The organism is Bradyrhizobium sp. JYMT SZCCT0180 (assembly GCF_018130165.1).
Lineage (GTDB): Bacteria > Pseudomonadota > Alphaproteobacteria > Rhizobiales > Xanthobacteraceae > Bradyrhizobium.
Genome location: NZ_JAFCLZ010000008.1, coordinates 1 through 57062, shown reverse-complemented (window position 1 = coordinate 57062; position 57062 = coordinate 1). Strand labels below are relative to the sequence as shown.

At 61.2% G+C, this 57062-nt stretch carries 54 protein-coding genes and 1 pseudogene (1 of these 55 running past the window's edge); 23 read left to right on the top strand and 32 right to left on the bottom strand.

The window, feature by feature from the left end:
• The 6 genes in view from JQ641_RS13590 to JQ641_RS13565 are tightly spaced (at most 58 nt apart) and all read left to right on the top strand, a layout consistent with a single transcriptional unit that may run on beyond the window.
• On the top strand, positions 1-759 hold the 3' portion of the coding sequence (locus JQ641_RS13590; RefSeq protein ID WP_211996466.1) for an ABC transporter substrate-binding protein. Its footprint begins 477 nt before the window's first position; 759 of the gene's 1236 nt are visible here — the last part of the coding sequence; its start codon lies off the left edge, out of view; the stop codon is at positions 757-759.
• A gap of 19 nt (positions 760-778) precedes the next feature.
• Positions 779-1159 carry a carboxymuconolactone decarboxylase family protein gene (locus JQ641_RS13585; protein ID WP_192734573.1) on the top strand — a complete coding sequence of 127 codons (381 nt, stop codon included), beginning with the start codon at positions 779-781 and terminating at the stop codon, positions 1157-1159.
• Between the two features lie 17 nt (positions 1160-1176).
• Complete coding sequence (locus JQ641_RS13580) at positions 1177-1950, top strand: 3-hydroxybutyrate dehydrogenase (protein ID WP_249150419.1); 774 nt, start codon at positions 1177-1179, stop codon at positions 1948-1950.
• Positions 1951-1980: 30 nt separating this feature from the next.
• A complete protein-coding gene (locus JQ641_RS13575) occupies positions 1981-2721 on the top strand; it encodes an SDR family oxidoreductase (protein ID WP_211996465.1) in 741 nt (246 codons plus the stop codon).
• Between the two features lie 28 nt (positions 2722-2749).
• On the top strand, positions 2750-3466 hold the full coding sequence (locus tag JQ641_RS13570; protein WP_211996464.1) for a GntR family transcriptional regulator: 717 nt from the start codon (positions 2750-2752) through the stop codon (positions 3464-3466).
• A 58-nt stretch (positions 3467-3524) separates the two neighbouring features.
• Positions 3525-4496, top strand: a complete 972-nt coding sequence (locus JQ641_RS13565) for a tripartite tricarboxylate transporter substrate-binding protein (protein WP_211996463.1) — start codon at positions 3525-3527, stop codon at positions 4494-4496.
• A gap of 25 nt (positions 4497-4521) precedes the next feature.
• Here the strand turns inward: JQ641_RS13565 and JQ641_RS13560 are convergent, their stop codons facing one another.
• A complete protein-coding gene (locus tag JQ641_RS13560; protein WP_249150418.1) occupies positions 4522-5403 on the bottom strand; it encodes a LysR substrate-binding domain-containing protein in 882 nt (293 codons plus the stop codon).
• 229 nt (positions 5404-5632) lie between these two features.
• Between JQ641_RS13560 and JQ641_RS13555 the strand changes: the two genes are divergently transcribed.
• Together JQ641_RS13555 and JQ641_RS13550 are read left to right on the top strand one after the other, a co-directional pair.
• A complete protein-coding gene (locus tag JQ641_RS13555) occupies positions 5633-6160 on the top strand; it encodes a nuclear transport factor 2 family protein (protein ID WP_249150417.1) in 528 nt (175 codons plus the stop codon).
• Positions 6161-6211: 51 nt separating this feature from the next.
• Entirely contained in the window at positions 6212-7021 is an 810-nt protein-coding gene (locus tag JQ641_RS13550; RefSeq protein WP_211996462.1) for an MBL fold metallo-hydrolase, read from the top strand.
• A 100-nt stretch (positions 7022-7121) separates the two neighbouring features.
• Here JQ641_RS13550 and JQ641_RS13545 read toward each other — a convergent pair whose 3' ends face one another.
• On the bottom strand, positions 7122-8615 hold the full coding sequence (locus tag JQ641_RS13545; protein WP_211996461.1) for a CoA-acylating methylmalonate-semialdehyde dehydrogenase: 1494 nt from the start codon (positions 8613-8615) through the stop codon (positions 7122-7124).
• A gap of 98 nt (positions 8616-8713) precedes the next feature.
• On the opposite strand from JQ641_RS13545, the gene JQ641_RS13540 reads away from it, so the two are divergent.
• Positions 8714-9601, top strand: coding sequence for a LysR family transcriptional regulator (locus JQ641_RS13540; RefSeq protein WP_211996460.1), 888 nt, complete (start codon positions 8714-8716; stop codon positions 9599-9601).
• 50 nt (positions 9602-9651) lie between these two features.
• Here JQ641_RS13540 and JQ641_RS13535 read toward each other — a convergent pair whose 3' ends face one another.
• The 9 genes from JQ641_RS13535 to JQ641_RS13495 are packed head-to-tail and all read right to left on the bottom strand — an operon-like array spanning position 9652 to position 18513.
• On the bottom strand, positions 9652-10092 hold the full coding sequence (locus JQ641_RS13535; RefSeq protein ID WP_249150433.1) for an SRPBCC family protein: 441 nt from the start codon (positions 10090-10092) through the stop codon (positions 9652-9654).
• Positions 10093-10125: 33 nt separating this feature from the next.
• The gene (locus JQ641_RS13530) at positions 10126-10830 is read right to left on the bottom strand and encodes an ABC transporter ATP-binding protein (protein ID WP_211996669.1); all 705 of its coding nucleotides are present in this window, start codon (positions 10828-10830) and stop codon (positions 10126-10128) included.
• Positions 10823-11578: an ABC transporter ATP-binding protein gene (locus JQ641_RS13525; RefSeq protein ID WP_211996458.1), complete on the bottom strand. Its 756-nt coding sequence runs from the start codon at positions 11576-11578 to the stop codon at positions 10823-10825. Before JQ641_RS13525 ends, JQ641_RS13530 begins: the two co-directional genes overlap by 8 nt.
• A complete protein-coding gene (locus JQ641_RS13520) occupies positions 11575-12540 on the bottom strand; it encodes a branched-chain amino acid ABC transporter permease (RefSeq protein ID WP_211996668.1) in 966 nt (321 codons plus the stop codon). The genes JQ641_RS13525 and JQ641_RS13520 overlap by 4 nt, the downstream gene beginning before the upstream one ends.
• A 38-nt stretch (positions 12541-12578) precedes the next feature.
• A complete protein-coding gene (locus tag JQ641_RS13515; protein WP_211996457.1) occupies positions 12579-13445 on the bottom strand; it encodes a branched-chain amino acid ABC transporter permease in 867 nt (288 codons plus the stop codon).
• Between the two features lie 19 nt (positions 13446-13464).
• A complete protein-coding gene (locus JQ641_RS13510; RefSeq protein ID WP_211996456.1) occupies positions 13465-14715 on the bottom strand; it encodes an ABC transporter substrate-binding protein in 1251 nt (416 codons plus the stop codon).
• Positions 14716-14771: 56 nt separating this feature from the next.
• Positions 14772-17144, bottom strand: coding sequence for a xanthine dehydrogenase family protein molybdopterin-binding subunit (locus JQ641_RS13505; protein WP_211996455.1), 2373 nt, complete (start codon positions 17142-17144; stop codon positions 14772-14774).
• On the bottom strand, positions 17141-17629 hold the full coding sequence (locus JQ641_RS13500) for a (2Fe-2S)-binding protein (RefSeq protein WP_211996667.1): 489 nt from the start codon (positions 17627-17629) through the stop codon (positions 17141-17143). Before JQ641_RS13500 ends, JQ641_RS13505 begins: the two co-directional genes overlap by 4 nt.
• Positions 17630-17649: 20 nt before the next feature.
• On the bottom strand, positions 17650-18513 hold the full coding sequence (locus tag JQ641_RS13495; RefSeq protein WP_211996454.1) for an FAD binding domain-containing protein: 864 nt from the start codon (positions 18511-18513) through the stop codon (positions 17650-17652).
• Between the two features lie 200 nt (positions 18514-18713).
• Here JQ641_RS13495 and JQ641_RS13490 point away from each other — a divergent pair, with 200 nt between their 5' ends.
• The gene (locus JQ641_RS13490; RefSeq protein WP_211996666.1) at positions 18714-19343 is read left to right on the top strand and encodes a TetR/AcrR family transcriptional regulator; all 630 of its coding nucleotides are present in this window, start codon (positions 18714-18716) and stop codon (positions 19341-19343) included.
• Between the two features lie 224 nt (positions 19344-19567).
• On the opposite strand, the gene JQ641_RS13485 is transcribed toward JQ641_RS13490, so the two are convergent.
• The 3 genes from JQ641_RS13485 to JQ641_RS13475 all read right to left on the bottom strand — a co-directional run bounded on the left by JQ641_RS13485 (position 19568) and on the right by JQ641_RS13475 (position 20710).
• Complete coding sequence (locus JQ641_RS13485; RefSeq protein ID WP_249150416.1) at positions 19568-19843, bottom strand: hypothetical protein; 276 nt, start codon at positions 19841-19843, stop codon at positions 19568-19570.
• Positions 19844-19906: 63 nt separating this feature from the next.
• Complete coding sequence (locus tag JQ641_RS13480; protein WP_211996453.1) at positions 19907-20170, bottom strand: hypothetical protein; 264 nt, start codon at positions 20168-20170, stop codon at positions 19907-19909.
• 300 nt (positions 20171-20470) lie between these two features.
• Entirely contained in the window at positions 20471-20710 is a 240-nt protein-coding gene (locus JQ641_RS13475) for a hypothetical protein (protein WP_192734557.1), read from the bottom strand.
• A gap of 279 nt (positions 20711-20989) precedes the next feature.
• On the opposite strand from JQ641_RS13475, the gene JQ641_RS13470 reads away from it, so the two are divergent.
• Positions 20990-21271, top strand: a complete 282-nt coding sequence (locus JQ641_RS13470; protein WP_211996452.1) for a DUF3551 domain-containing protein — start codon at positions 20990-20992, stop codon at positions 21269-21271.
• 57 nt (positions 21272-21328) lie between these two features.
• Here the strand turns inward: JQ641_RS13470 and JQ641_RS13465 are convergent, their stop codons facing one another.
• The 5 genes from JQ641_RS13465 to JQ641_RS13445 all read right to left on the bottom strand — a co-directional run bounded on the left by JQ641_RS13465 (position 21329) and on the right by JQ641_RS13445 (position 29268).
• Positions 21329-22645 carry a sensor histidine kinase gene (locus JQ641_RS13465; RefSeq protein WP_249150415.1) on the bottom strand — a complete coding sequence of 439 codons (1317 nt, stop codon included), beginning with the start codon at positions 22643-22645 and terminating at the stop codon, positions 21329-21331.
• Between the two features lie 135 nt (positions 22646-22780).
• Positions 22781-23458, bottom strand: a complete 678-nt coding sequence (locus JQ641_RS13460; RefSeq protein ID WP_211996665.1) for a response regulator transcription factor — start codon at positions 23456-23458, stop codon at positions 22781-22783.
• Positions 23459-23812: 354 nt separating this feature from the next.
• Entirely contained in the window at positions 23813-25075 is a 1263-nt protein-coding gene (locus JQ641_RS13455; RefSeq protein WP_211996450.1) for an efflux RND transporter periplasmic adaptor subunit, read from the bottom strand.
• The gene (locus tag JQ641_RS13450) at positions 25072-28263 is read right to left on the bottom strand and encodes an efflux RND transporter permease subunit (RefSeq protein ID WP_211996449.1); all 3192 of its coding nucleotides are present in this window, start codon (positions 28261-28263) and stop codon (positions 25072-25074) included. The genes JQ641_RS13455 and JQ641_RS13450 overlap by 4 nt, the downstream gene beginning before the upstream one ends.
• A 525-nt stretch (positions 28264-28788) precedes the next feature.
• Positions 28789-29268 carry a hypothetical protein gene (locus JQ641_RS13445; RefSeq protein ID WP_211996448.1) on the bottom strand — a complete coding sequence of 160 codons (480 nt, stop codon included), beginning with the start codon at positions 29266-29268 and terminating at the stop codon, positions 28789-28791.
• Positions 29269-29565: 297 nt separating this feature from the next.
• On the opposite strand from JQ641_RS13445, the gene JQ641_RS13440 reads away from it, so the two are divergent.
• Positions 29566-29853, top strand: coding sequence for a hypothetical protein (locus tag JQ641_RS13440; protein ID WP_211996447.1), 288 nt, complete (start codon positions 29566-29568; stop codon positions 29851-29853).
• 25 nt (positions 29854-29878) lie between these two features.
• Here the strand turns inward: JQ641_RS13440 and JQ641_RS13435 are convergent, their stop codons facing one another.
• Entirely contained in the window at positions 29879-30739 is an 861-nt protein-coding gene (locus JQ641_RS13435; RefSeq protein ID WP_211996446.1) for a LysR substrate-binding domain-containing protein, read from the bottom strand.
• 103 nt (positions 30740-30842) lie between these two features.
• Between JQ641_RS13435 and mdcA the strand changes: the two genes are divergently transcribed.
• The 3 genes from mdcA to JQ641_RS13420 are packed head-to-tail and all read left to right on the top strand — an operon-like array spanning position 30843 to position 34589.
• A complete protein-coding gene (gene mdcA / locus JQ641_RS13430) occupies positions 30843-32513 on the top strand; it encodes a malonate decarboxylase subunit alpha (RefSeq protein WP_211996445.1) in 1671 nt (556 codons plus the stop codon).
• Positions 32510-33799: a malonyl-CoA decarboxylase gene (locus JQ641_RS13425; protein ID WP_211996444.1), complete on the top strand. Its 1290-nt coding sequence runs from the start codon at positions 32510-32512 to the stop codon at positions 33797-33799. The genes mdcA and JQ641_RS13425 overlap by 4 nt, the downstream gene beginning before the upstream one ends.
• A 10-nt stretch (positions 33800-33809) precedes the next feature.
• A complete protein-coding gene (locus tag JQ641_RS13420) occupies positions 33810-34589 on the top strand; it encodes an alpha/beta fold hydrolase (RefSeq protein ID WP_211996664.1) in 780 nt (259 codons plus the stop codon).
• Between the two features lie 208 nt (positions 34590-34797).
• Here the strand turns inward: JQ641_RS13420 and JQ641_RS13415 are convergent, their stop codons facing one another.
• A complete protein-coding gene (locus tag JQ641_RS13415) occupies positions 34798-35286 on the bottom strand; it encodes a MarR family winged helix-turn-helix transcriptional regulator (RefSeq protein ID WP_211996443.1) in 489 nt (162 codons plus the stop codon).
• Positions 35287-35483: 197 nt separating this feature from the next.
• Here JQ641_RS13415 and JQ641_RS13410 point away from each other — a divergent pair, with 197 nt between their 5' ends.
• Both JQ641_RS13410 and JQ641_RS13405 read left to right on the top strand, forming a co-directional pair.
• A complete protein-coding gene (locus JQ641_RS13410) occupies positions 35484-36839 on the top strand; it encodes a Rieske 2Fe-2S domain-containing protein (RefSeq protein ID WP_211996442.1) in 1356 nt (451 codons plus the stop codon).
• A gap of 85 nt (positions 36840-36924) precedes the next feature.
• The gene (locus tag JQ641_RS13405; protein ID WP_211996441.1) at positions 36925-37899 is read left to right on the top strand and encodes an ABC transporter substrate-binding protein; all 975 of its coding nucleotides are present in this window, start codon (positions 36925-36927) and stop codon (positions 37897-37899) included.
• Positions 37900-37933: 34 nt separating this feature from the next.
• Here the strand turns inward: JQ641_RS13405 and JQ641_RS13400 are convergent, their stop codons facing one another.
• Genes JQ641_RS13400 through JQ641_RS13375 form a run of 6 tightly spaced genes read right to left on the bottom strand, consistent with a single transcriptional unit; the run spans position 37934 to position 44561 of the window.
• Positions 37934-39052 (bottom strand): ABC transporter ATP-binding protein, encoded by a 1119-nt coding sequence (locus tag JQ641_RS13400; RefSeq protein ID WP_211996440.1) that lies wholly within the window; start codon positions 39050-39052, stop codon positions 37934-37936.
• Between the two features lie 17 nt (positions 39053-39069).
• Positions 39070-40812 carry an ABC transporter permease gene (locus tag JQ641_RS13395; RefSeq protein ID WP_349628556.1) on the bottom strand — a complete coding sequence of 581 codons (1743 nt, stop codon included), beginning with the start codon at positions 40810-40812 and terminating at the stop codon, positions 39070-39072.
• Positions 40813-40845: 33 nt separating this feature from the next.
• Entirely contained in the window at positions 40846-41868 is a 1023-nt protein-coding gene (locus JQ641_RS13390) for an ABC transporter substrate-binding protein (RefSeq protein ID WP_211996438.1), read from the bottom strand.
• Positions 41869-41920: 52 nt separating this feature from the next.
• The gene (locus tag JQ641_RS13385) at positions 41921-42334 is read right to left on the bottom strand and encodes a Rieske (2Fe-2S) protein (RefSeq protein ID WP_211996437.1); all 414 of its coding nucleotides are present in this window, start codon (positions 42332-42334) and stop codon (positions 41921-41923) included.
• The gene (locus JQ641_RS13380; RefSeq protein WP_211996436.1) at positions 42334-43437 is read right to left on the bottom strand and encodes an amidohydrolase family protein; all 1104 of its coding nucleotides are present in this window, start codon (positions 43435-43437) and stop codon (positions 42334-42336) included. Before JQ641_RS13380 ends, JQ641_RS13385 begins: the two co-directional genes overlap by 1 nt.
• Positions 43434-44561: an amidohydrolase family protein gene (locus JQ641_RS13375; RefSeq protein WP_211996435.1), complete on the bottom strand. Its 1128-nt coding sequence runs from the start codon at positions 44559-44561 to the stop codon at positions 43434-43436. The genes JQ641_RS13380 and JQ641_RS13375 overlap by 4 nt, the downstream gene beginning before the upstream one ends.
• Before the next feature lie 148 nt (positions 44562-44709).
• Between JQ641_RS13375 and JQ641_RS13370 the strand changes: the two genes are divergently transcribed.
• Entirely contained in the window at positions 44710-45213 is a 504-nt protein-coding gene (locus JQ641_RS13370; protein ID WP_211996434.1) for a MarR family winged helix-turn-helix transcriptional regulator, read from the top strand.
• 29 nt (positions 45214-45242) lie between these two features.
• Complete coding sequence (locus tag JQ641_RS13365; protein ID WP_349628555.1) at positions 45243-45956, top strand: GNAT family N-acetyltransferase; 714 nt, start codon at positions 45243-45245, stop codon at positions 45954-45956.
• Between the two features lie 187 nt (positions 45957-46143).
• On the opposite strand, the gene JQ641_RS13360 is transcribed toward JQ641_RS13365, so the two are convergent.
• The 4 genes from JQ641_RS13360 to JQ641_RS13345 all read right to left on the bottom strand — a co-directional run bounded on the left by JQ641_RS13360 (position 46144) and on the right by JQ641_RS13345 (position 49306).
• The gene (locus JQ641_RS13360) at positions 46144-46749 is read right to left on the bottom strand and encodes a hypothetical protein (RefSeq protein WP_211996433.1); all 606 of its coding nucleotides are present in this window, start codon (positions 46747-46749) and stop codon (positions 46144-46146) included.
• Between the two features lie 65 nt (positions 46750-46814).
• Positions 46815-47492 carry a hypothetical protein gene (locus tag JQ641_RS13355; RefSeq protein WP_211996432.1) on the bottom strand — a complete coding sequence of 226 codons (678 nt, stop codon included), beginning with the start codon at positions 47490-47492 and terminating at the stop codon, positions 46815-46817.
• A gap of 117 nt (positions 47493-47609) precedes the next feature.
• A complete protein-coding gene (locus tag JQ641_RS13350; RefSeq protein ID WP_211996431.1) occupies positions 47610-48233 on the bottom strand; it encodes a hypothetical protein in 624 nt (207 codons plus the stop codon).
• Between the two features lie 899 nt (positions 48234-49132).
• Positions 49133-49306 carry a hypothetical protein gene (locus JQ641_RS13345; RefSeq protein WP_211996430.1) on the bottom strand — a complete coding sequence of 58 codons (174 nt, stop codon included), beginning with the start codon at positions 49304-49306 and terminating at the stop codon, positions 49133-49135.
• Positions 49307-49620: 314 nt separating this feature from the next.
• Here JQ641_RS13345 and JQ641_RS13340 point away from each other — a divergent pair, with 314 nt between their 5' ends.
• The gene (locus JQ641_RS13340; protein WP_211996429.1) at positions 49621-51309 is read left to right on the top strand and encodes an adenylate/guanylate cyclase domain-containing protein; all 1689 of its coding nucleotides are present in this window, start codon (positions 49621-49623) and stop codon (positions 51307-51309) included.
• Between the two features lie 60 nt (positions 51310-51369).
• Here JQ641_RS13340 and JQ641_RS13335 read toward each other — a convergent pair whose 3' ends face one another.
• The gene (locus tag JQ641_RS13335) at positions 51370-52716 is read right to left on the bottom strand and encodes an HlyD family type I secretion periplasmic adaptor subunit (RefSeq protein ID WP_211996428.1); all 1347 of its coding nucleotides are present in this window, start codon (positions 52714-52716) and stop codon (positions 51370-51372) included.
• A gap of 213 nt (positions 52717-52929) precedes the next feature.
• Here JQ641_RS13335 and JQ641_RS13330 point away from each other — a divergent pair, with 213 nt between their 5' ends.
• From JQ641_RS13330 to JQ641_RS38470, 3 genes and pseudogenes are all read left to right on the top strand, one after another.
• A complete protein-coding gene (locus JQ641_RS13330; protein WP_211996427.1) occupies positions 52930-54690 on the top strand; it encodes a type I secretion system permease/ATPase in 1761 nt (586 codons plus the stop codon).
• A gap of 34 nt (positions 54691-54724) precedes the next feature.
• Positions 54725-55465, top strand: a complete 741-nt coding sequence (locus JQ641_RS13325) for a hypothetical protein (RefSeq protein ID WP_211996426.1) — start codon at positions 54725-54727, stop codon at positions 55463-55465.
• A gap of 252 nt (positions 55466-55717) precedes the next feature.
• Positions 55718-57062: pseudogene (locus tag JQ641_RS38470) on the top strand (hypothetical protein); the annotation flags it as partial.

The window sequence follows — 57062 nt, the reverse complement described above, 5'->3', positions numbered from 1 at the left end:
CAGGCAAGACAGGCATTGCCGCAGATCGTGAAGCTTGCGGAGACCGCCTCCGGCAAGAAGCCCAAGACGGTTGCGATCATCACCGACAACACCGCGGCATCGGTTTCCTCGGCAAAGGCGATGCGCGACGGCCTGCTCGCTGAAAACGGGCTGCAACTAATCGTCGATGAAACCTTCACGCCGCCGCTCGCCGACGCCACGCCGCTGGTTCAAAAGATCAGGTCGGCCAAACCTGACCTTCTGTTCTTCCTGCCGACGGTGATTTCAGACGCAAAACTGCTGCTCGAGAAGATGAACGAGTTCGGTCTCGGACAAGGCAAGATTCCGACCATCTCGTTCGGCATCGCCATTGCCGAACCCGACATGCTGCAGACCGTGAGCCCGGAATTGCTGCAGGGCCTGCTCACCTGCGTCGCCAGCTGGGGCGCCAAGGGTCATGAGACTCTGATCGCCGAGCTCAAGAGCCGCTACAAGGAGCCATGGATGACGCAGAATGCGATCTCCACCTATGGCGACATGTGGGTGATCAAGGATGCGCTCGAGAAAGCCGGCAAGGCCGACCGCGTTGCGGTCGCCGACGCGCTACGCACCATGGATGCCGGTCCTTCGAAATATTACCCGCTCGGCGAAATCAAGTTCGACGAAAAGGGCCGCCGCGTCGGCGCCGGAATGACCATCGTGCAGTGGCAAGCCGGCGTACCGGTCACAGTGTTCCCGCCGCAACTGGCGCTGTCCCAGCCGTTCTGGCCGAAAAACTAGCTGAAGATAGGATACCGATATGGACAAGGCGACATACGATCGAGGCCTCCAGATCCGCAAGGACGTTCTGGGGAACGAGTTCGTCGACAAGGCGATCGCATCGGCCGATGATTTCAACCGGCCGATGCAGGACCTCACGACGGAATATTGCTGGGGCTATGTCTGGGGCCGCGACGGCCTCACGCACAAGACCCGCAGCTTCCTCAACCTTGCGATGCTGTGCGCGCTCAACCGACCGCAGGAACTCAAGACCCATGTGCGGGGCGCCCTGACCAACGGCGCCACGCGGGAGGAAATACGTGAGGTGTTCATGCAGGTCGCGATCTATTGCGGCGTGCCGGCCGGCGTGGACGCTTTCCGTAACGCCAAGGAAGTGTTTGCCGAGCTGGACAAGAAGTAACCGAGGAACTTAAGGCGATGCTGAAGGGCAAATGGGCTCTCGTGACCGGGGCAAATGCGGGCTTGGGCCTCGCCGTGGCCGAAAGCCTGGCCGGCGCGGGAGCCAATATTGTCCTGCACGATCTGACCGAACCGGCGCAAACGCGGGATCGTCTGCGCGCGCAATTCGGCGTCGATGTAATCAGCATCGCAGCCGACCTCTCACAGCGCGCCGCCATAGAAACTGCCATGGCCAGCCTGCTCGGCCGCGTCGGCGCGGTCGACATCCTGGTGAACAATGCGGTGGTGCGGCATTTTTCACCGGTCGAGAACTTCCCGCCGGAACGATGGGACGAAGCACTGGCGGTCAATCTTTCGGCTCCCTTTCACCTGATTCGCCTCGCATTGCCCGGCATGAAGCAACGGAAATGGGGCCGCATCATCAACATGGCGTCGATCTATTCGACGCGTGCGGTCGCGGACCGCATCGATTATGTGACCACCAAAACAGCCATTGTCGGCATGACCCGCGCCGTCGCGATCGAGACGACCAGGAGCGGGATTACCTGCAACGCACTGTGCCCGGGCACGCTGCCGACGCCGGCCATTCAGGGAAAAATCGCCGGGATCGCGGCCAGCAAAGGCCGCAGCATCGACGAGACCACCAGTGACTACCTTGCCAGCCGGCAGCCGAGCGGGCGGTTTGTCGCCATGGAAGGCGTCGGCGCGATGGCAGCCTTCCTGTGCAGCCCGGCCGCGCAGGATATCACGGGGGCCACCCTGCCGATCGATGGAGGCTGGTCCATCGCATGAACATTGGCTGTCCCACCAAGGAGACCTGCAATGGCTGAAGCATCGAGCCGAAATGCCGTGGTGACCGGCGCCGCCGGTGGCATGGGTCGTGCCATTACGAAGGCGCTGGTCGAAAGCGGCCGGCGGGTCGTGCTCGCCGACCGCGATCCGACCTCGCTTCGTGAGTTCGCCGCTGAGATGGGCGCCAACACATTCCCGATCGAACTCGATATTACCGACGCCAAGGCCGTGGACCGCCTGCCCGACCTCATCCCGGATGCCTTCAAGCCGATCGACATCCTCGTCAACAACGCCGGCCACGACATCGGCGGCCGGACCCGCTTCGATGTAGGCTCAGCGGACGACTGGTCCGGGATCATCCAGACCAATCTGATCGGCCTGATGCGGGTGACCCGCAGCCTGCTGCCGGAGATGGTCAGGCGCAACGCCGGCCACATCGTCAACATCAGCTCGATCAACGCCGTTCGCATCGTCCCCGACATGGCGGCCTACAGCGCCAGCAAGGCTGGCGTGCACATGTTTACCGAAACGCTGCGGGGGGAGCTTGCCGAAACGGCGATCCGGGTCACCGAAATGCAGCCCGGCCTGACCAGGACCAACATCATCCTCACCCGCTACCGCGGCGACCGGGAGAAGGAAAAGGACTACTTTGAGCAGTTCAAGATGGCGCTCGAACCGGCCGATATTGCCCGGTCGATCGTATTTGCGCTTGACCAGCCGCCGCATGTTCAGATTGCGGAGATGATGATTCTTCCCGTAAATCGCTATTGAACCAATGCCGGTGCGAAGGCGGTAGACAATGGACAAACGCGGTGAATTGCAATCCACGCTCCGGATCGAGGACGTTCCGACCGTCCGGTCGATGGTCGCCCAGAAGCTGCGCGAGGCGATCATGTCCGGAAAGCTGAAGCCGGGCCAGCGCCTGGTCGAGCGGGAGCTTTGCGAGATGACCGGCGTGAGCCGGCCATCCATTCGCGAAGCGCTCCGGTTGCTGGAAGCCGATGGTCTCGTCAATACCGTCCCGCACCGCGGCCCTGTCGTCAGCACCATCAGCCTCGAAGAGGCAAAGCAGCTCTACGCGGCCCGTGCCGTCCTCGAAGGGTTTGCCGGCCGAGAGTGCGCGCGCCTTCACGACCCCGTCGTTGTCCGCAGGATCGGGGACGCTCTCACCAAGCTAAAAGCAGCGTTCGCCGATTCCGACCTGATAACGGCCCTCGAAGCCAAGACCGAGTTTTATGCAGCGCTGATCGGCGGCTGTCAGAACGCGTTCATCGAACGCATGCTCAGGCCGCTGCACGACCGGATCACGCTGCTGCGAATTACCTCGATGTCGCAGCCCAAACGCATCAACAAGAGCCTGCGCGAGGTCACCGCGATCTGGCGCGCCATCCAGAGCGGCGATCCCGACCTCGCCGAGAAATGCTGCGTCGATCACATCAACGCGGCGGCCGTGGCCGCGCTCAGCATGATCGAACAATCATCCGCGTCGAACGAAAAGGCGACCGCGGATGAATGACCCAACGCTATTTCGACCAAGCCGTTTCAGGGGGCCACCAGGCCGATAGGAAGTTGCCATGACGTTTGTAAAACGCGTTCTTCTGATGCTGTTGCTGTCGCCGGTACTGCCGGCATCCGCACAGGAATTTCCGAGCCGGCCGATCACGCTGGTCGTTCCCTTCTCGGCCGGCGGCCCAGGCGACGTCATTGCACGTCTGCTCGGGACATCGATGAGCGCGACGCTGAAGCAGTCGCTCGTCATCGAAAACGTCGTCGGCGCCGGCGGTACCCTTGGAACCAATCGCGTCGCCAAGGCCTCGCCTGACGGTTACACCCTGCTGCTGATGCATGTCGGTCAGGCCACCGCGCCGGCGCTCTACGCCAAGCTGCCGTTCGACCCCGTTGCCGACTTTGCGCCGATCGGTCTCGTCACCGACGTGCCGATGATCCTGGTGGCCCGTGCGAATTTTCCGGCCAAGGACCTCAAGGAACTCGTCGCCCATGTCCGCGCGCAGGGCGACAAGGTCACCTATGGCAATGTTGGCCTCGGCTCCGCGTCACATCTGTGCGGGCTGATGTTCATGAGCGCCATCGATGCCAAGCTCACACCGATCTACTACAAGGGTGGCGGCCCCGCGCTGAACGATATCATCGCGGGTCACATCGACGTCTATTGCGATCCGGCCACCGGACCGACACCCTATATTCAGGCCGGCACCATCCCCGGCTACGCCATCACCAGCAAGAAACGCGTCCCGACCCTGCCGAATGTGCCGACGTCGGCGGAAGCGGGGGTACCGAAGTTCGACGTCACGACCTGGTACGGGCTGTATGCGCCACGCAATACGCCCAAGCCGATCGTCGATGCGCTCGTCGACGCCCTGCAAAAGGCACTCAAGGACCCGCCCCTGGTCAACCGCTTCGCCGAACTCAGCATGGCGCCGGTCGAGCAAGAACGCGCGACGCCCGCAGCGCTCGAAGCCCTCCTCAAGAGCGAAATCGACAGATGGGGCCGTATTATCAAGGATGCCGGCATCACGCCGCAGTAAAGCGGACTCGGCTCACGGCACATTGTTAAGAAGCTCGCAGCGCGTTCGTTAGTGCAGCCAGCGCGGCCGGCTGATGCTGACGACTGGGGTAATACATGAAGAATCCCGGAATTGGCGGCGTCCAATCCTCCAGCACACGAACAAGGCGACGTTTCGCAACATGTTCTGCGACCTGCTCTTCGAATGCCAGTCCCAGGCCGGCGCCGGCGAGTGCCGCCTGAATCACCAGATGGGTATCATCGATTATGAGCGGGCCATTCACGCCGACCGTAACCGCCTTTCGTCCTTTCTCGAATTCCCATCTGTATGGACCGCCCGGAAGACGCAGGCTTATGCATCGATGTTCATTAAGGTCCTTGGGTTTCCGAGGAATGCTTCGCGATGAAAAATAACCAGGCGATCCGATCACCGCCAATCTCAGTTCCCGGGTGACGCGCACCGCGATCATGTCCTTTTGAATGTACTCGCCGAGTTGAATACCGGCGTCGAACTCGCCCGCAACGAGGTCCACAGGGCCAGTCACAGTAACAACGTCAAGAACGATGTCGGGGTAGGCTTCGGCGAATGCCGTCAGCCGCGGCAACAATACCATCACGGCAGCCGACCGGGACATTACAATTCGAAGGCGCCCTGCAGGTCGGTGCCGAACGTTTCGGGCTTCGCTGATGGCACGAGCAATTTGCTCGAGTGCCGGAGACAATTCTTTCAAAAGAACTGCGCCTGCAGCAGTTGGTGCAACGCTCTTGGTCGTTCGAGCAAGAAGCTGCAGTTCGAGCCGTTGCTCAAGTCCCCGGATCGTGTGGCTCAGAGCAGACTGAGACACACCAATCTTTGCCGCAGCCCGCGTAAAGCTTCGTTCCCTGGCGACGATTGCAAACGCGGCGAGTTCGTTCAGTTCGTTTCTCATGATTTATGAGTATCGCTCATAAGACTATGCCATGCAACGTGGCTAGTTTCATAAGCCACGTTATCCTAGATTTGGCCGCAGGAAGTTTTGAGGCAACTTTCCGTACGTTTTTGCCGGCTTGACGCTCGGGCACAGCAGCAGGGCCAATGAGCTGATCCTCGTAACAACTTGGGATGAGGCGATTTCAATCTTCATCTGAAGAGCGCAACTTATTTTTTGGGAGAGCAGAATGTCAAAGATGGATCGACGAGCATTCTTGGGCCGATCTGCCAGTGTGACTTTTGGAGCCACGCTCGTCAGCGCTCCCGGTTTGATGCTTACAGACCCGACAATCAGCTATGCGCAGTCTCCTCCCGTTCCAAACAACAACCCTATTGATAACAAGCTTATGGATGCCGATGCTCATGCCTTGCGCTCTCTGGCGCAGACGTATTTTGACGGTGCTTATGAGATGGATGCAGACAAGTTTGCGTCCATATTTCATCCCTCGAGTTCCGTGACCAAGGTCGGCGACGACGGCAACGTGAGCGTGACGCCAATTGCGACCTGGCTGGCAGCCGTCCGCAATTTGAAGGCTCCGAAACAACAGGGCCTGGAGCGCCAGGATCAGATTCTGTCAATAGACGTTGAGGGAGAGCTCGCGCTTGTGAAGTTGAAATTACAGATTCCGCCTCGTTACTTCACCGACCTGTTGTCATGCTTAAAGGTCAACGGAACCTGGAAGATCGCTCAGAAAGTCATGACTTCGAAAATCTAGTGGGTTCGGTGCCGTTCTAAAACCGTGAATCAAACGCTTGGCAGGTTGTCCGTGAAAGCTCTGTCACAAAGCGCCAACACCTTGGGCTGCGCTTCGGGGTCATGGAGGATTTGGTCACTCTCTGATGGATATGTCGACCTGCCCGCCGAATGCCTCAAGTATCCAAGCAACAAAGTATGCAGGCAGACCGAACCGCCTCAGCGGGACGCTTCGCTAGTTCGATTATCGGTCAACTGCTTCCTGTTCGATCGCTCTGGCATGGATCGCGTCTTGATCGATTGTGGCGCGGGCGGGAGTTGGGACCCGACCATGGGTCACCTCGTGGAGGCGATGGCGGAGGCAGGCATCGACACGTCATCGGTTACGATGATCGCCCTCACTCATGCTCATGGCGACCACATCAATGGTCTCCTGATGCCTGACGGTCGACGGGCATTCAGCGGCCTGAGGAAGATAGTGATAGGGGGAGACGCCGTTGAGGAGTTTCTTGCCGAGCCAGAGCTAGAGGAGTTTCGTTCACTCCTTGCCCCAGTTAACGGAGGAGATCGGCTAGCCGATCATTTACTGGCGGTGGATATACCCGGGCATGCTCGGGGTCATATGGGTTATCTCCTCAACACCGATGAGGACGATGTCTTGTTCTGCGGCGACCTTATCCACGTTCCCGCCGCACAGTTTTCCCGCCCCGAGCTTACCTGGGCCTATGACGATGACCAAGCCGTGGCGAGGGCAAGCCGAACCAAGTTGCTCCAGGGCGCAGCAAATGCACATACGTGGCTAGCCGGCGCTCACCTGGGTCGACCAGGCATCGGCCGAGTGGTCGAAGAAGGGCAAGGATATGCGTTCATTCCGGTGACGTAGCGGCCTTGAGCCCGCCGTCACTTAGGCTTTGAAGAAGGACCGGTCGTGCCATGTGACCAAGGATGTCAATTCTGGTGGTTACGACGGGCCCAATCTCGCACTACTTCATTGTCGGCATCACAAATTCGGGGCCTTGCGCGATGCTCGTCGGCCAACGGCTGGTGATCGTCTTGAGCCGCGTGTAGAAGCGAATTCCCTCCGGACCGTGCATGGAATGATCGCCAAACAGCGAAGCCTTCCAACCGCCGAATGAATGGAACGCCACCGGCACTGGAATCGGCACATTGATGCCGACCATGCCGACACGGATGCGATGCGCGAACTCCCGGGCGACGTCGCCGTTCTGGGTGAAGATCGCCGTGCCGTTGCCGTATTCATTATCGTTGATCATGCGGGCTGCGTGGGCATAGTCGGGTGCCCGTACCACGGCGAGCACAGGCCCGAAGATCTCTTCCTTGTAGATCTTCATTCCTGTCGTGACGTGATCGAACAAGCTGCCGCCAATGAAGTAACCGCCCTCGTTCGAACGAAAATCGCGGCCGTCGACGACGAGTTTCGCCCCCTCCTCAACACCCGAATCCACGTAACCCCGGACCTTTTCGAGATGCTGTCGGGTAACGAGCGGTCCCATTTCGGATTCAACATTGAAGCCAGAGCCGACCTTGAGCGCGCGTATCTTCGGCTCTAGTTTCGAAACCAGCGCGTCGGCTGTCTTTTCGCCAATCGGAACCGCCACGGATATGGCCATGCATCGTTCGCCGGCCGAGCCGTAAGCAGCGCCCATCAGGGCATCGACCGCCTGGTCGAGGTCGGCATCCGGCATCACGACCATATGGTTCTTGGCGCCGCCAAGCGCCTGACAGCGCTTTCCGGTGCTGGTCGCCGTCGAATAGATGTAGCGGGCGATCGGTGTCGAACCGACGAAGCTGACCGCCTCCACGTCCGGGTGCAACAGCAACGCATCGACGGCTTCCTTGTCGCCGTGGACGACATTGAACACCCCCGCCGGCAGGCCGGCCTCCGCAAGCCACTGCGCGATCAGCAGGGATGCCGAGGGATCCTGCTCCGAGGGCTTCAGCACGAAGGTATTGCCGCAAGCCAGCGCGACCGGAAACATCCACATCGGGACCATGACCGGGAAATTGAACGGCGTGATGCCGACCACGACTCCGAGCGGCTGGCGCACGCCGTAGCTGTCAACCCGTGTCCCGACATTCTCGCTGACTTCGCCCTTCAGGAGCTGCGGTGCCCCGACGGCGAATTCGACAACCTCCAGTCCACGCTGGATCTCGCCCCTGGCATCCGACAGGGTCTTTCCGTGCTCGGACGTGATCACCGCCGCCAATTCATCGATACGATCTTCAACGATCCGCAGGAACCGGTTGAGAATGCGGGCCCGGCGCAACGACGGCGTATCGCTCCAGCTTTCGGCCGCCGCCCGCGCCGCCTCGACCGCCGCACTCACCTCCGCCGCCGTTGCGAGACCAACTTCGCCGGTCTGTTCTCCGGTCGCCGGGTTGAAGACAGGCGCTGTCCGCGCGTCATGGCCAGCGACCAGCTTCCCGTCAATGAAATGTTTGATCTGCGAAACCATGGAAGTCTCCTGTTTGATCTGCAGGTCTTTGCGCGCCTTCTGCGCACCGGACAACGCCAAGTATTGCGGCTTCGATGTGCAGCAAATAAAGTCACCCGATGGATTGGGACAAAGTTCGCATTTTTCTCGAGGTGGCTCGCACGGGTCAGATTCTCGGGGCCGCCAAGCGGCTGAAGCTCAACCATGCGACGGTTGCCCGCCAGCTCACGGCGCTTGAAAAAGACCTGAAGACGAAGTTGCTGAACCGCCAGACGACGGGCTCGTCCCTGACCCCTGCCGGGGTCGCACTTCTCGCAGCGGCGGAACGAGCGGAATCCGAGCTCTTGCGCGTGGGGTCTCAACTCACATCCGCGGCGGATAAGCTGGCCGGCACCGTCCGAATCGGCGCGCCCGAGGGGCTCGGAAATTACTTTCTGGCGGACCAGCTTGGGGCCTTCGCTGCGGCCAACCCCGATCTCGTGGTCCAGCTCGTGGCGTTGCCGCGCACGTTCTCGCTTGCCAAGCGCGAGGCCGATATCGTCGTCACCCTGGAGCGCCCCGAGGAAGGCCGGCTGATCTCCACCAAGCTCATCGACTATACATTGAGCGTCTACGGGTCCGCAGACTATCTGGCGGGCAGCAAGCCGATTCGCGAGCCCGGCGATCTCGCCGACCATCCGCTGATCACTTATATCCACGACATCATCTACAGCCGCGCGCTCGACTACGCCTCGACCTTCAGCGGCTTGATCACGCGCCGCTTCGAATGCGGCAGCGTTGTCGGACAGCTCGAGGCTGTACGCGCCGGGCATGGCGTCGGCATCCTTCACGACTACGCCGCGCAAAAATACCCCGAGCTGACGCGCATTCTACCCGCCAGCCGCTTCACGAGAACCTACTGGCTCGTCTCTCATCCCGACACCCACGACACGAGGCCGGTTCGGGAAGTCCGACGCTATATCGTCGGCAAGGTACGCGAAGCACGTCAGCAATTCATCGTGAAGTAATCAGCCCGCTTTTCGTGCGGGCCGGTGATCGCGCCCAGGCATGCTGTTTGTCACGAAGCGGAAACGACCGCCCCAAATTTCATGAAGAATTCCCCGGCCAGCTTCTTTGCCGTCGAATCGATCAACCGCCCGCCAAGTTGCGCCAATTTACCGCCGATCTGCGAATCGACCTCATAATGCAGGACCGTTTCGTTCTCACCGACAGCTTCGAGCCTGATCGCAGCTCCGCCCTTGGCGAAACCCGCAACCCCGCCCGAGCCCTCACCGGTGATCCGGTAACTGTTCGGCGGGTCGAGATCACTCAGCGTGACCTTGCCGCCGAACGTCGCCTTCACCGGTCCGACCTTGATGACAACCGTCGCCGTCATGTCGGTCGGCGATGTCATCTCGAGGCTCTGACAACCCGGAATGCACTGTTTTAGAACATTGGGATCATTGAGCGCTGACCAGACCTTATCGCGTGAAGCCGGCACGCTCCGGCTGTCGTTCATCTGCATGGGATCACCTGTTTACAAGGATGCGCATCAAACCGCGCAATAACGTTCCTGGATAGCTTTGTCGGCGAGCAGCGCGGCGGAGCTGCTTTCATAGACGACCTCGCCCTGATCCATGATGATGGCGCGATCGGCGAGGCGAAGCGCCCATTCCACATTCTGCTCGACCAGCAGCAGCGTGACACCCTGATCGCGCAACCGGCGGAACAGTACGCCCATCTCCTCGACCAGCACCGGCATGATGCCTTCCGATGGCTCGTCGAGCAGGATCATCTTCGGCTTGGCGATCGTGGCGCGGGCGATCGCGAGCATCTGCTGCTCCCCTCCGGACATCGTCACGCCTTCCTGATCAAGGCGTTCCTTGAGGCGCGGGAAGCTTTCCGCAATCTCCTCGATCGCCTCGCGCTCGTCGATATGGTCGCGAGCGGCCACGAGGCCCAGTTGAAGATTTTCACGCACCGTAAGCCCAGGGATGATCCGGCGCTCTTCCGGCACATAAGCAAGACCCAACCGGAAGCGATCATGCGCGCGCAACGACACAAGGTCCGCACCGGCGAAGTCGATGCTGCCCTTGGTCTTCGGCATCAACCCCATGATGGAGCGGATCGTGGTGGTCTTGCCGGCGCCGTTGCGCCCGACCAGAGCCACGACCTCGCCTTGTTCCACGGCGATCGAGACGCCGTGAAGCGTATGGCTCGCGCCATACCAGGCGTGCAGGTCCTTGGTTTCAAGCATAGCCATCGTTCTGTCCCAGATATACGCGACGGACTTCCGGATCCGTCTGGATGTCACGCGGCGAGCCGTCGGCGATCAGCCGTCCATGGTGCAGCACCAGGATTCGATCGCTGAGGCCAAGGATCATCTTCATCTTGTGCTCGACCAGGAGGATCGTTCGCGCCGCCGCAAGCCTTTCCAGCAGCGCGACCATCTCCTTGGTCTCTTCCGGTCCCATGCCCGCTGTCGGCTCGTCCAGCAACAGCACCTCGGGGTCGGAGATCAGCGCGATTGCGATTTCGAGGGCGCGTTGCTGACCATGTGCCAGAAATTTGGCGATCTCGTCGCGCTTGGCGACCAGACCAACGGATTCGAGCGCCGCGTCGGCCCGGACGTCCAGCTCGGAGAAGCGCTTCCGATTGGTCCAGATGTTGTAGCGGGACCGGCTTGCCTGGGCCGCAACCCGCACGTTTTCGTGCACGGAGAGGTCGGGAAAGATGTTGGTGATCTGATATGAGCGCGCGATACCCCGGTGCACGAACTCGTGATGCCGCGTTCCCTTCAGGTCCTGCCCCTTGAAACGGATTGTTCCGCTCGACGGCGTCAACACGCCGGACAACACATTGAATAACGTGCTCTTGCCGGCCCCGTTCGGGCCGATGATCGACGTTACCCGTCCCGGATGAAACGCGGTCGTGACGCCCTGCAGCGCCACGAAGCCGCCAAACCTCACTCCGATATCGTCGACGGCGAGAAGCGGCGCGCTCATCGCATCACCCTTGCCAGAAAAGTGCCCCAGATGCCCTTGGGCAGGAACAGGACGAACAGCACGAAGATCGACCCGACGATGATCTGCCAGTGTGACGTCCACAGCGAGAACACGTCCTCCATCACGAGGAAGACCAAGGCGCCGACAAAGGGCCCGAAGAAGCTGCTGGCGCCGCCCAGCAGCGTCATCATCACGATCATGCCGGAAGCATGGTAGTGCAGTGAATCCAGCGGCACGAAGGCCAGATGAAGCGCCGACATCGTGCCGCCGAGCGCGCATATCGTCCCCGACAGGGTGAAGGACAGCAGCTTGGTCCGTTCGACATTGTAGCCGCAGGTGCTGGCACGTCGCTCGTTTTCGCGGATTGCCTCGATCGCCGCGCCGAATGGCGAGTTGAGAATGCGTGAGACGATCCAGAGCGCCAGCGCGGCAAACGTCATCAGCACATAATACTTGTTCACCGGATCCAGGAAGTTGACGTCGTAGCCGAGCAGATTGATCTTGTTCACGGTAAAGCCACGCAGCCCGTTCTCGCCACCTGTCCAGGACGACGCCTGTAGCGCGACGTAATAGACGAGTTGCGCCAAGGCGAGCGTGACCATCGAAAAGTAGATCCCGCGGGTTCGCGTCGACAGGGCACCAATCGCGAATGCCAGCAGCCCGCCACCGAAGACGCCGAGCAGGACCGCCGCGTACCAGGGCACGCCGAACTGACCGATGGCGATACCGGTGATGTAGGCGCCGGCGCCGACGAACGCCGCGTGCCCGAACGACAGCAGGCCTGTATAGCCGAACAGGAGGTTATAACCGACTGCGACGACGCCATAGACCAGGACGTTGACGGCCAGCGCCTTGGACGGCAGCAGCCATGGCAACAGGCAAAGCGCGATGATCGACAAGGGAACGCGATAGGTCGTCACCAGCGATTTCAATCGGGCGGGCTTTCGCACGCTTGATGGCATAGGTGCGGCGAACGCCGGGGATGTCATGGTTGGTTCCCTCACGCGAGTTTTCCGAACAGGCCTTGTGGCCGGATCAAAAGGACCAACGCCATCAATGCGAACATCACGATGGTAGCCATTTCCGGCGCGAACAGCGCGGTCATGCTGATCACGATTCCGACGACAAGACCGGCGATGATCGACCCCAGCAGCGATCCAAGCCCGCCGATCACGGTCACGACGAAGGCTTCCGCGAGCACCAGCGCGCCCATTTCCGGATTGACGCTGCGCATCGGCCCCGACAGGACCCCGCCCAGCGAGGCCAGCCCGACGCCGAGACCGAACACCAGCAACCACACCTTGCTGATATCGACGCCCAGCACCCGCATCATTGTCGGGTCGCGGGCGCCGGCACGCACGATAAGCCCGAACCTGGTCTTCTCGAGGCCCAGCCACAGCAGCAGCACCACGATAACGACGACGCCGACGACGAAGATCCGATAGATCGGGAAGAAGCCGACGCCAAGATCGACCACGCCGGTGAGCGACGATGGCGTCGGGAATGGAATGCCGTCGCTGCCGAACACGATCCGCACGCCCTCCACGAGCACGTAGCTGAGCCCGAAGGTGAGCAGAAGCGGGTCGTCGATCGAGCGGCCATACAGCGGGCGCACCAGGAGATACTCGATCAACATCCCGAACAGGCCGATCATGACCGGGGCGACCAGCAGCCCCCACCAGAAGCTGCCGGTCAGCGACGCGACCCACAGTCCCGCATAGGCACCGACCATGAACAGCGCGCCATGCGCGAAGTTCACGACGCCCAGCATACCGAAGATGATCGACAGGCCGAGCGCGGTGAGCACGAGGATCGCGCCGAGGGCAACTCCGGAGAAGAGCTGCATCAGGATGAGTTCGGTATCCATTGGAGAGTGGGTGCTTTCGTTAGGCGGGGAAGCCAAGTTCGGTGCAGCCGCGCAGCACTTTCTCGGAGGCAGGCTCGTTGGCGACGACCTTGAACAGGTCGGCGTCGCTCTTCATGTCGGCCTTTTTCTGCGACTCGAGCACGAGAACGGACTGCACCGACTGGTGATCGCACTTTCGGTAGCTTTGCGGACCCTTGGCCACGTCGTACTTCAGAGCTTCCAGCGCTGCGATCACCTTGTCGGTGTCGGTGCCGCCGGCCACCTGCATGGCCATCAGCAACGACGACAGGCCGGTATAGCCATAAGCGCCGTAGTCGGTCGGGATCGCGCCACCATTGGCAGCCCGATAGGCATCGTTGAATACTTTTGCGCTCGGGAGCTGGCTCTCGAGGCCCCAGTAATAGTTCGCGCCACCGACGACACCCTCGAAAACCTCGGGTCCAACCGCCAGCCGCTGGTTATGCAGGATGACCGGCACGACGATCTTTGCCTGCTGCTTCAAGCCGAAATCGACGGCCTGCTTGATCGAGTTCGCCTGGTCGCGGCCGAAATTGCTGATGCACAGGAAGTCGGGACGCATCGAACGTAAACGCGGCATGAACGTGGAATAGTCGGCCGCGCCGAACGGATGCAGGATCTCGCCAACCGTTTCGGCCCCGATCTCCGCCTGCGCCCGCTTGAAGCCACGCAGCATTTCATGGCCGTAAGCATAATCAGCCGCGAGATGTGCAACCTTGGCACCCTTCTTGAAGCTGTGCCGCGCTACGGCGCCCGCCGTCATATGCGGGTTGAGCGCCTCATGAAACGTATACTTGCTGAAGTCCTTGACCTCGTTGATGGTGTCGGACTGGCTGATCGAGACGTAGATGACGCCACGTGCCCGCGTCACTTCGTTGACGGCCAGTTGCACCGCGCTCGACAATGATCCAACGACCGCATGCACCTTGTCCTTCTCGATCAGCTCCAGCGTGCGGGTCGCCGCCTCACCGCCATTGAGCTTGTCGTCACGGACCAGCAGCTCGATCTTGCGGCCGTTGATGCCGCCCTTGTCGTTGAACTGCTTGACGGCCAGTTCGGCACTCTTGACCTGATCCTTGGCCTCGGCCGCAAATGGGCCAGTGAGCGGCGTTGGAAATCCGATGCGGATAGTGTCGTCCGCTGCACGTGCGATCCACGGCATGGCGACGAGGCTGGCGCCCGCACCCAGTCCAGCCAAGGCACGGCGCCGCGAGATGTTCGTCCGCGTGATATTTCGAATGCTATCGGTCATGGTGTCCTCCAATGGAATGTTTTCTTTGTTGCGTTGAGTTAGTTCTGTCTTTCCAGCTAGATGTGTCCAAGCGCCTTCAGAATTCGTGCAGGGGTCATTGGCAACTGCGCGATCGAACCGCCGAATGGCGCCATCGCGTCGTTTACCGCGTTGAGTGCTGCCGCCGATGCGGCGGCGGTGCCGGCCTCACCGACGCCCTTCGCGCCAAGCTGGGTGTCGAGCGTCGGTGTCTCCACATGCCCGATCTCGATGTCAGGCATCTCGACGGCCATCGGAACGAGGTAATCGGCGAGCGAGCCATTGGTGAGCTGGCCATTGTCGCCGTACGCGCATTCCTCGAAGAACGCGGCGCCGAGTCCCTGAACGACGCCTCCGCGAATCTGCTCGTCAACCAGCAGCGGATTGATGATGCGCCCGCAATCCTCCACGACCCACACCTTCAGGATGTTGACGAGGCCGGTTTCGACGTCGAGCTCGAGGTGGCACCCCTGCACGCCATTGGTGAAGGCAAAGGGATAGCCCTGCGGCGCGTAGTGATGGGTTACTGAAAGCTGCGCCTGGGTACCGGGCGGCAACGTGTCCGACCGGAAGTAGACGATGCGCGCGATTTCGGCGAGCTCCACGCGCGGATGCATAGTTGCCGCGTCGATGATCCAGCCATTCTGGATATCGAGCTTCTCCGACGCCTCCTGCAGGATGGCCCCCGCAACCGAAAGTACATTTGCTTTCAGCTTCAAGGCAGCCTGCAATGCGGTTTCTCCGCCGATACCGGCCCCACGGCATGCGTAGGTGGCGCCGCCATGCGGCGTCGTTTCGGTGTCGCCGGTGATGACCTTGATGCGATTGCGGTCGACACCGAGATGTTCGGCCACAATCTGCCCGATAATCGTTTCAGTGCCCTGCCCGAGCTCCGTCACCGAAATCAGGCAGCGAACATCGCCGGATGGCGTGATCTTGATGATGGCGCCGTCCTGCGAGGAAATCCGCGCCCCGCCGACGCCGTAGAATGCCGGGCCGGGATTGGTGATTTCGACGAACGTCGCGATACCGATGCCGCGATGAATACCCTTGCTCCGAAGCTGCGCCTGCTCGGCCCGCAACCGGTCGTAGTCCATCATCTGCCGCAGCTTGGCGAGGCATGCATGGTGCGAGAGTGCTTCGAACTGGTAGCCCGTCGGCGATGTACAGGGATAGGCATCATCGGGTATCAGGTTGCCGCTGCGAATCTCGAAAACGTCGCGCGCCGTTTTCGCGGCGATCATGTCGACGAGCCGTTCGGTGACCGCGCAGGCGATCGGATGCCCGACGGCGCGGTACTGACTCATCTGCACCTTGTTCTGGAACACCACCTGCAGATCGGCGCGGTAGTTCCTGAACGTGTAAGGCGCGCCCATCAACCGGTAAACCTGATTGCCCTCGACGACGCTGGTGCGCGGATAGGCGGAGAAGGCGCCGATGGCTGTCACATCTTCCACATCCATTGCGAGAATTTCGCCGTCGGCATCAACAGCCATGCGAGCCCGGACACGATGGTCCCTCGCATGGATGTCCGAGACGAACGATTCGATGCGGTCGGCTACGTACTTCACCGGACGACCCAGCATAATGCTGAGGCCGACCACGGCCATGTCCTCGTGGTACATGTGAAGCTTCATGCCGAACGAACCGCCGATATCGGGCGCGATCACCCGCACGCGGGATTCTGGAATGCCGTAATGGCGCGAATAGATGTCCTGGAACTGATAGGGCGTCTGGGTGGCGTGATGCACCGTCAGCTGCTGCTCGCTGGCGTCATAATCCGCGATAATCGCCCGCGGCTCCATGGTCACGGCCGTATGACGCCCGAAGTGAAACTCCTCCTCGACGATATGCGCGGCGTTGGCGAAGACGTCGTCCACCCCGCCGGTGTCGATCTTGCCGTGAAAGCAAAGATTGCTGCCCAGTTCAGGAGAGATGACAGGCGAACCGGGCATGCGGGCGGCGTCGATATCGACCACAACCGGCAGTTCATCGAATTCGATGGCAACGGTCTCGGCAGCATCCTCGGCCAACGCCCTTGTATCCGCGACGACGGCGACCACCGCCTGCCCCGACCACACCACCTTGTCGACCGGCAATGGCAGCTGCGGCGGCGATTTCATGCCCTTGAAATGGTCCATGGTCCCGACCCACGGCGTGCAGAGGCGTGCGAGATCTTGCCCCGTGGCGACCAGCTTCACCCCGGGCATCTCGCGCGCGGCTTGCGCGTCGATCGAGACGATCCGTGCATGGGCATAGGGGCTGCGCACATAGGCAACATGCAGCATGCGCGGCAGCACGAAGTCGGTGACGTAACGGCCGCGGCCAGCCAGCAGCCGCTTGGCGTTGGGCCGCGGGACCGAGCGGCCGATATAGGAGTTCGGACGATCGAGCGAGGTAAGTGCGTTCATGCGCCGGCTTCCTCACGCGTCTGCGCAATGGAGGCCGCATCACGGTCACGGGCGACGTTCTCGATCGCATCCACGATCGCTTCATACCCGGTACAACGGCAATAATTGCCCGACAGCGCATCCCGGATCTCGTCGCGCGTGGGAATGCCGGGCTGCGACAGCAGGCTGTAAGCCGTCATCAGCATCCCCGGCGTACAGAAACCGCATTGCAAGGCATTACGCAGATGAAACGCATCCTGAAGATCGGCAATCGCGGCCCGTTCGGTCAGGCCTTCGACGGTCTCGATCACTGAGCCACCCGCCTGCACCGCGAACATCAGGCATGAATGCACGACCCGTCCATCGACGACGACCAGGCAAGCTCCGCAAACGCCCATTTCACAGCCCGTATGGGTCCCGGTAAGCGCAAGCGTCTGGCGCAGGAAATCCGCCAGAGTGCTGCGCGGCTCAACACCGCACGACACTCTGCTTCCATTGACCGTCATGCTGACATTGATCGGTTCGCTCACGAGTCCTGCCTCATGATCTGGCCGAGCAATCGCCCGAGAAGCACGCGTGCGAGGTGACGCTTCATCGCAGGCGGCACATGCTCATCCTCGGGCGGGTCGAGGTCGCCGCCGACCAACGCCTGTGCTGCGGCCACCGCGGCCTCGTCCAAGCGCTTGCCAATCAAACATTGCTCGGCCTGTCGGGCACGCAGCGGCGTGTTCCCAACGGAAAAGAATACGATGCGGGCCTGCTCGATCAGACCGTCCGAGAACTCAGCCAGAACTCCGCAGCCGACAAGCGCATAGTCCCCGCGCCGACGGGCGAATTCATGAAAGGCCCATCGATGTCCCGGCCGGATCACTGGCACGTGAATAGCGACGAGCAGCTCGCCGGGTTCGATGGCGGTCTGAAACAGATCGATGAAGAAGTCATCAGCGGCGACGCGGCGCGTTCCCGTGCGGCTGACGAGTTCCAGTTCGGCGCCCATCGCCAGTGTCATCGCCGGAAACTCCGACGCAGGATCGGAATGCGAGATGCTGCCGCCGATCGTGCCTCTGTTCCGGATCGCCGGATGCGCGACGTGCGGCGCCGCCGCGTGATAAAGCGGCGCGTGCCGGGCAATCAGCGGATCCGTCAGCACTTCGCAATGACGGGTGAGCGCGCCGATGCGCAGCCAGCCCCCCTGTAGCTCGACGCCGCGAAGCGCCTCGATATGGGCAATGTCGATCAGCAGTTGCGGCGCTTGCAGACGCAAGGCGAGCGCCGGAACCAGACTCTGGCCACCGGCAACGTAGCTCGCATCTTCGCCCGCATCCGCGAACGTTTCGAGCGCCTCCATCACGGTGGAGGGCCGTGCGTAGCTGAATGCCCGCGCCTTCAAAGGGGAAACTCCCGGCTGTTTCATCCGTCCCAAATTTGTGACCATTTGGTCTGAAATCTACATCACGCCGGTTTTTCGAAGTCAACTAAAAACGACCATTTGGTCACTATTGAGAAATGGAGTATCGATAGCGACCTCAAGGCGAACTGGAAATGGCAAAAAAAGAAGTTAAATCAACGAAGAAGCTACCACGCCGAAATATGCGGGCCGCCGAACGCGAGCGTTTCATCGTCGACGAGGCCGTGCGATTTTTTGCCGAGCAGGGATTTGGCGGACAAACGCGCGAGTTTGCCAAGCGCATGGGCATTACCCATTCCGCGATCTACCGCCACTTCCCGAGCAAAGAGGCTCTGATCGAGCGGGTCTATGAAGAGATTTATCTCAGCCGGTGGTCGCCATCATGGGGCGACCTCATTCGAGACCGGAGTCTGCCGCTGCAGACGAGGCTGACGAGGTTCTATCTGGAGTATGTCGAGCGCGTGTTCGAATACAACTGGGTCAGAATATTCGTCTTCTCCGGAATGAAGTCTTTTGACATCACCAAGCGCTATCTCGAGATCATTCGAAAGGAAATTATCGAGCCCGCCTGCTGCGAGTTGCGGCACGACCTCAACCTCCCCCCGATCGATGAAGTAAAACTCTCGGAGCGCGAGGTAGAAATGTTCTGGGGCTTGCATGGCCGCATCTTCTACATAGCCATCCGGCGTTTCGTCTATCAGACTCCGACGCCGACGCAGCTGGACGACGTCGTCGTTGACGCCGTCAGGCTATTTCTCGAAGGCTCGAAGCTCCTGATGCCTGAGCTTGTCGCATCCAAAAGCAAGCCCTGATTAGAAAACTTGAACTCCCGGTCCAGTCCATGGGCAAGGTTGAGCTGCCGCGAACCAGCGACGTGCGACGAGTCGGACTCGGCGCGACCATGGAGGTCTCGATCCGGCTTCTGTCTATGACCCGAGATCGGTGATCATTCGCCGCAACACCTCGAAGCGCGGAAACCACGACGTACTCGTTCGGGGAGTGCCACTCCGCGCATCAAGGAAACCAGCCATCAGCCCTAGCTGGGTGACCATTTTCCCCGACCGGCCAGACCTGGACCTGCGCGTTCCATTCTCGCATAGGCATTGCTTGATGCATACGCATTGACGGCACCGCCGGGCAGCTCCAGCCCCATTCTGCCGGCAGGAGTTAACGCACCTCCGTTTAGCACATCCCGGTTCGGGAACATCGCCTGAAACGCCCCGGGTTCTGAGATTGCAGCTTGCGCAAGTGCCGGGGTTATCGAAACGGTCGATAGCAGAGCTACCGCGACGAGTGCTTTGATTCTGGTCATGGTGTTCTCCATTTTCTATTCTGCGAGAATTCGAGCTGGCGCCCTCCCCCAGATTTTTGATCCTTATTGGCGTCGACAGATGTTCAGGCTCTTGTCGAGTTGCTCGTCGAGTTTGCGTTGTTCGGCATCGAACGCCGACATCTTCTGTTGCTCGATTTGCTCAGGGACAGAACCCGGCGAAAACTGACACGCGTGCGGTTGCAGATGACCGATCGGTGCTTCGGGTATCGGAGCTGCCGCATTTACCTGACTGGAAGACGTAGCGACATTGATCAATCCCTGAGCTGCGCGCTCGGCCAAATGATCGGAAGCAGCATTGCTGCGCATGAACTGCCTCAGGAGAAGATAGGCCGGATAGTCTCATACGCCCATTAAATACGAATTCATTCTTGGCTTCGCCGATTGCCGTCATCGACAGCAAGGTTCATCCGCAAGGCGTCGCATACTGCGCTGACGACGTTCAGCGTCGACGCCTTACTATTCGTTGTGGGTGAATGTTCGCTTCACGCAGCTAGTGCACGTTCAAGCGCAATGTTGTCGGCGCCTGCATGCGCGGCGGCACCGTACGATCGCATCCGGGCGCCAGGGCGGCCCGAAGATCTGCCCTGGCGCTCGCCGCATTTCGGCTCAGTACGGCCCGGGTTCGCAGGGGATATTGTCACCGGTCCAGGGTGCCGTAGCAAATGCGCCGACGCGCGGCGCCGGGATGCAGACTTGGCCATCAACATACCGAGCGGCGGCAGGGTCGCTCGCGTTGACGTTCTCTGTAGCATGCTGTCTGGCCATATGATTGTCGCGAGCCATGACAGGTGTTGCGAGCATGGCGGCAGCAATCATTCCAGCCGACAGGAGCTTGATTGTGGTCATTTCAACTTCTCCATTACGCGTGAAGGAAGCCAAAGACATTTGGCTTCCACTATTCAGATGTGCATCGCTGTGAGAGTTTTAAACGGCACACTTGCTCACGATCATTCAACGCGTCGTGAGGCATGAGCGCAACGACTTCGGACTCTGATCACACGACGAAAGAAAACTCGTTCATGACTTCGCGGCGATCTCAAACGGGAGAATGAATTTTTTTATAATCGATTTCGTCGCTGCTGCGCTCCACATTAGGATTGCCACAAGACAACATGGACAACACTCATGAAAACTGTTCGGAGCATCGCGATTGCCTCGACAATCGCTTTTTCAGCACTGGTGTTCGCCTCGGTCACCGCGTCAGTGGCGGAGGCCGGGCCGATCGTTTCAACGGGTCACTATTGCCTGTCATATGATGAGGGCGGGACGGACTGCAGTTTTACAAGCTATTCGCAGTGCCTCGCGACCGCTTCCGGTATTGGCGCGGAATGCTACGGCACGACTTTTCGCAACGACGCTGCCGACGGCTTCCCAACTACTCGGCACCCCAAGTCTCAAGGCTCGTGACTGAGGGACGCACGGGATCTAAGCATTGTCCTGCGGGCCGTGACGATGCTGCCCGGATCAATCCGGTCGATCGGGGCAGGCAATCTCCACCTGGCAACCCGGCCCGGAATGGATCGTCATACGAAAGCCATGTAGTTTTACGATCGCGGCGACCAGATTAAGACCAAGCCCGACACCCGGCGTATTTCGTATTTTGTCGGAGCGATAGAATCGCCTCAACACGGCCTCCTGTTCTTGTTCACCGATACCGCAGCCGGTATCGGTCACGCGAATAACGGGCTCGCTGCCGTCGCAAAGCAGCTTGATGCTCACTTTGCCGCCTTCCGGCGTGAATTTGATGGCGTTGTCGACCAGGTTGGCAACCGCCTCAATCAGCAAGTCACGATCGCCGCGCACGGTGAGAGGTCGCTCCACCTCGACCTGCAACGCGATGTCCTTGTTCTCGGCGATCGGTTCATAGATGTCATGCACCTCGCGCAGCATGTCGTGAAGGTTGACGTCGCCAAAACCAGCAGACCGCCGGCTATTTTCGATCTCCGCCAACCGCAACAGCGCGGTTATGATCGTCAGCGACTGATCGATGCCGGCGATGGCCTTGTCAACAACCGCCTGAAGCTGCTCCAGCGACGTTGCGTTGGTACGCCCGCGTTCAAGCGCAAGACGGGCCCGCGTGAGCGGCGTCCGCAAGTCATGGGCAATATCGTTTCCGACACCAGCCAGCGCATGGATCATCGTCTCCATTTCATCAAGCATGCCGTTGACGATGATCGCAAGCTTCGAAAACGGATCGTCCACGGTACGGTGCGGCAGCCGCTCGCGCAGGTCTCCGGCGATGATGCGCTGAACCCGTTGATTGACCTCCTCGACGCGTTTCTGCGTACGCACGCTAAGCCACGCGCCGGCCAGCAGGCAGAGACAGAATCCGGGCAGCAGGCCGAGCGCGAGCGCCTGCCCCACGACACGGGAAATTTCCCTGGCCTCATCGACATTTCGTCCGATGAACAGCACGTCGCCGTTTCGCATCCGTCGCGCAATCGCGCGCACCGCCTGATGTTCCCGGCCGCCTCGATCTATCCTGATAATGTCAACGCCTTGCGGCGGCGCATCGATCTTGAGTGCGGCGGGAAGACTCTCCAGATTGCCGGTGATCCGGCGACCGTCGGCGGCAAAGATCGCTGCGAGCTGCACGCCGCGGGGGTCCTGCCTCAAGCGCTCCTCGATCGCTTCGAGCCGCCGCTCTGGCGTCAGCTCGGATAGCCCGTCAATGTGCGCCGATATCACGCGGTCGGACCGCACGATCAGATAGTCATCGATCGTCCAGTAGATGAATCCGAACAATGCCAGGATGAAGGCGGCAAGCACGCCGGCCACCATCAGCGTCCAGCGGAACGTATTCGAGCGCGCGAACTGCAAGTTAAGCATCGGATTTCCGTCGCCCGAGGTTCTCAGCCGATACCAGTATAGGCCGCTATCGACAGCGCATCACCCCGGGGCGAACGGTCGATCGCCTCAGGACACAGCCTTAAGAATGAAGCCCGCGCCACGCACGTTGTGGATCATCGGCGCATCACCGGACCCATCTACCTTGTGACGAAGGCGTCCCATATGCACGTCGACAAGGTTGGTCGCGGGAACGAACTTGTAGTTCCAGACCTCTTCCAACAGCATGGCTCGTGTGAGCAATTGATCGGCCCGCCGCATCATGTACTCCAGCAGGCGAAACTCACGCGGCAACAATTCGATCGCACGATCGCCGCGTTTTGCGGTACGTTCAATCAGGTCGATCTCCAGCGTCCCCACCTTGAGCGTGGTCTCGCGTGATTCCGCAGGCCGGCGCAGCAACGCTTCCATTCGGGCGACAAGTTCGACAATCGCGAACGGCTTCGTCAGGTAATCGTCGCCCCCCATTCGCAGTCCCCGGACGCGGTCGTCGACCGCGCCCAGCGCACTCAACACCAGCACGGGCGTACGCACCTGTTCCTTTCTCAGTGTCTCGATAACGGTGAGACCGTCCATTCCGGGCAATAGCCGGTCGACGATCATCGCATCGGGCTGCGACGAGCGCGCCTTGTCGAGGCCCTCGATGCCGTTGCCTGACCATTCAACATCAAAACCACGATCCGCCAGTTCGGCCTTGATTTCCTCAGCCGTTTCAGCGTCGTCTTCGATGAGGAGCACTTTTGCCATATGCCGCTTCTCGATTGCCGCAAAGCCATGCTCGTCCGGCAAGCCGGAAGCCTGACGTCTGCCAACTGCTATCAATGCCATAAGGTCAACCACTTGCAATGCCAAGGCCTTGCCCGGAACTGGATTCTCCGCCCAAATCTTACCTAAGAGCCGGACGGCACCGCCAGCCTCACCGGGGGAATGAGGCGTGGCGTGCGCCGTCCGCTCTGCGGCCAGGAGAGACACCCCCATAGGACAAGCGGGGTGAGCCGCACGCAGGTGGATATAGTCGCGATAGATCGGCCGCACCATTAAATAGGATTTTAGGATCGGCCGCCGGATGCGGCTGTTGCCTGCTTCATCCGGTCTTGAGAGTCAGGATACCTGTGTCACCTGGAGCCTGGTGCGCACCTTGCTGCCTTCAACCAGATCGACAGCGGGGTTGAGGATGACCTGATCGCCCGGCTTGACACCGCTGTTGACCTCGACCTGCTGCCCGAGGTCGCGCACCACCGTCACCTTGCGCAGATGCACGACGCCATTCTCGACCACTGCAACTTGCAGCCCAGCCTTGTTGAAGATGACGGCGTCGGCGGAGACCGTGAAGCTTGGCGTCTTGCGCGGAATATGCAGTTCGATCGTGCAGTAGATCCCGGGGGCCAGCGCCCCGTCGGGATTGGGGATATCGATCTCGGTCAGCAGGGTCCGGGAGCCTGGTTGCAACGCATCGGCTATCCGCGTCACCTTGCCGGGAAAGCTGCGATCCGGGATCTCGGGTACGTGCACGACGGCCTCAATTCCCGGTCGCAGCCCAAAGGCTTCGTCCTGCGGGACGAAGACCTGGGTCCGGATGACATTGCCTTGCATGATGGTGAACATGAAGGTGCCGCTGGTCGCATCGGCCTGCACGAGGCTGCCGATATCGATGTTGCGCTGGGTGATCACGCCATCAAATGGGGCGACAACGTGCTGATAGAGCTTCTGTTGATGCAACACCTGCAACTGGGCTTCCTCAGCCACCACATTGGCCTGTGCAACGGAGACGCCGGCCTCCTGGGCCTTCAGGGTCTGAATGTCGGTAGTGCCCTGCTGCGCGGTCAGCCAGCCCTGCTTCACCAGCGGACCGTCACGATCCCAGGTCACCTTGGCGAGTTCGCGGTTTGCCTCGGCCTGCTGCAAGGCTGCCTTGAACTGGCCGAGCGTCGCCTCGGCTTGGGCGATCTGGTGGTCGAGTTCGGGTGCCACGATTTCGGCCAGTAACTGGCCCGCCTTCACCCGGTCGCCGATATCGACTTCGCGTTTATCGACATAACCGCTGGCGCGGGCAAAGATATTGGCAACCGAGAACGCCGATGTGGTCGCCGGCAGGCTGACAACTTCCGTGCCGGCGCTGGGTCGCACCGCCGCAACACGAACCTGCGGGACAAATTCCAGGCTTTGTTTCGCCGTCGTAACCACCTGGCGATGCTGCGCGTAATGGTTCCACGCCCCGCAAGCCAGCGCCGTCATCAGAACGAGGGCAAGCCCGACACCCGAAAGCAAGCCAGCCCGTCGTCGCTTGCCGGGCGGCAGGCCTGCCGGCCCGGTCTCATGACCGCTCTCCGGCGGCTCAACATCCAAAGGACGATTGAAGTTCATTCCAGCACCTCGTCAAATACCCCGTGATGTACTTTGCCGTCGTTGCCTTTGCGCAGCATGGCGAAGAGATACGGCACGACCAGCAGCGTCGTCGGAGTTGCGAACAGCAACCCGCCGATCACCGCGCGCGCCAATGCCGCGTTCTGCTCTTCTCCCGGCGCGCCGATCGCCATCGGAATCATACCGACGATCATGGCGGCCGCGGTCATCAGCACCGGCCGAATCCGCGTATGTCCGGCCTCGATGGCCGCCTCGAACGCCGTCTTGCCCCCCAGCTGTTGCTCGCGGGCAAACGTGACGAGCAGAATGGAGTTTGCCGATGCGACGCCGACCGCCATGATCGCCCCCATCAGGGACGGCACGTTGAGCGTGGTCCCGGTGATGAACAGCATGGTGAGGATTCCGCATAACGTCGCCGGCAACGCCAGAATAACGACGAAGGGGTCACCGAAATTCTGGTAGTTCACGACCATCAGCAAATAGACAAACACCGCTGCGAACAGCAGCCCGATGCCGAGATCGAGAAACGCCCCGTTCATGCTCTGGATCTGGCCAATCACCTGGATGGTGTTTCCGGGCTTGAGCTGCTTCTGCAGGTCCGTCACGATGCTGCTGATCTGGCCGGCTACACCGCCGAGATCACGACCCTGAACGCTGGCATAGACTTCATAGACCGGCTGGACGTTGGCCTGGTTGCTGTTGGTGGGAACGCTGCCGCGCCTGAACGTCGTCACGTTGCTGAGCAGGCCCGGCACGGGAACGTCGGTCAACGATGACGAAATCCCGCTGGAAACCGGCGTATTGCGCAGATCGTTCAGCGAAGTGATCCTGCTCTCGGGTGTCTGCACCGCGAGATAATACGGAATACCCGATTTGGGATCGGTCCAGAAATTCGGTGTCACCTGTTCCGAGGAACTCAGGCTGACATTGAGGTTCGTTGCGATGGTATTCGCATTGAGCCCAAGCTGGGCTGCGCGCGTGCGATCGATATCTGCATAAAATGCGGGCGCATCGACTTCCTGCTGCAGGTGCGCATCCGCGATCCCCGGTATGGCCGCGATTCGCCGACGCAGCTCGTTCGCAATACGGAGATTGTTGTCCTTGTCGTATCCCACGGTGCGGACGTCGATTTGCGCCGGCAGACCGAAATTGAGGATCTGGGTAACGATGTCTGCGGCCTGGAAATAGAAGGTGTCTTCGGGGAACGCGGCAGGCAGCGCCTCCCTCAGCTTGCGCACATATTCGCTGGTCGGCCTGTGACCCTCCTTCAGCGACACCAGAATGACGCCGTCATTGACGCCGATGGTCGAGCCATCCGTGAACGCCAGATTGTAGGCCCGCGCCGGCAGTCCGATATTGTCCACAATCAGGTCCCGCTGGTCTTCAGGTATGATCTCACGAATTTTGTTCTCGACCTCCTGAAAAATCTTTTCCGTGGCCTCGATCCGCGTTCCGGCAGGCGCGCGCACATGAAGCTGTATCTGTCCGCCGTCGATGGCCGGAAAGAAGTCGCGGCCGACGAGCGGGAATGTGACGACTCCAAGCCCAAGCAGCAGCAACATGAACATCGGAATGACGTAACGATGCTTGATGAGTACAGCGAGCGAACTTGAATAACGGTGGCGCATGGCCTCGAAGTTGCGCTCGAACGCGGCATGGAAACGGGCAAACAAGCCCGCTTTTGTCGCATCCACCGGGCCGTGATTTTCGCCCTTGAGCAACAAGCCGATGACGATAGGCGTCAGCGTTCGGGACAGGCCGTAGGACGCCAGCATTGCGAATACCACCGCCAAGCCCAGCGGCGTAAACAGATATTTCGCCGGCCCTTCGAGGAACACCACCGAGGTAAAGACGCAGCTGATGGCCAGCGTCGACACCAGCGTTGGAATGGCGATACCGGCGGCGCCGTGCAGCGTGGCCTGCGGCAGGGGCATTCCCTCTTCGGTAAGCAGCCGATGGGTGTTCTCGATCGTGACCGTGGAATCGTCCACCAGAATGCCGACCGCCAGCGCAAGTCCGCCGAGCGTCATCGTATTCAGCGTGTCACCGAGAAAATACAGCACAACCAGCGAAGTGAGGATCGATAGCGGAATCGAGATCATGACCACCAGCGTCGAACGCCACGATCCCAGGAATACAAGGATCATCAGCGCGGTAAGGCCCGCGGCGATTGCGCCCTCACGCAAGACACCGGCAACGGATTGTTTCACGAACACCGACTGGTCAAACAGCTCGTTGATCTGCATCCCGGGGGGCGCAGCGGCGCGCGCTGTTTTCAAGGCCTCGTGCACGGCATTGACGACGCTCAGTGTCGAGGCATTCCCGTTCTTGATGATACTGAGCAGGACGGAGTGGCGACCGTTCTGCCGCACCACGTTTTGCTGCACCAACCAGCCATCATGGACCTGGCCGACGTCCTTTACGAAGATCGTGGCCCCATTGACGACCTTGACTGGAATATTGTTGAGATCATCGATGGTCGCGGGCGTCGCGTTGGTGCGGACGGCATACTGCGTGCTACCGAATTTTGCCGTTCCTGCCGGCAGCGTCAGGTTCTGCGTGTTGACTGCGTTGACGACATCAAGCGGCGTAAGTCCCTTGGCGAGCAGCTTCGAGGGGTCCAGATCGACCATGATCTGGCGATATTTTCCGCCGGTGGGCGTCGGGAGCGTGATGCCCGGTATCGGCGCCAACTGTTGGCGGATGCGATAGATTCCGTAATCATAGAGCTGTTGCTCGTTGAGGGTGTCGGAACTCAAGCTGATCTGCAACACCGGCACGCTTGAAGCATTGAACTGCACCACCAGAGGGGCCTGGATGCCCGGCGGCAACAGTGCACGGATGGCGTTGGTTGCCGAGACAATCTGGGCAATCGCGAGGTCGAGATTGACGTCCGGCTGAAAGTAGATCTTCTGCACCGAAAGTCCGGCCAGCGTCTGCGCCTCGATGTTCTTGATGCCATTGACGTTCGAGCTGATGGCGTACTGGCTGTAAGTGGTGACGCGCTGCTCCATCTCCGGCGTACTCAGGCCGGTATAGCTCCAGATCACCGTTACGACGGGGATATTGATTTCCGGAAAGACGTCGGTCGGCATCTCCCGGCATGCGACGACGCCCAGAAACAGGATCAGGGCGGCGACCACATAAAACGTATGCGGAAATCTCAGGGCGAAGCGAACGATACCCATCCATCCATCCTCAGCTACGTGCCCGGCTGGGCCTGGCCGCTCGGCCGGCTCCGCTTGTTCATTGCAACGACACAGCTGCGAACAACGTCTTGGTCGCCACGGGCGAGATCACACGTTTGCGAACAAAAGAACGCGAGAGCACAATCATCTCATCTCCGCGCAGATAAGCTCACGCGGCCGTGAATTGCCGCAAGCCTGCTCATGCGCTTCCAGAATGACTTTTCTTCTCGGAAGATTTGCCCAAAGACATTCCTGACACGCAGCTAGCCGTCAGGAACATTTCAAACATGGCGGCCCGGTGCCCTGTTCTCAATTAAATACGCGTTTAGTGTCGCGTGATCATTCTTGGCTTGCCGACACGTCATCAGGGAACAAGGCGCCCTGCCCCCAAATCGCGCGACTATTACATCGCGGCAGGATCAATCCATGAGACGACCTCGGCATGCTCGCATACCGAGGTCATCTCATAGCCGCCGAGCCTGTCGGATTACCGCTGCAGATCGTAATCGGCATCCGTTCTGCCCATCAACCGCACACCTGAACAGGTTGTCGGCGCCAACCATGCACGGTGTGCACGCGGCGTTGAACGACATAGCAACCATCGCCTTCAACGTAAGAATCGCTCGAAGCGTTCGGATAGCCGTAACCGTAGCCGTCGCTGTAGTCGTCATAATAGTACGGATCGTAGAATCCATAGCCTAGGCCCGTGCCGAGCGCGAAGCGGCTTCCAAAGCCGCGACCATGAAATCCTTGGCCGTGAAATCCACCACTTCGAAAGCCGCTGAAGCTGCTCCCGCCGTGGAAGCCCCCGGCCAGATTGCCACCATGGAAGCCGCCGCCTCCGAAGCCTCCACCGCCGTGGAAACCGCCACCGCCTCCGAAGCCTCCACCGCCCATGCCGCCCCCGTGGCCACCACCGCCTCCACCACGCGCCAGGGCCATGGTTGGAGAAGCCAGGCCGATGGACATGACTGCCAATAACGCGATCGCTGTTTTATGCAACATCAACATTCTCCGTCAGAGATACAGCTCCCAGCCGGGACTTGTGACCTGGAAATGGGAAACGCATCGAGCAAACGCCACCAGCTGCGACGCGTCCGCCGCTCAACTCTGCGCGAGCCTTGTCGGCCAGGAAGGCCGTGGTTGCTTCGATTAGTTCATTCACCGGGGATTGCCGAGCCAGCGCCGGGCTTTTCTAAAACTGAATTTAGTGGCATCGGCGGACTACGAACCTAAAACAGCTTCACGCACATCAATCAACGAGTTGCGCAGAACCGGCCGACTCCAACGAGGAGTTTCGATATGAAAAAGCTTTCCGTTCTTTGCATCGCCCTTTGCTTTGGCCTTTCAACCACCGCGGCGTTTGCCCGCGGCGGCATGGGAGGAGCGCATGGCATGGGATCGTCTCATATGTCCATGATGGGCGGCGGCGCCCTCGGCACCACCGCTGCCGCGCCCGGCACCAACTCGTCTGGCACGGCACTTTCCTCAGATGGCGTGGGCCACCCCATGCTTGACCCCATGCCCTCTATCGACTCCGAAAACGCGAAGGTCGACAAGGAGATAAATTCGATCTGCCGAGGATGTTGATGCTACCGTGCCGGGGCGTTGCCCCTCAGATCGCCGGGCGTGACGGGCCCTGTGCAAGGGTCTGCAGAACCGCTGCCAGCGCCGCGGCAGCCTTGTCAGGCCGGGCCTTCTCGTAGATCGCGAACTCAAGGTCAGGAAGCCGCGGCAGCCCCTCTTCGACACCGAGAATGCGCAGGCCTGCGATCACTGCGCTGGCAGGAAGCGGGGTGACAGCGAGGCCCGCGAGCGCCGCCGCGCGCACGCCTGTCAAACTGGGGCTGGTATAGACGATTTCCCAGGTCAGTTCGTTGTTATTGAGCGCGATGAGTGCAGCCTCGCGAGAAACCGAGCGCTCGCGATACAGGGCCAGCGGCAGCGCCGCCCCCGGAACAAGATCGAACGTGTCGGCCGCGGCCCATACCAGCGGCTCACGCCACACCACGCGCCCTTTCGAGGTTCCGAGCGGCCGCTTTGCGAACACGACGTCAAGCCGCCCCGCGTTAAGTTGCTCGATCAGTTCCGCGCTGACTCCGATCTGCACCTCGAGCTTCACGCCCGGATTGAGCGTGGCGAAGCGGCCGAGCGCCGAAGGCAGCGAACCGCCGGCGACTTCCTCGACCACTCCGAGACGCACCATGCCAGACAGCCGCGGCGCCGCCAGGCGGTGGCGGGCCGCTTCCTCCAGTTGCAACAGGCGGCGCGCGTCGCCCAGCAGCATCTCGCCATCGTCGGTCAGTGCGACACTGCGCGTTGTCCGCCGGAACAAGGGCCGTTTGGTCTCGAGCTCAAGCCGCTTGATCTGTTGGCTCACCGTCGATTGGGTCAGGTTGAGCCGCTCCGCGGCGCGGTGAAAACCGCCGTAATCGGCCACGGCAACAAAGGCACGCAACAGCTCGAAATTCAGCATATGATTGATCCTGATTTACGATCAATTATATTATAAAATATCGTTTCTATAATCAATGATGATCTCCTAGCTTTTGCTTCGAGGACAGCGAAGGAGACTCACCATGTTAGACACGTCACGACGCCGAGCTAATCGCGCCTCCCGCCTCGCGCGGGCCGCCGCGCTCAGCGGTACGAGCGGAAAGGTCTGCCCGGCCGATCTCGCCACGCAGTTGCTCGAGGCAATCATCGAGCCCGGCGACCGCGTGACGATCGAAGGCGACAATCAGAAGCAGGCGGATTTTCTCGCCTCGGCCCTCGCGAAGGTGGATCCTGCGCGGGTGCACGATCTGCACATGGTGCAGTCGGTGCTGGCGCTGCCCGACCATCTCGCCGTGTTCGAGCGCGGCATCGCGAACCGCCTCGATTTCTCCTATGCGGGGCCGCAAAGCCGCAAGCTCGCCCAACTCGTCGCTGCGAACGCGGTCAAAATCGGCGCGATCCACACCTATCTCGAACTCTATGCGCGCATGCTGGTGGACCTGACGCCGCAGGTCGCACTTGTCGTCGCCGACAAGGCCGACCGCGACGGCAATCTCTATACCGGCCCTAACACCGAGGACACGCCGACCATCACCGAGGCGACGGCGTTCCGCGGCGGCATTGTGGTGGCGCAAGTCAACGAGATCGTGGACCGCCTGCCGCGCGTCGACATACCCGGCGACTGGGTCGACATCGTGGTGCCGGGCCCCAAGCCGTATCTGATCGATCCGCTGTTCACGCGTGATCCCGCCAAGATCAGGAACGAGAACGTGCTGATGGCGATGATGGCGATATCAGCGGTCTACGAACCCTACCAGGTGCGGCGGCTCAATCACGGCATCGGCTATGCGACCGCGGCGATCGAACTGATCCTGCCAACTTATGCCGCGCAACGCGGGCTGAAGGGCAAGGTCGCCAGCCATTTCGTGCTCAACCCGCACCCGACCCTGATCCCCGCGATCGAAGCCGGCTTCGTCGACAGCGTCTATTGCTTCGGCTCCGAGCTGGGCATGGAACGCTACGTCTCGAACCGCGCCGATATATTCCCGGTTGGCGCCGACGGTAATCTGCGGTCCAACCGCGCGCTCGCACAGGTCGCCGGGCAATATGCCTGCGACCTCTTCATCGGCGGTACGCTGCAGATCGACGCGCAGGGTAACAGCTCGACGGCCACCAAGGATCGCATCACCGGCTTCGGCGGCGCGCCGAACATGGGCGCCGACACGCGTGGCCGCCGCCACGACAGTCCCACCTGGCTGCGCGCCGGTCAGGAAGCGGGCGAGAGCCTGCGCGGACGCAAGCTCGTGGTGCAGATGGTTCAGACCCAACAGCCGAATGGCGCGCCGAGCTTTGTCGAACGACTGGACGCATTCGATCTCGCAGCCTCGGCCGGCTTCGCGCTGCCGCCGGTCATGATCTATGGTGACGACGTCAGCCATGTCGTCACCGAATGTGGCGTCGCCAACCTTTTGCGTTGCCGGTCGCCGAGGGAACGCGAGGCGGCATTGCGCGCCGTCGCCGGCGATACTGAGTTCGGAAGGCGACAATCGCCCGAAACAAGCGACAGCCTGCGCCGCCGCGGTATCGTGATGTTGCCATCCGACCTCGGCATCGATGTCAACGCCGCAACCCGCGACTTGCTCGCGGCCCAGTCCATCGATGACCTCGTGTCAGCGTCAGGCGGGCTCTATTTGCCGCCGGCAAAATTCCGCCCGGCCACGGTCCCCCACGTTGAGCAGAGGAGCCAACGATGATCCCGAACACACAAACCTCAAGTGAGCTGACCAGCTCGAAACCCGCGCCCGTGGATCGCGCGAAGCAGCTGGCGGCGACACTGCTGTCGCAACGCGGCGAGGCATCCGGCGCGCAGGTCGCTCGCGAACTGCACCACGTACTGCGTGCCCTCGATGCGACCGACCGGCACAGCTTCCAGCGCCATCTTGCGACGGAATTTCAGCCCGACGAAGCGGCGCTACGCGCAGCAGCGGAGCGTTATCTCGCCGACGCCACGGCGGAAGCCGCCGCCGCGCTGGCACGGGCCGGCGATCCGCCCCGGCAGGAGCTGCTGCGGCGCATGAACATGGCGCCCGGCGGCACCGGCGCGCTGATCGCGATGCGCAGTGAAATTGCCTCATTCCTGCGCGGTGAACCGGAACTGAGGCTGCTCGACGCGGACCTCAAGCATCTGTTCGCCTCCTGGTTCAACCGCGGCTTTCTCGAGCTCCGGCGGATTGACTGGCAGTCCCCGGCGGCGGTGCTGGAGAAGCTCATCGCCTATGAGGCGGTGCATGAGATCAAGGGCTGGGTCGATTTGCGGCGGCGTCTCGCGCCCGACCGCCGCTGCTTCGCATTCTTCCATCCCGCGCTTCCCGGCGAGCCGCTGATCTTTGTCGAAGTCGCGCTGGTGCAGGGGTTGGCGACGGCAATGCCGCCGTTGCTCGCACGGCAGACAGATGAAGCGGCCGCGCAGGCGCAAGCTTTGCGTGCCGACACCGCTATTTTCTATTCGATCTCCAGCTGCCAGGACGGCCTGCGCGGCATATCGTTCGGCAATTTCCTGATCAAGCAGGTGGTGGAGGAGCTCAAGGCGGAGTTTCCGCAGCTGAAGCGTTTTTCCACCTTGTCGCCGGTACCGGGGTTTCGGCGCTGGCTCGCTCAACGGCCTGCGAATGGAAGCGATCCCGATGCCGCGCTGTTGCCACAACTCGAGAGCAGCGGCTGGTGGAATGACCCGGCGCAGAGCGAGAAGCTGCGCGCGCCCTTGCTGCGGCTTTGCGCCCGCTATCTGACGCGCCAACCCTCGATACGCATCGATCCGGTGGCGCGCTTTCACCTCGGCAACGGCGCGCGGCTCGAACGTGTCAATTGGCTCAGCAACGACGCGCCCCGCGGCATCCAGGAATCCTTCGGCATCATGGTCAACTATCTCTATGATCATGACAGCATCGAGGATAACCACGAGGCCTTTGTACGTGACGGGACCATCGTGCGTTCGCCAGAGGTCGATACACTGCTCAAAGCTTATTCCAGCCAACCTTAAAGGAAGAGATATCATGATGAACAGACGCGCTTTTTCCGCCGCTCTCGTGACCGGTCTCGCGGCTTCGCTGATCTCCACACGCGGCAGGGCCGCAAATTCCACTCCCGTGAAGGCGAGGAACATCGTGCTCGTGCACGGGCTGTTCGCCGACGGCTCGTGCTGGTCAGAGGTGATCGCGCGCTTGCAGGCGGCGGGGCTGAACGCCACAGCCGTGCAAAATCCGCTGACGACGCTGCCCGAAGCGGTCGCATCCGCGCAGCGCGTGCTGGATCGGCAGGATGGCCCTACCGTTCTTGTCGGTCACTCCTTCTCGGGCATGATCGTCACCGAAGCCGGCGTGCATCCGAAAGTCTCCGCCCTCGTCTATGTGGCGGCGCGCGCGCCGGATGCGGGCGAGGATTACACCGCCCTGGCCAAGACATATCCCACACCGCCGGCGTCGGCGGGGATCGTGTTCGACGGCGATGAAGGACGCCTTTCCGAGGAGGCTTTTCTTCGCGATTTTGCCGGCGACCTGCCGGAGGCGAAGGCCAGGGTGCTCTACGCCGTGCAGCAGCCGTTCAACAAGGCCCTGCTCTCAGGCAAGACCACCCAGGCGGCCTGGCGATCGAAGCCGAGCTACTACGCGGTTTCCACGGATGACCGCACCATCAATCCGGACCTTGAGCGCTTCATGGCCAAGCGGATGGGCGCCAAGACCATCGAGGTAAAGGCCAGCCATCTGTCGCTGATCTCCCGTCCCGACGAAATCACGCGGCTGATCCTCGAAGCCGCGGGGCAGCAAGCCTGACGAAACCAGCACCTGCACAGCGCGAAAGGAGCAAAGCGCCATAAAATGCTTTGGATCTGTGGCCTGGAACGGTGGCCTGAAGGCAAGGGCTCGGTCATGACCGAGCCCGCGCGGTGGAAACCTGAAGAGCCGGAGACCGAGCTGGCGAGCTGCTTGGGGCCGCTCGCACGCGAGGACGCGCTAGCCTTCAATACCAATCCAAATTTACTCATCCTCTCAGAAATTTCTCCCAGCCGCAGACCTTGATCCGGCTTTCCATTTGCCGATCCAGCTTATCAAGACTTTGCCGCAGCACCGCGACTTCGTGCGCATCAAGCACGGCCATCAGTTCGCGCTCCACTCTGACCACGAACTTCTCGATATCCTTGTAAACCTTGCGACCCTCTGCCGTAAGACGGAGGCTGGCGCGCCGCCGATCGCTCTCGTCCACGTCGCGGTCGATGAGGCCGCGCCGGACCAGCAGCTCGATCGCTCGCGCGACCTTGAAGGCGTCGGACGAGGTCAGCGTGGCGAGCTGCTTCGCCGTTAGGGGCTGATATCGGGCAATGACCGCGAGGCTCCGCCAGGCGGGCATCGTCAGATCATGGCGGCTCGCATACATGGGAGCGATGAAATTGCCCAACCGGGTCGCAAGCAGACCAAATCTGTAGCCGGTCCAGTTCTCGAGCGGAATGGGAGCGGCCTTCGGGTTCTTCATGATCGTGACGGGACCTTCTCGTGAGCGGGATCACGACGGTAACGGCCTGCATGCCCCGGTTCAACATCGGCGATCCGCAAATCTCACGAATCGTTTCATTGACGGCAGTTTAGAATACTTGCAGAATGCAATTAATCTAAAAACGCACCCGGCGTCACAAGGATGCTGCGTCGCAAGAAAAATGATGGAGGATCGATATGTCCAAGGCGACTTCCAAAGCCAAACCTTCCAAAGCAACAGATGGCGTAGACTTGACCCGGGTCGGCCCGGGAACGGTCATGGGCGAGATGATGCGGCAATACTGGATTCCCGCCGCTGCATCCTCCGAATTGACGCCCGATTGCGATCCGATGCGACTGATGCTGCTCGGTGAGCAGCTCATCGCCTTTCGAGACAGTTCGGGCCGGGTCGGCGTGCTCGACCATCAATGTCCGCATCGCTGCGCGTCGCTGTTCCTCGGCCGAAATGAGCAAAATGGTATCCGTTGCGTCTATCACGGCTGGAAATTCGACGTTGACGGGCGCTGCCTGGAAATGCCGAACGTGCCGCCGCCGCAGGACTTCAAGGAGAAGGTTCACGCGAAGAGCTACCGGGTACGCGAGCAGGCAGGACTGATCTGGGTCTATATGGGATCTCGCGCCGAGGCGCCGCCGTTGCCCATGCTCGAGGCGCTGTTCGTTCCCGAACAGGATCTGACCGTCACCCTGCTGCAGCGGGAGGCCAACTGGCTACAGGGCCTCGAAGGCGACATCGACACATCGCATTTCGGCTTCCTCCATGCCGGCCATATCAAGGCCGAAGACTTCGAGGAAGGCCACCCGGCCCGACACACCGTCGCCAACCGGGCGCCCGAATACAAGGTCGGCGAGACCGAATGGGGCACGATGTATGGTGCGTATCGGCCCGAAGCCGGCGGAAAGATGCACTGGCGCATGGCGCACTTCTGTCTGCCGTTCTGGACGCAGACGCCGAATGCCGACTTCGCCGATCATGTGGTCGCCAAGGCCTGGGTGCCGATGGATGACGCCCACACGATGCTGATTTCGATCTACGGCGGCCGGGCCAAGGGCGCGACCTACTCGTCCTCGAAGCTGAAGTCGGGAGCCGGCATACCCGGCGCCGACGGGCTCGATTATCTTCCCAACAGCACAGATTGGTTCGGCCGGTGGCGGGCGGCCCAGAACATCGGCAATGATTGGCAAATCGATCGGGCCGCACAGCGGGAGAACCGCATCTACAGCGGCATCCGCAACATCGTGATCCAGGATCAGGCGGTCACCGAGAGCATGGGACCGATCGTCGATCATACCAAGGAGCATCTTGCGCCGAGCGACATCATGATCTCGCGCACGCGACGGCGCCTCTTGACGGTGGCCCGCGCCTTCGCGAAGAGCGGCACCATCCCTCCGGGCGTCGACGACACCGAGGTATTCTGGAAGGCGCGCGCCGGATCATTCTATGCCGACGACAAGGTCGACTGGCTCGACGCCTATGAACAACAGCTGAAGACGGCGATCCGCTGGCCTGCTCCCGGCCAACAAGCCGCGGAGTAGCATCATGTCATCAGGCAACGACGAAATCGGGCGTGCGCTGATCACGCGGCGCGCCGCGCTGCTTGGGCTGGCGGCCGGCTCCGCCTTGCTGTCCGCGCCGGACCAGGCGCGGGCGGAGGATGACTGGAACAAGATCGTGGCCGCCGCCAGAAAGGAAGGCCACGTCGTGATCTATAGCGCGTTCGTGGGTCTTGCGGCCCATCAAGACCTCAAGAAGGACTTCGCGGCGAGCTTCGGCATCACGGTTGATATCCTGGAAGCACGCGCCAGCGAGGTTCGCGAGCGGCTCCGCGTCGAGCACTCGGCGGGCCGCTACGCAGCCGACGTGTCGGAGAACGGCACCACCACGACCACGCTCCAGATCAAGGAGGATAAAGTCTTCGGTCCATTCGGACCGCTGCCGGCCCTTGGCAACCTGAAGCCGGACTTTCGCAGTGACGGCATGCGGCTGCCCGTGTTCGCGATCATCTACGGCATCCTCGCCAATACGCAACTCGTCAAGCCGGCGGACGAGCCAAAGAGCTGGCTTGACCTGACCGACCCCCGCTGGAAGGGCAAGATTCTCAGCGACGACTTCCGCGCTCTCGGCGGCGGCGGAGTTTTGTTTTCGGTCCTTCAGGACCACTTCGGCCAGGACTTCCATAAGAAGCTTGCGCAGCAGGACATCAAGTTCAGCCGGGAAATACCGGCGAACGAACGGCGGGTCGCACGCGGCGAGTACCCGCTCTACATTCCCGACAGCCTGACCGCCGCGCCGACGCTCAAGGGGCTGCCGGTGAAGTTCCTTGTGCCAAAGGAGGGCTTGCCGTACGTGGGTTATGACCTCGCGCTTCTCAAGAACGCGCCTCATCCCAACGCGGCCCGCGTGCTGATGAACTACTACCTGGGCCAGAAAATGCAGCAGGCTTTTGCCAAGCTTGGTCTTTTGCCGGTGACCACCGAAGGCTTTCCCGAAGTCGATCCTGAGATCGCCGAGCTTCAGAAAAGCAAGCTGCTCGGAACGACCGATCCGGAACGCATGAACCAGATGCTCGACCTCGCCAAGCAAATCTACCGCTGACACCCGGTGTGGACGATTGTCTGCCGCGCAAGGACTATTGCGCCCTCTCCGCCTTTTCGACCACCGCCCAGGCGGCCCGCTGCGGGACCACGACAGTCACGTTGTCGCCGACCGCGTGGCTACCGAACGGCGGCGCGTCGACGTTCAGACGACCATCGTCGGTCTGCACGACGATCGACCGGATCGGCCCGCGGAAGATCGTGTGCGCGATCCGTCCGGACCACGTCAGTTCATCTGCGCCGGCTTTGGAGCCGGCCGGTGCGAGGCGCGCGTCCTCCGGCCGCGCCATGACCGTGACGGCCTGGCCGGGCTGCACCTCACTTGCCGCCTCGCATGGCCCTCGCCAGCCCCGCCCAACGACCTCCAGCCGAAAACGACGTTCGTTCACGCGCGCGCACGACTCGACGCTGGCCTCGAGCAGGTTCGGCGTTCCGAAGAAAGCCGCCACCGTCCGGTTGGCGGGGTATCGGTAGATGTCTTCAGGCGCCCCAATCTGCTGAATTCTGCCGCGGTCCATCACGACCACCCGGTCCGATAGCGCCATGGCTTCGGACTGGTCATGCGTGACGTAGAGGCTCGTCATGCCCAAGCGCTTCTGAATCGAACGAAACTCGTCGCCCATCTGCAAGCGAAGTTTGGCATCGAGGTTGCTCAGGGGCTCATCGAGCAACAGTACCTTCGGCTCGAACACCAGCGCCCGCGCGATTGCGACCCGCTGCTGTTGGCCGCCGGAGAGCGCGGGCGCCGGCCGCTGGGCAAACCCTTCCATCTCGACGAGCTGCAACGCCTTCGTGACGCGGTCGAGGATTTCGGCAGCCGGGCGGCGACGAACCCGCAGCGGATAGGCGACGTTGTCGAAGACCGTCATATGGGGCCAGATGGCGTAGGACTGGAACACCATTCCGAGCCTGCGGCGTTCGGAAGGAACGAAAATACCCCGCGTCGCGTCACTGACGATCTCGTTGCCGATACTGATACGGCCGCCCGTGTTCTGCTCGAGCCCCGCGACCATACGCAGCGTCGTCGTCTTGCCGCAGCCGGACGGCCCGAGCAGCGTGACGAACTCGCCCTCGTTCACGCGGAGATCGACAGCATCGACCGCGACGAACTGCCCGAAATTCCGGCTGACCTTCTCCAGAATGACATTCGACATGACGTTACCCGATCCATTCACAGCGCATTGATGCGGCTCTTGATAACCTTGAGCTGAACCCATCTGAACAGGATCACCATGCCCATCATGATCAGTCCGATCACGCTGACCTGTTCGGCATTGCCGTTGGCCCAGAGCTTCAGCAGCACGACGGACAGCACTTCCGAACCGACGGAATAAAGCAGTACGGAGGCACTCAGCTCGCGCATGATCCCGAAAAACAGCAGGACCCAGCCGACCGCGAAGGACGGCCAGGCCAGCGCAATCACGATACGCCCCATCGTCTGCAGCCAACTCCCGCCGTGCACACGGGAACACTCCTCAAGATCGAACGAGAGCTGGGCATAGGCGCTGGACATGATCCGCACCGAGAGCGGCGTCCCCAGGGAGATATAGGCCAGCAATAGCGCCCAGATCGTGCCGTAGATCGGGATCGCATGGGGCAGCAGGGCAAAGCCCCACAGAAAGCCGACGCCAAGAACAATCCCCGGCATCATCCACGGCAACCAGGCCATTGCGTCAATCAGACGACGCCCGCGCCACTTGGTGCGAACCGAGATGTAGGCGACCGCGCCTCCCAGCAGCATGGTCAAAGTGGCTCCGACGAAGCCCAGCATCATCGTGTTGTTGAACCCTCGCCAGAAGTCGCTGCTGCCAAAGACCGCCCTGTAATGTTCAAGCGTCAGCATGTCGCGCTGATAGAAGCCGAAGAACTTGAAGAACGATCCGATCAGGAGCTGCCCTACCGGCAGAACGACGGTTACGAAGAAGAACAGAAGGCAGAAAGCGAAGGTGACCCATCGCCATTTTCCAAGCTTCATGACCGCCGGCGAATAACCTTTGCCGGTGACGGTCTGGAAGCTGCGGCCGCGTAAAATGCGCCATTGCAGCAGCACGATCAGGAACAACAGCGCCATGATGACGAAGCTGATGGCGGTCGCGTACTGGTATTCCGGCGGCGATCGCTGATTGATCGAGTCGTAGATATCCGTGGTGATGACCCGGATGCCGGCCGGCGTCCCGAAGAACAGCGGCGATTCGAAGTTCTCGACGCCGCGAATGAAGCTCAGGATCGCAGCTCCAGTGAGCGCCGGCAACATCAGTTGCAGCGTCACGGTGCAGAACGTCCGCAACCGCGACGCGCCGCACATCCGTGCCGCCTCCTCGAGGCTCTGGTCCATCGCGCGAAACGCATCGACGATGAGCAGGAACAGGAAAGGCACGGAATACTGCATCATGTGCCAGACCACACCGCCATACGAGTAGACATTGATCGGCGCGGTGCTCGATCCCGTCACCCATTGGTAGAGCTGGTTGAGCAAGCCGACCTGGGGATTGCCGAGCATGCCCCACGCCATCGCGGTGAGAATCGGCGGGATGAAGAACGGCAGCGTGATGAGCGCTTCCAGCGCGCCGCGCATTGGCGTGTCGGTCCGCGCGAGAATCCAGGCCAGCAGGACCGCCAGCACGAGCGAAGGGATTGTCTTGGCGAGCGATATACCGACCGTGTTGAGCAGCGTCACCACGCTCTGCAGCGTGAGAACCTGGAGATAGCCGTCCAGATTGAACGTACCCGCCATGCCGGGCGGGGTCGAATGCAGGCTCCCGTAGAGCAGCATCGCCAGCGGATAGACGGAGAGGAAGGTCAGAAGCACCACAAGAAGGGTGACGGCAACGACTCGCCCTGCCGAAGTCGCCTGCAGCAGTCGCCCAATCCAGGACAAGCCTGGCGTCGCAGGCATTGCCCTGAGATTGTCCACTCGATCTTCCGCTGAAATGCTCATGCCATAGATTCAGGGATAGAGCTTTTTCGCCAGCCCCATCATCGATGGCCGATCGGACAGCGTCGCGGGACCAATCAGTTTGGCGTTCACGAACGGCTGCGCCTCGGGATCGGCACGTTCGGCAGCACCTGCTGCCACCGGCAGCATCCATGCGTTGGCGTAGATCAATTGCGCCTCGACGCTGAGGAAGTGCTGGATGAACAACCGCGCGGCGTTTGGGTGCGGCGCATTCTTCAAAACCGCGAGGTCCATCCGGGCGTAGGGCGCCCCTTCCTTGGGAATAACGATCTTGACCGGGAGCCCCTTGAGATCCGATGCAAAAGCAAAGATCTGCGGGATGTAGATCGGGTATTCCCCGCGAGCCACGCGGCGGGCGTCATTGCGCATGTCCCGGCTGAAGACCGGCTTTTGCTCGGCCAGCTTCATGTTGAAGTCGGCGTCCATGTTCTTCTGCAGGATTGAAAACATCGCGTTGCCGCTGCCGAGCGGCCGCATGTCGTCGGACAAAATCTTGCCCTTCCACTTCGGATCGGTGAGATCGTCCCAGCTCTTCGGGATGTCTTCATCCTTCACCAGCCTGGTATTGATCAGGATGCCCATGGGTTGGACGAATGCCGGTACGCTGTACTCGTCGGCGCTGAACGGAGGCCGCAGGTTGGCGATGTTCGGGATCGGCGGCAGTTTTTGGATGAAATCGCCGTTCTTGAGCTGCTCCTCGATCATCGTCGAGGAGATCATTTCGGCATCGCCCAGGTAACGGCCGGCTGCCTGTTCGGTCCGGATGCGCTCGGCGAGTTCGCTCGCGCGCAGATCGAGGCTCTCGACGGAGATTCCGTACTTGGTCTCGAATGACTTCAAGACCTCCTTAAAGTATGGCGCGCCGAGCGTCATATTGTAGACGACGACCTTGCCTTCCTTCTTGGCCGCACTGACGACCGCATCCCACGCCGCGTCTTCGGCCTGCGCGGGCATGATGAGAGCGGCAAGGCACGCGATCAACGCAGCTTTGGCTATCCCTGGCTTGACCAACATTTCACTCCTCCCACGGATTGTTTTCTTTTTTCAGCCGACCGACGCGATCAGCCTAAACTTCGACGACGATATATTGCTTTTCGATCGAGACCGGGAACGTCTCCGCCCGAAGCTCGCCCTCGACCAGCGCCCCACCCGGTTCCACCTTCAGTTCGTAACTTCGAACTTTGGTGCGATCGGGTTCGCACCACGACTTCCCCGTTCTCAGATCGAATTCCCAGCCATGCCAGGGGCAACGAATCAGCTCACCCCGCCGGCTGTACTGGTAGGAGCCCGGCTCGCTGGCTTCGACGAGGCCGACGAGACGTCCCTTGCAGAGTGACGCCCCCTCATGGGGGCACCGGTTGCCGACGGCAAAAAATTCTCCGTCGACATTGAAGATGCCGATTTCGCGACCGTTCACGCTCACCAGTCTGCGCTGGCCTGGCGCTATCTCATCGACAGTTGCCACGATATGCCGCGCCATCATCCCAGTCCGTAGAAATTGCGCGAATTGCCATAAAGGAGCTGATCGCGTTGGGCTTCGCTGAGATTGGCCTTGAAGGCGTAACGCGGATCGTCGAAATCCCAGTGAGGATAATCGGTCGAAAACAACAGGCGGTCCCAGCCGATCCGATCGAACAGGTCAATTAGTTCGGCAGCGCTTCCCGGCTCCTCCATCGGCTGCGTGCTGAACCACACCTGCTCGCGAACATATTCCGAGGGCGGTCGCTTCAGATGCGGCACTTCGCTGCGCAATCGCGACCAATGCTTGTCCATTCGTGCGCTCAGCGAGGGAATCCAGCCCAGCCCACCCTCCATGATGACGACACGAAGCTTCGGAAATCGCTCGAAGACGCCTTCGAATACCAGGCTGGTCAGGACCGCCTGCATGGTCTGCGCGACGGAGTGATGTTCTTCCATGTAGTAGGATGGCCATCCGCCGCCGGTCGACGGATGGCCGTTGGTGCCACCGACATGAACCGTAATCGGCAGATTATTCCGCACCGCCGCCTCATAGATCGGCCAGTAGCGACGGCGTCCGAGAGGCTCGTCGGTTCGCGGCAGGATCAGGATCTGCGTAAAGTTCGGGTCGCCTCCCCGCGCATCGATCTCCTTCACGGCGGCTTCGGTGTCTTCCTGCGCGACAAGGACCGAGGCCCGCAATCGAGGCTCCTGTTTCACCCAGCGTTCCACCTGCCACGTATTCATCGCCCGCGTGAGCGCCGCGCCGAAGTCAAGATTCCGCTGGCTGCCCGGATTCCAGCGCAGCGGTATCAGCATCCCAACCTGAACCCCGTTTGGATCGAGATGCTGCTTCCTCATCAGTTCAAGACTCGAGCCGGGAGGGCCGCCTTCGTCCGGATAGGCATCGATCCTCGCCGCGTCCGGCGACATGCGCGGGTGCGACAGCGCCTCGGAAAAGGCGTGACGCAGATGACTGCCGTAGACGGACAGATGGTCGATCCACTGCTTCTCAAGGTAAGGATGAACCTCGGTCCACGACGTCATCGCGGGATGGATATCGCAATCGATCACCCGCAGCTTGTGTTTCGCAGATTGGCTACGATCCATCTCGATAGTGCTCATTCGGCAACCTCCAGAGCATGATCGGCCTTGGCCATTCGGGGATAGGTGGCGAGCGCGTTTTCGCTAAGGATGTTGCGGAATAATGGATCCGGCAGCCCATCCGGCAATGCGACATCGCCGTCGAACTGCCAGTGCGGATAGTCCGTCGAGAACAGGAACAGCTTGTCGGACTTAAGATGATCGGTCAGCCGCAGGATCGCTTCCCGTTCGTCCGCCGCATCGATCGGCTGCACCGTAAAGCGGACATGATTGCGAATGATCTCCGACGGCGCACGCGTTACCCACGGAACTTCCGCGCGCAGGCCCTTCCATGTCTTGTCCGCACGCCAGACGAATCCGCTGAGCCATGTCAGGCCAGACTCGATCGCGACGACCTTCAGGTTCGGAAACTTAGCGAACACGCCCTCGGAAATCATGCTCTGCAACTGGCTTTCGAAGGCGCAGGACTGAGCGATGTAGTCTTCGACATAGTAGGAGGGCCAGCCGGCAGCGGTCGGCGCGTAGCGGTATGCGCTGCCGGCGTGAATGCCGATGGCGAGCCCCAGGCGCTCCGCCAATTGGTAGATCGGCCAGAGCTGCCGCCGGCCGAGCGTCATCTCACCGGACACCAGCATCAGCACCTGGACGAAACGAAAGTCGTCGGCGCGCCGCTCGATTTCCGCGACCGCAAGCTCGGTATTGTGGGCGGCGATCGTGATGGAGGCACGCAAACGGGAATCGCGATTGAGCCATTCATCGCGAAGCCAGTCGTTGGTGGCCCGGCAAAATGCCGCTGCCATATCTTCGCTGTGAAAGACCTGGGCGCCATACAGGCAATTGAGAATGCCGTAGCGCGACTGGCAGGAATTCAGGACATGCGCCTGCATCGCTTCGAGCGAGGATCCCGGTTTTCGTCCCTGGTCGAGCGTCCAGTCGGGGCGACACGACAGCGGCGCGTTCTGGGGATAGCTGGTGAGGTTCAGGTTCAGACGGTCGAGGGCGCGCACCGAGACCATCTCGCGCCAATAGTCGTCGAGATAAGGCATGAGCGCGCTCATGCCGGGCACCGCCGGATGAAGGTCGCAGTCGATCGCACCCGCGTATCTTGTGGCCTGGCTGAGATCCGCCTGGCGATTTCCCACCATGAGCTCTCCATGTCTTGTTCTTGAGAATTCGGAGATTGCGCTTATGTTGATAGATCAATAAATGATTTGTCAAGAAACTTTGATCTCTATCTATGCGAATCGCGTAGACCTTTCTCACAAGGGATCGGACTATCAGGAGGCCTCTGGCATGCCCTCGAGCAAGGGATTGGCGGTTCAGGAGAACGCACCAAGACGTCCAGGCGTCGCCGGAATGCTGGCGCGCGACCACGTCGCGGTGCTCATGTCCACGATTGGCATGCGCCTAAGCCGAGGCGCCATGGCCTATTACCGCTCCAAGTGGAACATCAGCACCGTGGAATGGCGCCTGCTGATGACGCTCAACAGTATCGAATCTCTCAATGTGAGCGAGCTGTCCGACGCCGCCGACATCGACAAGGCGGCCGCGAGCCGTAGCCTTGCACTTCTCCAGGAGCGGAAGCTCGTTTCAGTTGAACAGACCAGGTCGCGCGGCCGGGCCGCGATAGCCAAATTGACCGCCGACGGACGCAAGTTCGCGGCAAAGCTGGCACAGGTTTCGCGCGAGCGGGAAGCGCGGCTATTCAAGGATTTTGCCATTGCCGACAAGGAGCGCTTGAACGCTCTCCTGCACCAATTGTCACGGGCCATGGATAGCGCGGACTGGGGTCATTAGCGCTCGAACATTGGGGTGTGGAGGCACGCTTGCGGCGGCCGACAGACCGCGCAGGGAAGTTTGCGCTGTCGACGGCGTTGCCGGAATCACTTGAGGTCTCGTCTCTCGCAATTGCGACTACCGGATTGTCGATTGCGACTGGACGTCGCGGTGAGACGGCCGCGAACGCCCGCAGCGATGCAGCGCACCGATCGGATTCAGGCATCAGGATGATGAGCACCGGAAAGAAAGTCGATCCAAAGGACCCAATTTGGAGAGCTGCGTCCGTAAACGACATCGACGCCGTCACCAGGCTCGCGGAAATCATTCATCCGACTCTCCCCGAGAGGCCGGACGTCTTCGCAGAGAAGCTCGCGCTATTCGCGTCGGGATGCTACGTACTTGTCCGGCATGAGGAAGTGATCGGATACGGGCTCTCGCATCCCTGGAATTTGAATTCCATTCCTCCGCTCGACTCATTTCTGAAAGGGATCCCTGGCGATGCGGATTGCCTCTACGTTCACGACGTGGCGGTCCTGCCTGAAGTCCGGGGCTACGGATCTGCAGAGCGTTATGTTGATCTGATGGTCGAATGCGCATGTAAAATCGACGTCGACTTCCTGGGTCTTGTATCCGTCTACAGTACCCAGCGCTTGTGGGCTCGATACGGTTTCGAGGTCGCGAACGGCTCCGAGCTCGATATGAAGCTTCGATCCTACGGGCCGACAGCGAAATACATGATCCGCAATCTGAAATCGCCTTAGACTTCGTCGCTCCGAATGGAGGCGCGGCGCGCGTTCCGACGCAGCCTCGCAGCGGCGGCTCCGGTACCGATTGTCATGCGACGTATCCCGCAGCCCCGCCCGCGTTGCGCAACCAGCTCTCAATCATGATGCCGCGTCGCCCTTCTCTTAGCCCGCGTTGTGCAGCTCACAATCATGTCGAGCATGGTCACCGCACGATCTCCCGCGACGACAGGATCACCCAGCCGGGTTCGGGAGAGGTGAATTCGGCCAGCGGCAGGTTGAAAAAGTCGACGAGCGCCTCGCTGCGTATCCAGACTTCAACAGATTTGACCTCGGCGTATCCGGGAGAACTGAAATCGGCTCCTTTCACCTCTGTAAGGCGGGACGCCGAACTGATCGCATACAGAAGCGTATCGCGCATATTGTTGGATATTGCCGGAAAATGGCGAAGCTCCATCACCTTTGCCTTTAACCCGAGCGAATAAGTATCGTCTTGAAACTTGTATCGGACGCGATCCCCCTCGATGTTCCAAAAGAAGAAGCCGAAAACGCAGTCGTAGCGCCGCGACTGGAAGATCATGGGGACGTCGACACGGTGAGCCGTCAGCGGCGACATCAGCAAAATTCTACGATCCTCCTCGGACGGCGGTACAAGCAGCCGATCCGGATCGATTTCAGGATCGTATCCAATGCACAGACCGGCCGGGTCATCCAGGCCGTCGCCTTGCCCACCAATATGGACGCGAAGCTTCAACGGCGGATCGATGAGGAAACCCGGTTGAACCTCGATAAAGTCGTCGCGGATGACCATGAAATATCTCTCCCGATGGCGGGTTAAAGAGAGGCCGCCCTACGCGAGCTCACCATAGCCATCCCCTATCCCTTACGCGGCAGGTCGTCGTCGCGGAGCAAAAGGCGTTCACCCGGTGATTCGAGCATGCGCTCAACGGTCGCTGAAGACAGATCTGGCACCATGTCGAACCAAAGGCGGTTCAAAAAGCTGGTGACGATGCCTTGAACCTGTGACCAACCCCGACCACCCAGGCCATAGATCCATATTTGGTCGCTCACGAACGTGCTGATGTCCTCATAAGGATTGATATCTGCCTTGACCACTTCTGCTTTCCGCCGCCGATACTCTTCGAACTTCTGGAAAAACGGCGAATCCAGCAAATTTCTCATGATGTCCTTGATCTCGGATTCCAGAAGGCGGCTGCTCGCGCTCTCGGCTTGAACGTGCCGAATACGGTCAGCGAGAAAGGCCAGCGCGTCTGCATCAGACGATATCGAGCCACCATGGAGACGCCTCGCCAGGGCTTCGGCAAGAAACAGGTTGAGTGCGGAACAAAGCCGGTCATGCAGCTGGGGGGCAAATGCTTCGCGGCTGGCAATGACCCGGTGGTACTCGTCGGGCGTTCGATCGAACGGCTTGTGCAGCCCGACACGCCGGAAGATCGCATCCAGTTTTGGATCGGCGGCAAGGTGCTTCGCCAATGCGAGGAGTTCCTCGGGCGTCGTCGGGTCGTATCGGTCACCGTCGGCTTCGTCGGACATCGCGAAATTTCCTTGCAGCGGCGTAGGCCGGGTTCTCTTTAACCCGCCATTACACGCGAGATGGCGGGTTAAAGAGAATCCGCCCTACGCAAGCTAAGCCAGCTATTGCCGATCGCGTCACGCAAACCTCCGACCCGGCCGCACCACGAGCGCCCACCAGAAACCGGCGGAACAAGTGCCGCCAATGGCGGCGGCACTCGTAAAGAAGATGAGATCGCCTGCGAGATCGGAGGTTTGGGCGGTCCCTTGCCCGATGCCGATGAACGGCGTTGAATGAAAAAGCAGTTCGGCGGCAAACAGGCTGATCAGGAAAGACACCAACCATCCTCCTGAGGGGCGTTTCATCAACCAGTACGATTTCGGCCACTCGATGCACAGGCCGATGACCATCGCGCAGGCCAGTGCGATGAAGCTGCCGACGAACCATACGGCTGAAACAAATTCCGCGATGCCAGTGAAGTCACGACGGCCGGATTGGAGAAGGCCAACTGCCGCAAACCCCACTGCAAATATCAATGGCGACACTAACCCCGTCAGCAGAATCGCAGCAAGGCCACGTCCGACGAGCGCGAGGCGTTTCATTCGTATCCCCAGCCTCTCCGGCCGAACAGCGGCGGCATGGTTCAGACCTCCGGATATTGCATACGACATGCCCGCAATTCCATCCGCCTTGGCCGCTTCCACAGTGCGCGACGGCGACGGGAAAGCGTCGATTCGTCGCCCGAGGATGAAGTTAGGCATCACACCCACGGGTTGTAAACGGGAACGCGGAGCGAGCCCTAACTTTCCGTGAATGGAGAAGAACAATCTGCTGCAGTGGGCGGAGGCAAAAAGCCCGTTACAGATCCACGAGCTTCGCCCCGGTGCCTCCCCGCCAATTGCGAAACACCAGTTGCGTCGCCTCACTTGCAAGCACAATTTTGCGCCCAGCCTGCGACAAATCAACCCGACGGGCAAATCAGTTCTGATTTACGGAATTCGTGTCAAGCCCCGGAATAAGAAATATTTCTGTTTACCAGAATGAAAATCAGGTGCATATATTGCCCATCCCGTCCTACTCAGAAGGGCGTCGGCCGTCGTCACGGACGTTGGGCGGGTTGCGGTGGACGCTTGTTTGCGCTGAGACGACGGCGTGGATTAAGCGTACGGCAAAACCGTGTGGTCCTGGCGCCCGTTGCAGGCGTCAAGCTGTCGGAGAAGCGCAAGCTGAACCGGCAGCGACGGAGTCAACCAAGAACTCGTCTCCGGGAAGATCACGGCATAAGCCGTAAAGCCATTGCGCAGGGAATGTCGGATGTTCTCCGCTGCCCTGTATGCTCGTGTGCAGCCTACTTAGCACTAACCGCACACGGGACCGCGGGTGCAGCGCGCATCCGGCATTCCCTGCGCCCTCTGTTTGCAGAGGGCGGGAAGGTTCTGGCAAAGCTCGGGCGCAATGCGCCGCGAGAACGCGAAGCTGCGTTTTGGATGATGGTGGCACAACAAACGCCGCCTTCGTCCCGGGCTTGACCCGGGACCCATAGCCACAGGAAGAAGTTTCGCGGATGGTCTCCGTTACCGCGTCTTCATCGCGAGATCACGCGGTATGGGTCCCGGCGTTCGCCGGGACGACGTGAGATGAGAGTTGGGTCATCCCCCCGTCACCGCTCCCTGCCCGCCTCGTCGAGGGCCTGCATGATCGGCGAGAGCAGATACTGGATGACCCGCTGCTGGCCGGTCTTGATCTCGGCCTGCACCGAGAGCCCGGGCCCAGCGCCTGCTTGCGGTCGCGAACGCGGATGCTGGCCTCCAGCAGGCGGCAGGTTTTCCCGCATTGCCTATCCCATCTGGCGTGGATCCCGGCCAAGGTGACGGCCTCTTCAACGACGATCCAAACGCCACGCAACGCAGAACAAGGCGGCCGTGAAGCTGCGGGCCGGTCGATGCCGGACCGCCGCCGAAGATTGAGTATGGACGACGCCGAGGCAGATGGTCCACATTATCTGTCCCGCGGGTCCTTGCCCTATGGAGAAGCGACCGTGATCTCTTCAAGTCGTATTCGTGATGCGAAACGCTTTGAAGCAAGTCGCTTTGAAGCAAGTCTTGGAGCCGACAACAGCGCTCCCAGGGGCGGAAAAGGCGTGGTGCGATGAGCTTACCGTCTCGTCGCCTGGAGCAAGCCGCTCGCCACATCGCGCTGGTTTCCGGTCTTGTTCTGTTCGTCTTCGCCGCGGCCGAGCTTTGCAATTATGCGACGGGTCTGGTGTCCCTGGAAACGATGGGCGACATCGCGGCTTGGCGAACGGCGCTTGTTCGCTCATGGCCCGGCGCCGCGCTGCTGTTCGTCGCGTTTGTCAGTCATATCGGCACTACGCTGTGGTTCGTCGCTCGCCGGGCAACGTTGCGGATGTCGCTATCGGACGCCGTCCTGACGTTCAGCGGCATCCTCGTTCCGTTGCTGCTCCTGCCCTACATCGTCGACACGCGAGGAGCGAACCTGCTTTTCGGGGTCGACGACGATTCACTCTATAAGCTCGCCAGGCTCTGGCCCGAACATGCATTCCTCTACGTCACCCTGATCGTGCTGCTATGGGGCCACGGCTGCCTGGGTCTCCACCAATGGCTCAAGTTAACGCCGAGATACGCCGCCATCGCGCCGGTTCTGTCAGTCCTGGCGTTGGCGCTGCCAATTGCAGCGGTCGCCGGACTGGTCGCTGCGGCCCGGGTTGTCGGCGTGCTGATGGCGGACGATGCGTTTGCAGCGCAGGTTCGCGCGGCGACGCGGTGGCCCTCGTCCGAGGCGGAGGATGCGCTGTGGCGATGGCGCCTGACCGCGGTGGCTGCCTATGCTACCATCCTCGTGGCGGCGGCCGGAGCCGTCATCGTGCGGTTCCTGAGGATCGTGGTCGCGCCCAAGATCGACGTCATTTATGTCAATGGCTCGACGCTGAAGGCTTCGACAGGTCCGACCCTGCTCGAGATCAGCCGCATCCACAGGGTACCGCACGCCGATGCCTGCGGAGGACGCGGCCGCTGCACGGCTTGCAGCGTACGGATCGAACAAGGCGAAGCTTCGCTGCCTCCCCGCACGGCCGCCGAGCTTGAAATGCTCGGCGCGGAAGATCCCCTCGTCCGGCTTGCGTGTCAGATCCGGCCGACGGCGGCGTTGACGGTCACCCGGCTCGCGCACACCGCTGATGCCGCCGCCACAGAGCCCGAGCTCGATTCGGCGGGAATCGAACGGCAGGTCGCAGCGCTCTGCGTCCAGTTGCAGGATCAAGCCGCCCTGATGGGTGCGCGGCAGGCTTACGACGCGATCTTCCTCCTCAACGAGTTCCTCGACATGGCCCACACCGCAATCGCAAATCACGAGGGCTGGGTTGTGCGGATGACCGGAAGTGGAATAGTTGCCGTGTTTGGCCGGGACGACTCCCCGAAGGCCGCATGCCGCGCTGCCGCCGCGGCGAGCGCCGACATCGACGTCGCGCTTGACCGCATCAACGAAAAGTTCGCCGCAGAGCTTGGCCGGCCGATCGCTGTGGCGATGGGACTGGCGTTTGGCGCGGCCTATCTCGGCCGGATTGGTGCGGGACCTTCGAAGGTGCTGACCGCGATCGGACCGGTTATCGATACCGCAAGCGGCCTCGCCGCGCTGACTGAAGCTCGTGGCAGCCAGTTGCTATCCGATTCAATTGCGCTCGAGGCCGCTGGTCTCGACCCCACGGGGTTTGAGCTGGTGTCGCTGACCGCCAAAAATGGGGAGACCCGGCAGGTATTCGCAACCGCCCATGCGCGACTGGGTGTGCCGGGCAAGCCTCCACCTGTCCCTCCCGGCTGAGACCTGGGCCGCATGCCCCGCTTCCGCAATTGCGCCGCAGCAATCCCGCCGGTCCTGCGATCACTTCTCCCGGAACGTCTTGGCGAAGGTGCTCGTCAGCGGCGCGATGAAATAGGTGAGCGCGGTACGCTCGCCGGTCGAGATCAGAATGTCGGCCTGCATGCCCGGCTGGATCTTCTTCGCGATATTTTCCGGCACGGCGCTGTAGTCAATCACGATCTTGACGGCGAAATAAGGCTGTTGCTGCTGCTGATTGCCGGTCTGATCGACGGTCGCATCGGGCGCGATGCTGACCACCTTGCCCAGGATGACCGAGACTTGCCGCGACGAGAAGTTGGCGAAGCGCACTTCGGCAGTATGACCAACCTCGACACTTTCAATATCGCTCGGTTGAACGCGTGCGGTGACCAGCAGTCCCTCACCGAGCGGAACGATTTCGGCCAGGGTTTCACCGGGCTTAACGACCGCCCCGACGCCGTGCACCTTCAGTCCGAGCACGGTGCCGCTCCGCGGCGCCCGCACATCGACCCGGGTCAGGACATCCTCGGCCATCACGATCTTTTCCCGTGCGTCCGAAATCTTGGCGCGGATGTCGTTCAGCGCGGTGGAGACTTCATCGTCGAATTTGAAGCGGGCTTGCTTGATCTGAAGTTTCGCCTCCTCGATAGCTTTGCCGAACCGCAGGATATCACTTTCGGCAAGACCGAATTCGCCTTCGACGCGGTTCGCGTCGCGTTCGAGTGCGAGATATTTATTGCGCGCATAAAAGCCCTTTGCGACCAGCGGAAACACCGTCGTCATTTCGGTTTTGTAGCTCGTCATCTGGGCCGCAAGCGAATCCCTCTGGCGCGTGCGTCCGGTGATGTCCTGCTGCTTCTGCTCGATCTGGGCGGCGAGAATGCCGATCTGGCCGTCGAGCGACTGCTTCCGCTCGCGGAATTGCCGCTCCTGGTCCCTGATCGCCATTTCGGTCTCGGCGACCTTGCGCCGTGCCAGGAGGTCGGCCGGAAACTTGATCTGGTCGGCCCGCGTCTGCTCGGCAACGAGGCGGGCTTCCTGGGCCAGATTGGCGTCGATCTGCTTGCGCAGCAGGTCGAGATTGGCCTGGGCGTTGGTGGGCTGCAGGCGCAGGAGCACGTCCCCTTCTTTCACCTGCTGGGCGTCGCGGACCAGGATTTCCCGGACGATGCCGCCTTCGAGATGCTGGACCGGCTTGTTGCTGCTCTCGACGGCCACCTGGCCTTGCGCAATGGCGGCGCGATCGAGCGGGGCGAAACCAGCCCAGACACCGAAGCCACCAAATACCAGCGCGATGGCGGCAAAGCCGAGACGGCCGTAACCGCGGTGATCATCCAGATTTTTGGCTGCGTAGAGTTGGTCTGACGCGTTGAGTGCAAGAGCGTTCATGTTGGTCCCTCCATCGCCATGATGGCGCCATCCTGCGCGATCTGGCGCCGCCCCACTGTGAGTGACATCACGCACGGTTCACCCGCGTTCCCTTGATCGAGCTCGAAAGTCCGCTTCATGGGACAAAAACCGAGGTTTTTGGCTTGGTGACACGCATCACAGTCGGCGCCGATCCCGACATGCCAAAACGTCATCCAGCCGATGGAGGACAACATGGCCGCTCAGAGCAACAAGACCCATAGCCGCTCGCCGCTCACTCAGGCCTTGAAAGCTTGCTATCCCGCGCTGGGAACGACGTTCGTCCTCAGCATGTTCATCAACGCTGCCATGCTCGCATCACCGCTGTATTCGATGCAGGTCTATGATCGTGTCCTGACCAGTCGCAATGTCAGCACCCTGGTCATGCTGACGCTGGTCGTTGGCATTTTCCTGATCCTCTACGGCATACTCGAATTCACCCGGTCAGGCGTCCTGGCGCGCGCCGGCGTTCGGTTCGAAAGCGCTCTGCGACGGCCGCTGTTTGAAACCATGATGAAGGCCGAGTTGTCGCCGCAGCACCGGATGGGTCAGCAGGTGATCCGCGACGCCGAGACGATTCGCGAATGCATCAGCGGCGGCGTCGCGGCAATCATCTGCGACGTGCCCTGGACGCCGGTCTTCGTCGTGCTCTGCTTCATGCAGCACGTCGTACTCGGCACGGTGGCGCTTGTCGGTGCGTTCGTCCTCTTCGGTCTTGCCTTGGCCACCGAATTTTACACGCGCTCCGGCGTCAACGAGGCGGGCCGGCTGGCGAACGAGGCCAACCGCTTCGCTGCGTCGGCACTGCGCAATGGCGAGGTGGTGCGCGGCCTCGGCATGGGCGATGTCGTGCTCGATCGCTGGAGCGGCGCGCAATACGCCCATATCGCAGTCCATAGCGCCGCTACCGAGCGCGGAGCGGCGCTTCACGCCCTCGTCAAGTTCGTCCGGCTCACCGTTCAGATCAGCATGCTCTGTGCCGGTGCGTGGCTCGCCATCGACAAGGAGATTTCCCCCGGCGCCATGATGGCCGCGTCGATCATCATGGGCCGCGCGCTCGCTCCGATCGAGCAGATCGTCGGCCAGTGGAAGCGCATCGTGGCCTTCCGGACCTCCTTCAATCGTCTTGAAAACCTGTTCCAGGCGCTCCCGCTTGGCGAAGCGCCGACCGCGCTGCCCACGCCCAAAGGCAATATCGAAGTCGAAAACGCGGTGATCTGGCCGCCCAATGCGTCCCGTCCGGCGGTCAAGGGGGTTTCGCTCAGCCTCAAGGCGGGAGAAAGCATAGCGATCGTCGGCGCCTCGGCGAGCGGTAAGTCTACCCTGGCTCGCGCTCTTGCCGGTGTTTGGCCGCTGCGCGATGGCACAATACGGATCGACGGCGCGGAATACGGCCAGTGGGACCAGAACGTGCTCGGCAAGCATATCGGTTACCTGCCGCAGGACATCGAACTGTTCTCCGGGACGGTGGCTGAAAACATTGCCCGTCTTGGCACGGTCGATCCCAAGGCCGTCGTCGCGGCTGCCCGGGCTGCAGGTGCGCACGAAGTAATCCTGCGCCTGCCGAACGGCTACGACACGTTGCTCGGCGAAGGCGGCGTGGCGCTGTCCGGCGGCATGCGCCAGCGGGTCGGTCTTGCCCGTGCGCTCTATGGCTGCCCGCGCCTTGTGATCCTGGACGAGCCCAACTCCAACCTCGACGAGGAAGGCGAAAAAGCGCTCGGCCGTGCGATGGCGGCGATGAAGGCAGCGGGCTGCACGGTGATCGCGGTAACCCACCGCAACCTGCTCCTGGCCCATGTCGACAAGCTGATGGTGATGTCGTTCGGACAGGTCATCGCACAAGGCCCGCGTGACGAGGTGATCGCCAGTATCCGCGGAAACAAAGTTGCGCTTGCGGCGACCACCGAACGCTCTGTGCGTAACGTCACTTCCGAGGCCCTCGCGACCGGCTAGAACCAACCCCGTCACCTACCCGGGGAGAAAAGTCATGATGAAGTTCTGGATGATTGGCGGCGCGGTCATCGCGGCATCGATTGCCGCGATGGTGTGGAACACGGCGCCGGTCCGCTCGTCGGAAAAACTGCTGAGCAAGGCGCAATCGGAATTTGCGACCAAAGCGCGAGACGCGTTGATCCAGCGCAAAACGGCACAGGCTCCGACAGTGTCGACGCCGACAGCCGCGCCGAAGTCGCTTCCCCTGCCGCCCGACCTTTTCCCGTCCCTGGAGCCGGTTGCCGCTGCGCCGATCGCGGCTCCCGAAACGTCGGTCGAAATCGGCACTCCGGAGACGCCTACAGTGACCCTGGCCTCCCTCGATACGCCGGCCGTATCGCGAGACCCCCTCTCCTCTCCGGCAACCCTGCCGGCCCCGGCCCGTCTGCCCGCGCCGGCAGTAGAAGATGTTTCGGCGGCGCGCCCTCAAATGGCATCGCTGCCCGAGGAGCCCAAGGCACCGGTATTGGCACCGGTATTGCCGAAGCGGATCGACGTGGCGCCGATGTCCGAAGTCGCGACGACCGAACCGCCGGCCGTCACCCGGACGTTCGCCGAGCCCCAGCGTCAGTTCAAGGCCGAACGCAAGACACGCCACGTCAAGCGCGAGCGCAAGACGAACGATGTCGTCTATCGCTCCGAACGCAGGGCGCCGCGATATTCAACGCCCTACAATCTCGAGACCTTGCGCGCCCGCGCACCGGAAATCGCCGCGGCAATCGCCCGGTACATGTAACAATAGAGCGTCGAACCTGTTTGGGCGGAGCAGCATTGCTCCGCCCCTTCTGTTTGAGAGTCACCTCAGCCCAAGCGAATCGCCTTGATGCGAAAGATAACGAACTGACGCGGTACTTCCTAACTTCAAAAGATCGGAAGATGCTCGACGCGCGTTATGTGTGAAAAATCACAGATGCGAATGAGCGGAGACCCCACTCTCTCCGTGCTGGGCACGCCCCCGTGGCTCGTTCGATCAAAAGGGACAATCATCATGGGCACCAATACATTCTTCAAGGACGCATTGCCAATCTCGATCAGCGGCCCGGTGGGTACAGGAACGGTGAGCCTGCTCGATCTGCTGAAGCAAACCTATGGCGAGGATGCCAGCAGGATCCAAAACGTCAGCATCTTCACGTTGGATGCCGCCGCATTGGCTGCCAGCAATTTGAGCTATTGGGATCCGAACAACAAGGTTCTCACCCACGCCGTTGCGCCCGCCGGTGTGGACCTCGGCAACATCGGCGCAGCCCACTTCAAGGACGTGCAGATCGTGATCGGCAACAACATCGCGCCGAACCTGTTTCTGACGGTGCCGGAAAGCTTCACGCCCGCCAGTGGCGACTTTGTCGGGCATAATCTCGCCATCACCGCCCTTCCGCAACAATTGGACGCACCGTTCGCCGCCGACCATATCCCGACCTCGGCCGACATCGTGTCGACCGCAAGAATGATCGCGACGGCCGAGAACGGCGTGGCCAACGCCAATGACTGCCACAACATCGCGAGCGCCATCGCGGCGTCCGCAGGCGCAACGCTCGACTCCCAGTCGGCGAACACCACTAACGTCAGCGCGAACGAGGAAAGCGGCTTTTGGCGCATCGCCTATCGCGGAAACGATGCCGCCGTCGCCGTTGACGACTGGCAAAGCAAGGTGCAGGCCGGCGATATCGTCCGCATGCAGCGGACCGACGGCGGCGTTCACACCGCCACCGTCACCGCCGGCCTCAACGCCGACGGCAACCACCCCGGTCAGATCCAGGTCGTCGACAACTCGAACGGCATCATCAGCGAACATTGGCAAGACTACGACAACAACACCGTGAGGAGCAGCGTCACGATCTACCGGCTCACGACGGACGGCGTGTATCTGAACGATCAACATACGGATGGACACAACAACACGATCCTCGGCAGCCAGTTCAACGACGCCATCACGGCCGGCGTTGGCAACGACACGCTGTCTGGCGGCAAAGGCGGCAACGACGCCCTCGACGGCGGCAACGGAGACGATACGGCTGTCTTCCACGGCAAGCAATCGGACTACAAGGTCACCCTCGTCAACGCAACGACCGCGATCTTGACCGATCAACGCGCCGGCTCGCCCGATGGCGCCGACACGATCAGGAACATCGAGCACGTCCAGTTTTCTGACGGCCCCGTGGATTTTGCCAAACTCCAGACCACAGCAGAGCCGGCGCCGGTTGCCGGTTCGGTTGCCATCAGCGATGTCATCATCACCGAAGGCAATAACGGCTCGCAGATCGAGACCTTCACGCTAACCCGCACCGGCGGCAACGCCGCCTTCGACGTCAACTTCGCGACGGCCGACGGCTCCG

Bases quoted from the DNA above. Each gene is read 5' to 3' on its own strand.
- JQ641_RS13585 (WP_192734573.1), top strand. From the start codon at position 779: ATGGACAAGGCGACATACGATCGAGGCCTCCAGATCCGCAAGGACGTT.
- JQ641_RS13580 (WP_249150419.1), top strand. From the start codon at position 1,177: ATGCTGAAGGGCAAATGGGCTCTCGTGACCGGGGCAAATGCGGGCTTG.
- JQ641_RS13575 (WP_211996465.1), top strand. From the start codon at position 1,981: ATGGCTGAAGCATCGAGCCGAAATGCCGTGGTGACCGGCGCCGCCGGT.
- JQ641_RS13570 (WP_211996464.1), top strand. From the start codon at position 2,750: ATGGACAAACGCGGTGAATTGCAATCCACGCTCCGGATCGAGGACGTT.
- JQ641_RS13565 (WP_211996463.1), top strand. From the start codon at position 3,525: ATGACGTTTGTAAAACGCGTTCTTCTGATGCTGTTGCTGTCGCCGGTA.
- JQ641_RS13560 (WP_249150418.1), bottom strand. From the start codon at position 5,403: ATGAGAAACGAACTGAACGAACTCGCCGCGTTTGCAATCGTCGCCAGG.
- JQ641_RS13555 (WP_249150417.1), top strand. From the start codon at position 5,633: ATGTCAAAGATGGATCGACGAGCATTCTTGGGCCGATCTGCCAGTGTG.
- JQ641_RS13545 (WP_211996461.1), bottom strand. From the start codon at position 8,615: ATGGTTTCGCAGATCAAACATTTCATTGACGGGAAGCTGGTCGCTGGC.
- JQ641_RS13540 (WP_211996460.1), top strand. From the start codon at position 8,714: ATGGATTGGGACAAAGTTCGCATTTTTCTCGAGGTGGCTCGCACGGGT.
- JQ641_RS13535 (WP_249150433.1), bottom strand. From the start codon at position 10,092: ATGAACGACAGCCGGAGCGTGCCGGCTTCACGCGATAAGGTCTGGTCA.
- JQ641_RS13530 (WP_211996669.1), bottom strand. From the start codon at position 10,830: ATGCTTGAAACCAAGGACCTGCACGCCTGGTATGGCGCGAGCCATACG.
- JQ641_RS13525 (WP_211996458.1), bottom strand. From the start codon at position 11,578: ATGAGCGCGCCGCTTCTCGCCGTCGACGATATCGGAGTGAGGTTTGGC.
- JQ641_RS13520 (WP_211996668.1), bottom strand. From the start codon at position 12,540: ATGCCATCAAGCGTGCGAAAGCCCGCCCGATTGAAATCGCTGGTGACG.
- JQ641_RS13515 (WP_211996457.1), bottom strand. From the start codon at position 13,445: ATGGATACCGAACTCATCCTGATGCAGCTCTTCTCCGGAGTTGCCCTC.
- JQ641_RS13510 (WP_211996456.1), bottom strand. From the start codon at position 14,715: ATGACCGATAGCATTCGAAATATCACGCGGACGAACATCTCGCGGCGC.
- JQ641_RS13505 (WP_211996455.1), bottom strand. From the start codon at position 17,144: ATGAACGCACTTACCTCGCTCGATCGTCCGAACTCCTATATCGGCCGC.
- JQ641_RS13500 (WP_211996667.1), bottom strand. From the start codon at position 17,629: ATGACGGTCAATGGAAGCAGAGTGTCGTGCGGTGTTGAGCCGCGCAGC.
- JQ641_RS13490 (WP_211996666.1), top strand. From the start codon at position 18,714: ATGCGGGCCGCCGAACGCGAGCGTTTCATCGTCGACGAGGCCGTGCGA.
- JQ641_RS13485 (WP_249150416.1), bottom strand. From the start codon at position 19,843: ATGACCAGAATCAAAGCACTCGTCGCGGTAGCTCTGCTATCGACCGTT.
- JQ641_RS13480 (WP_211996453.1), bottom strand. From the start codon at position 20,170: ATGCGCAGCAATGCTGCTTCCGATCATTTGGCCGAGCGCGCAGCTCAG.
- JQ641_RS13475 (WP_192734557.1), bottom strand. From the start codon at position 20,710: ATGACCACAATCAAGCTCCTGTCGGCTGGAATGATTGCTGCCGCCATG.
- JQ641_RS13470 (WP_211996452.1), top strand. From the start codon at position 20,990: ATGAAAACTGTTCGGAGCATCGCGATTGCCTCGACAATCGCTTTTTCA.
- JQ641_RS13465 (WP_249150415.1), bottom strand. From the start codon at position 22,645: ATGGTGGCCGGCGTGCTTGCCGCCTTCATCCTGGCATTGTTCGGATTC.
- JQ641_RS13460 (WP_211996665.1), bottom strand. From the start codon at position 23,458: ATGGCAAAAGTGCTCCTCATCGAAGACGACGCTGAAACGGCTGAGGAA.
- JQ641_RS13455 (WP_211996450.1), bottom strand. From the start codon at position 25,075: ATGAACTTCAATCGTCCTTTGGATGTTGAGCCGCCGGAGAGCGGTCAT.
- JQ641_RS13450 (WP_211996449.1), bottom strand. From the start codon at position 28,263: ATGGGTATCGTTCGCTTCGCCCTGAGATTTCCGCATACGTTTTATGTG.
- JQ641_RS13445 (WP_211996448.1), bottom strand. From the start codon at position 29,268: ATGTTGCATAAAACAGCGATCGCGTTATTGGCAGTCATGTCCATCGGC.
- JQ641_RS13440 (WP_211996447.1), top strand. From the start codon at position 29,566: ATGAAAAAGCTTTCCGTTCTTTGCATCGCCCTTTGCTTTGGCCTTTCA.
- JQ641_RS13435 (WP_211996446.1), bottom strand. From the start codon at position 30,739: ATGCTGAATTTCGAGCTGTTGCGTGCCTTTGTTGCCGTGGCCGATTAC.
- mdcA (WP_211996445.1), top strand. From the start codon at position 30,843: ATGTTAGACACGTCACGACGCCGAGCTAATCGCGCCTCCCGCCTCGCG.
- JQ641_RS13425 (WP_211996444.1), top strand. From the start codon at position 32,510: ATGATCCCGAACACACAAACCTCAAGTGAGCTGACCAGCTCGAAACCC.
- JQ641_RS13415 (WP_211996443.1), bottom strand. From the start codon at position 35,286: ATGAAGAACCCGAAGGCCGCTCCCATTCCGCTCGAGAACTGGACCGGC.
- JQ641_RS13410 (WP_211996442.1), top strand. From the start codon at position 35,484: ATGTCCAAGGCGACTTCCAAAGCCAAACCTTCCAAAGCAACAGATGGC.
- JQ641_RS13400 (WP_211996440.1), bottom strand. From the start codon at position 39,052: ATGTCGAATGTCATTCTGGAGAAGGTCAGCCGGAATTTCGGGCAGTTC.
- JQ641_RS13390 (WP_211996438.1), bottom strand. From the start codon at position 41,868: ATGTTGGTCAAGCCAGGGATAGCCAAAGCTGCGTTGATCGCGTGCCTT.
- JQ641_RS13385 (WP_211996437.1), bottom strand. From the start codon at position 42,334: ATGGCGCGGCATATCGTGGCAACTGTCGATGAGATAGCGCCAGGCCAG.
- JQ641_RS13380 (WP_211996436.1), bottom strand. From the start codon at position 43,437: ATGAGCACTATCGAGATGGATCGTAGCCAATCTGCGAAACACAAGCTG.
- JQ641_RS13375 (WP_211996435.1), bottom strand. From the start codon at position 44,561: ATGGTGGGAAATCGCCAGGCGGATCTCAGCCAGGCCACAAGATACGCG.
- JQ641_RS13370 (WP_211996434.1), top strand. From the start codon at position 44,710: ATGCCCTCGAGCAAGGGATTGGCGGTTCAGGAGAACGCACCAAGACGT.
- JQ641_RS13360 (WP_211996433.1), bottom strand. From the start codon at position 46,749: ATGGTCATCCGCGACGACTTTATCGAGGTTCAACCGGGTTTCCTCATC.
- JQ641_RS13355 (WP_211996432.1), bottom strand. From the start codon at position 47,492: ATGTCCGACGAAGCCGACGGTGACCGATACGACCCGACGACGCCCGAG.
- JQ641_RS13350 (WP_211996431.1), bottom strand. From the start codon at position 48,233: ATGCCTAACTTCATCCTCGGGCGACGAATCGACGCTTTCCCGTCGCCG.
- JQ641_RS13345 (WP_211996430.1), bottom strand. From the start codon at position 49,306: ATGCGGGAAAACCTGCCGCCTGCTGGAGGCCAGCATCCGCGTTCGCGA.
- JQ641_RS13340 (WP_211996429.1), top strand. From the start codon at position 49,621: ATGAGCTTACCGTCTCGTCGCCTGGAGCAAGCCGCTCGCCACATCGCG.
- JQ641_RS13335 (WP_211996428.1), bottom strand. From the start codon at position 52,716: ATGAACGCTCTTGCACTCAACGCGTCAGACCAACTCTACGCAGCCAAA.
- JQ641_RS13330 (WP_211996427.1), top strand. From the start codon at position 52,930: ATGGCCGCTCAGAGCAACAAGACCCATAGCCGCTCGCCGCTCACTCAG.
- JQ641_RS13325 (WP_211996426.1), top strand. From the start codon at position 54,725: ATGATGAAGTTCTGGATGATTGGCGGCGCGGTCATCGCGGCATCGATT.